Genomic DNA, 49,501 nt, shown 5'->3' with positions numbered 1-49,501 from the left:
TAACGCCTATGGCGTTATCCGCCCTACGGACCGGTGCCCCGCTGGCCCAACAGCGGTGTGCTCAGGCGAACCTGGAGAAATCCGGCTGGCGCCGGTGCATGAAGGCGCTGAGCGCCTCGACCGCCTCGGGCGAGCGCAGTCGGGTACTGAAGATATCGCCTTCCTCGGCGATCACCCGGCGAAGCTCCTCGATAAACGGCGCTTTCATCAGGCGCTTGCTCTCCACTACCGCCGAGGGCGCCAGGTGCAGGAAGCGCCGGGCCGCATCGCGGGCGTGCTCCAGCACCGTGGCGCCATCCTCCAGCGCCGCATTGGCCAGGCCCCAGGCCGCCGCCTGCTCGCCGCTGAAGTCCTGGCCGAGCATCAGCAATTCCGCAGCCCTGGCATGACCGAGCATGCGCGGCAGGATCAGGCTCGAGCCGAACTCCGGTGTCAGGCCGAGGTTGACGAACGGCATCTTCAATCGCGCATTGCGACCGACGAAGACCAGGTCGCAATGCAGCAGCAGGGTGGTGCCGATACCCACCGCCGGTCCGTTCACCGCGGCGATCACCGGCTTGGGGAATTCCAGCAGGGCGCTCATGAAGCGGCCGACCGGGCTGTCGCGCAGGGATGGCGGTTGCTCGAGGAAGTCGAGGATGTCGTTGCCGCTGGTGAAGCAGGCATCGCCGCCAGTGATCAGCACTACCCGCACAGCCGTATCGGCCTGCGCCTCCAGCAGCGCCTCGGCCATCCGACTGTACATCGCGCGGGTCAGCGCGTTCTTCTTGTCCTGGCGGTCCAGGCGCAGGGTCAGCAGCCCCGCTTCGCGTTCGACCCGAATCAGCTCGCTCATCGTCACTCCAGGGATGCGGCGCAGGGCCGCGGCAATGGCTGCAAGGCACCGCCACCGCGCCGCGTCAGGCGTGGGGCAGGAACAGGTCCGCCAGGGTCTGGCTACGCGGTACGCCGGCCAGGTAGAGATGCCGGGCGAAGCGTTCGACGCTGGCGGGTTGGCCGCAGAGTAAGGCCATGCTGCGCCGCGGAACAAGGCGGAGATCGGCCAAGGCAGAGGGCAACTGCGCCGCCGACACCAGGTTGACGCGCACTTGCGGATGACGCCCGGCCAACTCCGCCAACTCGCTCGCCAGGTAGTGGTCGCGCGCCAGGTGCAGCAACTGGATCGGCGCCTGGTGTTCCGCGCGCAAGGCCTCGCGAAGTATCCCCCAGAGCGGCGCCAGCCCGGTGCCGGCGGCCATCAGCAACAGCGGTCGCTCCTGCCAGTCCGGCTCGTAGCGCAACGCCCCGCCGCGCAACTCGCCCAGACGCAGGAGCGCGCCAGGCGCCAGGCGCCGGGCGCGGTCGCAGAACGCGCCGGGAGCGCTACAGTCGATGTGGAACTCCAGCCATGGGTCCTCGTGAGGCAGGCTGGCCAGCGAATAGGGACGCGCCACGCCATCGTCGCTCCACAGCAGCAGGTGCTGCCCGGCGCGATAGCGCAAGGGCCGCTCCGGCTCCAGGCGCAGGCGCAGCACATCGCCCAGCCAGTGGCAGGCGACGACCCTGGCCGGCAGCCCGTCGCGCTCAGGATCGAAAGGCTGCAACACGAGGTCGCCGAGCACCCGGCACTGACAGGCCAGCCGCCAGCCCGCTTCGCGCCGTACCGGATCGAGCGCCTCCGGGAGGGTGTCTTCCACCTCGCCCTGCAGGCAATGCACCAGGCAGGCGTGGCAACTGCCGGCGCGGCAGCTATGGGGCACGGCGATGCCACCGGCGAGCAGCGCATCCAGCAGGTTGCTGCCGGCGGCGACGGCAAGGCGTCGCTCGCCGACCCGTATGTCAGGCACTGGTGACCTCCCAGGTGGCGTCGCAGCGGTTTCGTCCGCCGCGCTTGGCACGGTAGAGCGCCTGGTCGGCCCGCTGCAAGGCCTCGTCGAGATCGTCGTCGGCATACAGCAGGGTCATGCCCACCGAAAGGCTCAGGGTATCCACCGTGACCCCGACCGGTTCCGCCTGTTGGAACGCCAGGCGCAGGCGCTCGCAACAGCTTTCCAGCTGTTCCGCGTCGGCGTGGGGCAGCAGCAGGACGAACTCCTCGCCGCCGTAACGGGCCAGGACGTCGCCATCGCGCAGACAGGAACGCGCCACCGCGGCGAAGGTCTGCAGGACCCGATCACCGGCGGCGTGGCCGTGGCGGTCGTTGATCCGCTTGAAGTGATCGAGGTCGATCAGCGCCAGGCCGTGCTGCCGGTTCGGCAGCAGGTCTTCCAGCGCCCGACTGGCCAGGCGCATGAAATGCCGGCGGTTGAACAGCCCGGTGAGTTCGTCGGTGGCCACTAGGTCTTCCAGTTGGCGCATCATGCCGCGCAGCGTGTCCTGGTGCGCCTGCAAGGCATAGCGGCGCTGGCGCATGCGTTGCCGCATCGCCTGTATGTAGCTGGCGAACAGGCTCAGCCAGACCATTACGATGAACATCACGAGCACCTGCAATGCAGCCCGGCCCGGCAGCTCGAGACGCTGCTGCAAGGCCTCTACCAGGTAGATGCCGGAAAAAGCGATGAACGCCAGCGCCGCACAGCGGGCGAAGACCCGCGGCGGCAGTTGGAACACGCCGAACAGCAGGGCCAGCACGTAGAACACCATGAAGGTGCCGCGCAGGCTGTCGACGTGATAGAGGAAATAGGTCAGCCAGGCGATCGCCACCAGCACCTGCGGCTCGGTCAGGCTGGGATCGGCGTAACGCAGGTTGCGACCGCTGGCGAACAGCCAGAGGAAGGCCAGTTGGCAAGCCACCACCAGGGTGGTGCTGGCTGCCGCGGTGGTCGGCGCTGCGCGGTAGAAGCCGCTGAGTAGCGCCAGCCAGAGCAGGACCAGGCCGAGCAGGTAGGTGCCTGCGGCCATGCCGAACCGGCGGAGCAAGAGCTTTTGCAGCGCACGCTGTTTCAGAGGAGGCTTGTCTGTGCGCATGGGCTCCGTCCCGTAATGGCACCTGGCCGCAATGTACCCTGCCCCCTGCGGGTTGCCTAGTCGAACGAACTGCCAGCTAGCGGACCGCGGATTTATCGGCCGACCAGCCGGCTGGCCGACCAAGGTCTGATCGTCGGCGCGTGCGCCCGTCTCGCCGGAACGGCTATACTGTCGCGCCTTTTTTGCGCCGGTGCCTGACCGGCGCGCTCCTCGGCTGCGGCCGGCTCCGTGACCCTGCCCCGCATCCGAATTACCCGCCTGAAGAGGACCGTGCTCCATGGCCGTGATCAAGCAAGACGACCTGATCCAGAGCGTCGCCGATGCCCTGCAGTTCATCTCCTACTACCACCCGGTCGATTTCATCCAGGCCATGCATGAGGCCTACCTGCGCGAAGAATCGCCGGCTGCCCGCGACTCCATGGCGCAGATCCTGATCAACTCGCGCATGTGCGCCACCGGCCACCGCCCGATCTGCCAGGACACCGGGATCGTCACCGTGTTCGTCCGGGTCGGCATGGACGTGCGCTGGGACGGCGCTACCATGAGCGTCGACGATATGATCAACGAAGGCGTGCGTCGCGCCTACAACCTGCCGGAGAACGTCCTGCGCGCCTCGATCCTGGCCGACCCGGCCGGCGCGCGGAAGAACACCAAGGACAACACGCCGGCGGTGATCCACTACTCCATCGTTCCCGGCGACAAGGTCGAGGTCGATGTCGCGGCCAAGGGCGGCGGCTCGGAGAACAAGTCGAAGATGGCCATGCTCAACCCGTCCGACTCGATCGTCGACTGGGTGCTGAAGACCGTACCGACCATGGGCGCCGGCTGGTGCCCGCCGGGCATGCTCGGCATCGGCATCGGCGGTACCGCGGAGAAAGCAGCGGTGATGGCGAAGGAGGTCCTCATGGACCCGATCGACATCCACGAACTGAAGGCCCGCGGCCCGCAGAACCGCATCGAGGAACTGCGCCTGGAGCTGTTCGAGAAGGTCAACCAGCTGGGCATCGGTGCCCAGGGCCTGGGCGGCCTGACCACCGTGCTCGACGTCAAGATCATGGACTACCCGACCCACGCCGCCTCGCTGCCGGTGTGCATGATCCCCAACTGCGCCGCGACCCGCCACGCCCACTTCGTGCTCGACGGCTCCGGCCCCGCCGAACTGGAAGCGCCGTCGCTCGACGCCTACCCGGAGATCGTCTGGGAAGCCGGCCCGTCCGCGCGCCGCGTCGACCTGGACAAGATCACCCCGGAAGAGGTGCAAAGCTGGAAACCGGGCGAGACCCTGCTGCTCAACGGCAAGATGCTCACCGGCCGCGACGCCGCGCACAAGCGCATGGTCGACATGCTGAACAAGGGCGAAACGCTGCCGGTGGACCTGAAAGGCCGCTTCATCTATTACGTCGGCCCGGTCGATCCGGTCGGCGACGAGGTGGTCGGCCCGGCCGGTCCCACCACCGCCACCCGGATGGACAAGTTCACCCGCCAGATCCTCGAACAGACCGGCCTGCTGGGCATGATCGGCAAGTCCGAGCGCGGTCCCATCGCCATCGAGGCGATCAAGGACAACAAGGCGGTATACCTGATGGCCGTCGGCGGCGCCGCCTACCTGGTCGCCCAGGCGATCAAGAAGTCCAAGGTGCTGGCCTTCGCCGAACTGGGCATGGAAGCGATCTACGAGTTCGAGGTGAAGGACATGCCGGTCACCGTCGCGGTCGACACCAACGGCGAGTCGGTGCACATCACCGGCCCGGCGGTCTGGCAGAAGAAGATCGCCGAAAGCCTGGCGGTCGAGGTCAAGTAAGCCTGCTCCGTCCCTGGAAAAGCCCGGCCCCGCGCCGGGCTTTTTCGTACGGCCACTGGCCGGAGCCTGGGCTGGCAGCGCCGCAGGCGCCTTGGTTCAGCCGAACCAGAAATACAGCAAGGTCAGGTTCGCCGCCGAGATCAGGCCGAACAACGACCAGGCCAGCGCGCTGACCCAGCGCGGGTTGACGAACTCCCCCATCAGTCCCCGGTCGCTGCTGAAGCGAATCAGCGGCCACAGGGCGAACGGCAATTGCAGGCTGAGCACCACCTGGCTGAGCACCAGCAGCTTGCCTACCGCGCCTTCGCCCAGCCAGAGCACGCCGATCAAGGCCGGCACCAGGGCCAGGCCGCGGGTGATCAGGCGCCGCTGCCAGCAGGGAATCTTCGCCCGGAGGAAACCCTCCATCACCACCTGCCCGGCAATGGTGCCGGTGAAGGTCGAGCTTTGCCCCGCCGCCAGCAGGGCGAAGCCGAACAGGAAGCTGGCCAGGGCGCCGCCCACCAACGGGTCGAGCAGGTGGTAGGCGTCCTGGATCTCCACCACCTCGGTATGGCCGCTGCCGTGGAAAGCCGCGGCGGCGAGGATCAGGATCGCCGCATTGACCAGCAGCGCCAGGGACAGCGAGCCGATGGTGTCGAGCCGGGAAAAGCGGATCGCCGAGCGTTTGCTCGCCGCGTCGTCGCCGCTGACCCGGGTCTGCACCACGGACGAATGCAGGTAGAGGTTGTGCGGCATCACCGTCGCGCCGAGGATGCCGATCGCCAGGTACAGCGGCTCCTGGCTGCTCAGGGTGTCCCAGGACGGCCGCAAGCCGGCGGCGACATCCGGCCAGTAGGGGCCGATCAGCACCAGTTCGACGAAGAAACACGCGCCGATGGTCGCGATCAGCCCCAGCACTATGGCCTCCAAGCGGCGGAAGTTGGCGCCCTGCAGGGCCAGCACGATCAGGGTATCGAAGGCGGTGAGGACCACCCCGGTGGTAATCGAGACGCCCAGCAGCAGGTGGAAGGCCAGCGCCGCGCCGAGCACCTCGGCAAGGTCGGTAGCGACGATCGACAGTTCCGCCAGCAGCCATTGGCCACGCGCCACGCCAGGGCGGTAGCGCTCCCGGGAGAGCTGCGCGAGGTCGCGGCCGGTGGCGATGCCCAGGCGCGAACAGAGGCTTTGCAGGAGCATCCCGGAAAAGCTCGCCAGCACCACTACGAACAGCAGCGCGTAGCCGAAGCGCGAGCCCGCCTCGATGGCGGTGGCCCAGTTGCCGGGGTCCATGTAGCCGACCGAGACCAGCAGGCCGGGGCCGATGAACAGCGCCAGCTTGCGCAGCGGCGAGGCGTCGGCCGGCACCGCCACGCTGTGGCTGACCGCCGAGGGACAGAACGGCGCGGTGGCCGTGGTGGGCAGGGAGTATTTCACGAGGCGACGCCGGATCGGGGGAGGAAGTGCGACCAGCCTAAACGTTTCACCCCGGTCGCGTCTTCCCTCGCCTCAGGCCTGGGCGCGCTGGCCGACCAGGCTCAGCTCGGCGACTTTCTCGCGCCGCTGCGCCAGGTAGCGGGTGCAACTGACACGCAGGAAGGAGGCGAAGTTGAGCACCTCGCCGCGATAGTCCATCACTTCCTCGTAGAGATTGGTGATCAACTGGTTGGTGCTCAGGCCCTCGCCTTCGGCGATTTCCCGGAGGATGTCCCAGAACTGGTTCTCCAGGCGCAGGGTGGTCACCACCCCGCGGATGCGCAAGGAACGCGAGCGCGATTCATAGAGGATCGGATCGGCTTTCACATAGAGTTCGCACATGCGCGGGGGTCTCCTGGGTCTCAGTGGCTGATGCGGGTGCCGAGCGCCTCGAGGAAGCGCGCCAGCCACGCCGGATGCGCCGGCCAGGCCGGCGCGGTGACCAGGTGGCCGTCGACGTGGGCCTGGTCCGGCGGAAGGTCGACGTACTCGCCGCCGGCCAGCCGCACCTCCGGGGCGCAGGCCGGATAGGCGCTGCACGCCCGCCCTTGCAGAACGCCGGCGGCGGCCAGCAGCTGGGCGCCATGGCAGACCGCGGCGATCGGCTTGCGCGCGGCATCGAAGTCACGCACCAGAGCCAGCACCTGCTCGTTCAGGCGCAGGTATTCGGGCGCGCGGCCGCCGGGGATCAGCAGGGCATCGTAATCCTCGGCGCGGGCCTGGGCAAAGTCGGCATTGAGGGTGAAGTTGTGGCCCGGCTTCTCGCTGTAGGTCTGGTCGCCTTCGAAATCGTGGATGGCGGTGCGCACGCTTTGCCCGGCCCGCTTGTCCGGACACACCGCATGCACCTGGTGGCCCACCATCTGCAGGGCCTGGAACGGGACCATGGTTTCGTAGTCTTCGGCATAGTCGCCGACCAGCATCAGGATCTTCTTCGCAGCCATCACGCGCACTCCTTCGGGCAGGGCCCGGTCATACCGGGGATGCACCTAAGGTAGCCAATCCGCAGGGGGACGCGGGTAATAGACGGTTACTACACGCGTGCCGGGTTCAGATGCCGATCTTGTCCAGGGCCCGCCCGACGCCTTCCCAGAACGAGCGCTGCACGCGTTTCCGGTAGCCGCTGGCGGCGAACTGCATGGGCTCCTGAACCTGGTGGGTAGCGCCGATTTCCGCAGCGCCGAGATCGGCCGCCACCAATTGCAGCGGGCCATCGCCCTCACCCGCCGGGTGCTCGCTCTTCGGTGGCGGGTTGAGTTCGTCGTAGCGCAGGTAGTAGACCGAGCCGGCCCTGGCCTCGAGCATGAAGCTGGCGATGCGGGTGAAATCCATCGGACCGTCGGCGAACAGGGTCCAGAAGCTGCCCGCCAGCGGCCGGCGCATTTCCAGCTTGTAGCTGCCGGTCTCGAACTCGAACGCCAGGTAGCCGTTGCTCGGTAGGCTGCCGATCAGTTCGTTGTTGAGGAAGATCCCCGGCGCCTCGAGTTCCTCGTCCGCCCACTGGCTCCGCGGACGGTAGAGGTAGACGGTGGCGTGGCTGGCATCGGCGCTCGGATGGGCGACGAAGGCCGGTCCGTCCACCGCACCGAAGAACGCGCCGGGCGTGCTGCAGCCGACCAGGCTCGCGACGATCGACAGGGCCAGCGACAGGCTGCGCAGCATGCTCCATCCCTCTTCTTATGGTTATCCGCGCAGCATAACCAGCCGGGCCGGGCCTGCCACCCGTCGAAAGTCCGGTTCTCCGGGAGAACGGCCTCAGGCCGCGCGCGGCACCTTGGCCAGCGCCGGCGCCGGCATCAGCCGGCGCACCAGCCACTTGCGCACCGGCACCACGCCGCGCTCCTGGAACAGCACGCAGAACGCCACCAGCAGGACCAGGAACAGCGGGTAGTAGAGCAGCGACGATGGCAGCGCGGCCGCCGCCTCGGTGCAGGCGCGCCAGTCGTCGAGACAACGCCCCGGCACGGCGATAAGGCGCTCGCTACGGGAGAACAGGGTGAACATCGGCACATGCAGGGCGAACAGCGACAGCGAGGCGGCCCCCAGGCGCGGCGACCAGTGGCGGACGAAAGCGCTCTTCGAGTCGGCGGGCAGCGCGCAAAGGCACACCAGCAGCAACTGGGCCGGCAGCAGGAGGCCGTTGTGCAGCAGGAAGTACCAATGTTTGGCGCCCTGGGTGAACAGGTAGTCGGCCACCAGGAAGGCCGCCACCACCAGCGCCACCAGCGCGGCCAGCAGGCCGCGTCCCGGCACCATGCCACGGTCGCGGTAGCCGCGGAACAACCCGTAGGCCAGGATGCCGCCAAGGAATTCCGGCAGGCGCAGCAACGGATTGCGGTGCAGCAGGCCGGTCCAGGGAATCCCGTAGCTCTCGCTGGCCACCACCAGCGCCGGCGGGATCAGGTAGACCAGCCAGACCAGCGCCAGCACCTTCCACTTGTGCCGGCTGCGCATCAGCCGCGGGGCGACGAAGGGAAACGCCAGGTAGAAGAACATCAGCGTCGACAGCGACCACAACGGCGCGTTGAAGGTCAGGTAATAGGGATTCCAGGCCTGCAGCAGGAGGATCTGCAGGATGCTGTTGACGAACAGTTCGGTGTTGCTCATCCAGTGCAGGAAGAGTTCCGGGTGGGTGCGGCCGAGCACTTCGTTGGTGTCGTAGATGACGAAGCGCGGGGTGGCCTTGTCCAGCTCGGGACCGATTCCCAGGTGGCTGAGGGCCAGCAACACCAGGATCGACAGCAGCAGGGAGAACAGGTGCAGCGGATAGAGATTGGACAGTCGCTTGGTCCAGAAGCTGCGGGCGCTTTCGCGCAACCGGCCGCTGCGTGCGTAGACATGGGCCAGGAGGAAGCCGGAAAGCACGAAGAAGGTACTGGTGGCGAAGAACCCCAGGCTGGTCAGTTCGTCGAGACCGGGAAACTTCTGCTCTTTCGGATAGGTATGCAGGGTGTGGTACACCACCACGTACAGGCCGAGCAGGAAGCGCAACCATTCCAGTCCGATGAAACGTTCCTTGGAGTCGGGCGTTGCCACGCATCTCTCCTTTGTCATTGTAATGGGCGGTCCGGGGTAGACCCGCAAGCTCCCCGGCAAGTTTCACCGGGCCGGCCAGCGGCTACGAACGGCCGCTCCCTAGCGCCGGCGGTCGAGGAAATTCACCACTACCCGGTCCAGCCAACCCCACAGGCGCTGGTGCAGGCGCATCCACAGGGGTCGCGCGCGCCACATCGCCAGGGTCACCTCGCGGCTGTCGGCGAAGTCCGCCAGCAGGCTCGCCGCCGCCTCATTGGTGAAGTCCGGGTCGAGGGCCTCGAGATTGGCGTCGAGGTTGAAGCGTAGATTCCAATGATCGAAGTTGCAGGAGCCGACGCTCACCCAATCGTCGACCATGACCATCTTCAGGTGCAGGAAGCGCGGCTGGTATTCGTGGATGCGCACGCCGGCGCGCAGCAGGCGCGGGTAGTAGCGCTGCCCGGCATAGCGCACCGGGGCGTGGTCGGTGAGCCGCCCGGCCAGCAGCAGGCGCACCTCCACGCCGCGCTGGGCGGCCTTGCGCAGGGCCCGGCGAACCTTCCAGGTCGGCAGGAAGTACGGCGTCGCCAGCCAGATCCGTCGGCGCGAGCCGTTCAGCGCGCGGACCAGCGATTGCAGGATGTCGCGGTGCTGGCGGGCGTCGGCGTAGGCCACCCGGCCCAACCCACGGGCCGCCCCCGGCTGCGGCGGAAGGCGGGTAAGGGTCATGCCCTCGCGGGGCTTCCAGGCTTTCTCTTCGAGACAGGCCAGCCATTGCCGCTCGAACAGCGCCGCCCAGTCCGCCACCACCGGGCCGTCCATCTCGACCATCACCTCGCGCCAGGCGCTGACGTCGCTGACCGGTTCCCAGAATTCGTCGGTGATCCCGGCGCCGCCGACATAACCGAGGCGCCCGTCCACCAGCAGCAGCTTGCGATGGTCGCGGTAGAGATTGCCGCCAGTCAGCTTCCAGCGCAGCGGGTTGTACAGCCGCAGTTCGCCGCCGGCCTCGCGCAGGCGCTGGATCCAGGCGCTGCCCAGGCCGAGGCAGCCGAAGCCGTCGAACAGGCAGCGCACGGCGACGCCCCGGCGGCGGGCATCCAGCAGGGCGACGAGAAACAGTTCGGCGCAATGCCCGTCTTCCACCAGGTACAGCTCCAGCTCGATGCTCCGCTGCGCCGCCTCGATGGCCAGCAGCATGCGCGGGAAGAACCGCACACCGTCATTGAGCAGGGCGAAGCGGTTGTCGCTGCGCCAGGGAAAGACCGGGCCGCTCACCGCGAAGTGAAGATCAGCACGGCGCCGACCGGCACCGAGAGCCCGATGCTGCCGGCGCCGGCCAGCTTGCGCAGGGTCTCGATGCCGGGGGCGAGGTCGAAGTCGGCGGCGTCCAGCACCAGCGGCGACAGGGTCACCACCTGGAAGCGATGCTCGTCCAGGCGGGTCACCAACAGGTCGCTGGCGTAGCTCTTGCGCTTGCCGTGCAGGCTGACGGTCACCGGCTGGCGCATTTCCAGTTGCACGCCGTCGGCCAGCTCGACGATCGGCACCAGGTCGAGCTGGGCGGTGATCTCCGCCTCGGCGAAGCGCTTGGTCTCGAACAGATGCTCGCGGATGCGTTCGTCGCGCAGCGGGATGTCGGTGCTCACCGAGTCCAGCTCGACGCGCAGGCACGCCTGCCCCTTGTCGTCGACCTTGCCGTGCATGACCAGGAAGCGGCCGACTTCCGAAAGGGTAGCGTTCTTGGTGGAGATGAAACTGAGTCGCGACGACTCGTAGTCCAGGTACCAGGCGGCCTGGACCGGCAAGGCCAGGAGGGCCAGGCCGAGGCAGATCAACTTGTGCATGCGGGCTCCCTTTGCGTCCGGCGCCACCTTAAACCGGCCGCCTGGGAGCAGGCAAACTCCCGCGTCAGTCGAGCGCGTGCTGCAACTGACTGACGGTATCGGCCAGGGTTCCCAGGTGCCGGCGGCGCACCCGTTCGACGCAATCCTGGTCGCGCGGCCAGTGCAGCGCCACGCTGCCGAGCAGGCGACCCTGGGCACGTACCGGCAAGGCCACCGCGCGGATCAGGAACGGCAGGCGCACCGGATACTCCCAGTGTCCCTCGGTACGCTCGCCGTAGCCCTGGCCGTGGGCCTGCTCGCGGGTGCGCAACCAGAGGTCCTCGTCTACCTGGTGCTGGCGCGCCAGGCGGCGCACCTCGCTGTCTGCCAGTTCGCCCAGGCAGGCCTTGCCCATGGCCGAATGGAACAGGCTGGCGTGCTGGCCGACCACCAGCCGGTTGGCCGGGTAGCGCTTGCGCAGGACGCCGGGCACCGAGCTTTCCGCCACCAGCAGGCGGTCGCCGTCGAGAATCGACAAATCGGCGACCAGCCCGGTTCGCTCGCTCAACTCCACCAGCAGCGGCGCGGAACGCTCCACCACCTGGCAACGGAAGCGCTCGGCGGCGTCACCGTAGAGGCGGGTGGAACGCAGCCGGTAGCGCCGGTCGGTCAAGCCGCGGTACAGCCAGCCCTGCTCCAGCAGGGTATGCAGCAGCCGCGACACCGTGGCCTTGGGCAGTTCGGTCAGGTAATGCAGTTCCTCGAGCCCCAGCGCCTGGTGCTGGCCCAGCAGATCGAGGATCGCCAGCGCCCGCTCCACCGAACGCACGGTTCCCGCCTCTTCTCTTTCCGGCATGACGACACCTCCACCGTCGACAGACCGTTATGGCAAAGCAAGATGCAGGCCCAGGTCATGTAGGAAGAATCTGCGAATACGCCAGCATTGCTCCGCGGCCTAGTCGATGCCCCCTGGAGCCTCGAGCATCGCCGGCGGACGGCGGCTGACCCAACGGGTCAGGCCCTCGTGGGCATGGGCCAGTTGCAGCACCGCCAGGTCGGCCTGCGCCGGGCCGATGATCTGCAATCCCATCGGCAGGCCCGCCGCGCCGAAGCCGATCGGTACGCTGATCGCCGGCAAACCGGCCAGGGTCGGGCCGATCACCACCTCCATCCAGCGGTGATAGGTGTCCATCGGCCGCCCGGCGACCTGCCGCGGCCACGCCGTTTCTGCATCGAAAGGAAACACCTGGGCGCTGGGCAGCAAGAGGAAATCGTAACGTTCGAACAGACGCGCCAGCGCCCGATACCAGTCGCTGCGATCCAGCGAGGCGCGATAGACCTCGGTGGCGCCGAGGCCGAGCCCGGACTCCACTTCCCACTGCGCCTCCGGCTTGAGCCGGACGCGCCGTGCGGGATCGGCGTAAAGCTCGCCAAGCGAGCCCTGCACCAGCCACTGGCGATGGACCAGCCAGGTGCGCCACAGGCGCTCCAGGGGATAGTCCGGCAGGCACGCCTCGACGTCGCAGCCCAGCTCGGCGAAATCGCCCAGCGCGGCTTCGCAAAGCTCCAGCACGCCCTCCTCCATCGGCAGGTAGCCGGCGTAGTCGCCGAGCCAGCCGAGCCGGGCTCTGCGGAAATCGCGCCCGAGGTCGTCGGCGAACCTGCGCGGATCGTCGCGCAACGACAGCGGACAGCGCGGATCGTAGCCGGCCTGGGTGGCCAGCAGCCGGGCCAGGTCCGCCACGCTGCGCCCCATCGGGCCTTCGGTGGCCAGTTGCTGGACGAACAGTTCCGCTTGCGGGCCGTGCGGCACCCGTCCCTGGGACGGGCGGAAGTCGTAGACGTTGTTGTAGGCGGCGGGGTTGCGCAGCGAACCCATCATGTCGCTGCCGTCGGCCACCGGCAGCATGCGCAGCGCCAGCGCCACCGCCGCCCCACCGCTGCTGCCGCCGGCGATCCGCGCCGGATCGTAGGCATTGCGGGTGGTGCCGAACAGCGGGTTGTAGGTCTGCGAGCCGAGCCCGAACTCCGGTACGTTGGTCTTGCCGATGACGATCGCACCGCTGCTCTTCACCCGCTCGACGACGATGGCGTCGTGCTCCGGCACCTGCCCGGCGAACAGCGGCGAACCCAGGGTGGTAGGAATGCCGGAGGTGGCGGCGAGGTCCTTGATCGCCTGCGGCATGCCGTGCATCCAGCCCAGCCATTCGCCGCGCGCCAGTTGCCGGTCGCGCTCGTCGGCCTGGGCGAGCAGGCGGCTTTCCGCCTGCAGCGAGACGATGGCGTTGACCCGCGGGTTGAACCGTTCGATCTGCGCCAGGTAGGCCTGCATGACCTCGCGGCAGGACAGTTCGCGTCGGCGGATCGCCGCGGACAGCGGCAGCGCGTCAAGCGCGACGATTTCCTCGTGGCCGTCGCTTCGATGGCGGGTGGCGCTCATTCACAGACTCCTTGCCGGCTTGCCCAGGGCCGGTTCACGGGGGCGCGGGGCGGGCGTCGCGCCCTCCCGCAGATAGAGGGTGGCGAGCAGCCCGAGGAAGGCCGCGCCGAGCACGTAGAACGCCGGCGCCACTGGCGAGCCGCCGACCTCGGTGAGCCAGGTGACGATGAACGGAGCGAAACCGCCGAACAGCATCACCGCCAGGTTATACGCCACCGCCAGGCCGGTGGAACGCACCCGCACCGGAAACTGCTCGGCCACCGCGGTCGGCGCCGGGCCGAAGAAGCCGCCGATCGCCGTGCACAGCAACAGTTGCATCAGCAGCAGGCGCCCCAGGCTCGGCGCCGCGGCGACCCAGGCGAACAGCGGATAGACCATGAGCATGAAGGCCAGGGTCGCGACCAGCAGCACCGGGCGCCGCCCGACCCGGTCGGAGAGTCCCCCAGCCAACGGGATCACCAGGGTCATCAGCGCCACCGCAGCCATCTGCACCATGAACACCTCGTCCAGCGGCAGGCCCAACTGCTTGTGGGCGAAGGTCGGCATATTCACCAGCACCACGTAGAAGGACACCGTGCCGATCACCGTCAGGCCCATGCTCACCAGCACGCTGCGCCGGTATTCGCGCAGCACGCCGAGCAGCCCCTGGCGCTCGCCGGGCTCCCGGATGGCTTCGAGGAAGGCCTCGGTCTCGCCCATGTAGCGGCGGATCCACAATCCCACCGGACCGATCAGCAGACCGAACAGGAACGGCACCCGCCAGCCCCAGCTCTCCAGGGACTCGGCGTCCAGGCAATGGGTGACCAGCGCGCCCATCCCCGCACCGGCGAACACCGCCAGGCACTGGCCGAACAATTGCCAGGAACCGTAGAGACCGCGCCGGTGCGGCGGCGCGCTTTCCACCAGGAAAGCCGTGGCGCTGGCGTACTCGCCGCCGGTGGCGAAACCCTGCAGCATTCGCGCGATCACGATCAGCAACGGTGCGCCGACGCCGATCGCCGCGTAGGTCGGGGCGAAGGCGATCATCGCGATGGACAGCGTCATCAGCAGGATGATCAGTTGCATCGCCGCCTTGCGTCCCCTGCGGTCGGCATACAGGCCGAGCAGGACCCCACCGACCGGACGCATGAAGAAACCGACACCGAAGGTGGCCAGGGCCATCAACAGCGAGGTGTACTCGTCGCCGGAAGGGAAGAACAGCCTGGCGATCAGGCTGGAAAGGAAGCCGTAGACGATGAAGTCGTACCACTCCAGGGCGTTGCCGATCACGGCAGCCGCCACCTGGCGGGTACGCGAGGTACCGCTCGGGCAAGCGTGCATGGGAATCTCCTGGTAACCGGGGGAATGCCGGCGCGGCTCAGGCCGCGCCGTTATTGGCGGCAGTCAGTCGAAGGCCGGACGCCGCGGGGGCGGCCAGCCAGGTCTCGGCGAGCGCGCCCCAATAGGCCGCGCCCCGGACCAGGATGTCGTCGTTGAAGTCATAGGCCGGGTTGTGCACCATCGGCCGTCCTCTGCCGTTGCCGATGAACAGGTAGCTGCCGGGGCAGCGCTGTAGCATCCAGGCGAAGTCCTCGCTGCCCATCAGCTTCGGCGTGTCGCCGTCGACCTGCTCCGCGCCGGCCAGCTCGACCCCGACCTGGCGGGCGAACTCGGTTTCCTCGACGCTGTTGACCAGCACCGGATAGGCCGGGTAGTGCTCGATGCTGGCCTGGCACCCATAGCTGGCGGCCTGCAACTCGATGATCTGGCGAACCCGCTGCAGCACCTGCTCGCGCACCTGGCCGTCGAGCGCCCGCAGGCTCAGGCGCAGCACGGCGCGCTGGGGTATGACGTTGGCCGCCTCGCCGGCCTGCAATGCGCCGACCGTGACCACCGCGGCCTTCTGCGGATCGACGTTGCGCGCCACCACGCTCTGCAGGGCCATCACCGCGCTCGACGCGGCGAGCAACGGATCGACGCTCAGGTGCGGCATCGAACCGTGTCCACCGACGCCCTCCAGGGTGACGCTCAGCAGGTCCTGGGAAGCCATCATCGGTCCCGCGCGGAAGCCCAGGTGCCCGGCCTCCAGTCCCGGCATGTTGTGCATGCCGAACAGCGCATCGCAGGGAAAGCGCTCCAGCAGCCCGTCGGCGAGCATCGCCTCGGCGCCGCCCTGGCCTTCCTCGGCGGGCTGGAAGATCAGTACCAGGGTGCCGTCGAAACGCCGCGTCGCCGCCAGGTAGCGTGCCGCGCCGAGCAGCATCGCGGTGTGTCCGTCGTGGCCGCAGGCGTGCATGCGCCCGCCGTGGCAGCTGCTGTAGCCGAGCCCCGTGGCCTCGACGATCGGCAACGCATCCATGTCCGCCCGCAGGCCGAGCCGCCGCGTGCCGTCGCCCTGGCGGAGGACGCCGACCACGCCGGTGCGGCCGATCCCTTCGTGCACTTCGTAGCCCCAGCCGCGCAGGCATTCGGCGACCAGCGCGGCGGTGCGTCGCTCCTCGAAGCCCAGTTCGGGATGGGCGTGGATGTCCTGGCGCAGGCTACGCAGGTCGTCGGCGACCTCCTCGAGCCAGGCCACGATGTGTCGATGTCGAGCCATGCCGTCTCTCCTCTGGCCGGATTGCGCTCCGGTCTTGTTGGCGGGAGGCCCGGACGCAAGGCCGGCCGGGCGTGGTCACAGCTAAGCGCGGCACGCGGCGAAGGACAACGGAAGGCGGTTCCACTGGGTGGAACCCAAGGCCCGCGCCGCCCTCCGCCGGTACGTCAGAACTGTTCCGGCGGCACTTCGCGGAAGTTCAGCACGGCGAACACCGGTACCTCGGGAGTGATCGAGGGAATATTGGCCATCTCCTTCAAGGGCTTGAGCTTCTCTTCCAGGTCGAAGTCGAGCAGCTTCAGCAGCACCGGCTCCAGGGTCGCCACCTGGACCAGCCCTTCGCCCTGGCGGGTGACCAGCACGTCGGCCTTCAGGCGGCGCTGCTGGCCGTGCAGGTCGAGGGTGAAGTCGAGCTTCTCGACCCGCGACTGGCCGACCCGCAGGTCGTCGAAGCCGGCCATGTCCAGGCGGCTCTCCACGGTGGCCTCGGGGAAGCGCGAGGTTTCGAAGAAGTTGTCCTTCATTCGCTCGTCGCGCAGGGCCAGGCCGCTGTCCAGGGTGCCCAGCGGCACCACGATGCGCGCGACGCCCTGCTTGTCGATCTGGCCGCTGAGACGATCGAAGCGCTGCACCTCGGCCATCTTCGCGCGTTTCACGGAAACGAAGCTGATCCGCGAGTAATCCGGCTCCAGTTGCCATTCCGCCGCCGACAGCAGCGGGCTGAGGAGCAATAACAGGACACACAATACAACAGGCATTCCACCTCCGGCTTCGGGCCGGCGCCGTCCCTCGCCCCGCGCCCCGACATGCGCCGCCGGTCAGTCCGGCAGCCTGTCCGCCTCGGGCATGAGCCGGCATCCCTCGCGCGGGCCCAGCCAGGCGGCCGTCTGCGTACTGCCGAGGCCGCGGGCGGTCACCCGGCGGCGGGCTTCGTCGTCGAAGAAGCCGCTGATCGGCACGTACTGTTGGGTATAGGCCCGGCAATAGTCCGCGGAGTTCCCCATCACGTAGCGGCAGGAGCAGTACTCCTTGGCCGTGTAGGCGCCGATGATGGCGGGAAAGGCCGCCAGGTGGATGCGGTTCTGCCAGGCCCACGCGAGGGCAGCGAGCAGCCCCAGGACGAACAGGAAGAGCAAGGGATGGCGACGGATCATGGCCGCGCCTCCCCGGCGAACGCCGCCTGTGCCAGGCGCAGGAATTCGTTGTGGCGGAAACGCCCGTCGCGGTCGTCGGCGTAGCGCACGATCACCAGCTTCTCCTCGGGCAGCACGTAGAGCGCCTGGCCCCAGTGGCCGAGCGCGGCGAAGGCGGTCTCGGCGACGTCCGGCCAGGGCGCCGGCGCGCCTTTCACCGCACGGTTCAACCACCACTGGCCGCCCGGCACCGCCTCGCCCTCCTCTTCCGCGCTCGGCCGGTAGCGGGCGAAGGGTGTCAGGTTGAACTCGACCCATGCCAGCGGCAGCAGTTGCCGCTCGCGCCAGCGCCCGTGGCGCTGCATCAGCAGGCCGACGCGCGCCAGGTCGCGGGCGCTCATGTAGACGTACGACGAGCCGACGAACGTGCCGGCGGCGTCTCGCTCCCATACCGCCGAACGGATGCCCAGCGGCTCGAACAGCGCGCGCCAGGGGTACTCGGCATAGTCCGCGCCGAGCATGCCGTGGAGGGCCGCCGCCAGCACGTTGCTGTCGCCGCTGGAGTAGCGGAAACGCCGGCCCGGCGGCCGGGCCTGCGGGGTTTCGGCGACGAAGCCGGCCATGTCGTCACGCCCACGGGTGTAGAGCATCGCCACCACGGAGGATTTCAATGGCGCGAACTCGTAGTCCTCCTGCCAGTCCAGCCCGGAAGACCAGTTCAGCAGGTGGCGCAACGTCACCTCGGGATGACGGGCGAACGGCGGGTAGTAGCGCGCCACCGGGTCGTCGAGCTGGAAGCGCCCTTCGCCCTCGGCGACGCCAAGCAGCGTGGCGAGCAGGCTCTTGCTCACCGACCAGGTAAGGTGCGGGGTCTCTGCACGGCTCGGGCCGGCGTAGCGCTCATAGACCAGACGACCGTCGCGGATCACCACTACCGCGTCGGTGCGGATGCCTTTACGACGAACATCGTCGCGACGACCGAAGGCATAGCGCTCGAATGCCTCCAGCGCCGGCCCCGCGGGCTGTTGGGCACGGGGCCAGTCGGTGTCGGGCCAGTCTTCGGCCAGGGCAGGGAGGGCGAATACCAGGGCCAGCGCGGCGAGGGCGCGGCGGGACAACGGCAAAGCGGGCATCGGCGGGCCCTCTCGACGGTCGAGGGGCAACCCTAGCATGGCCTCGATGACGCCAGGAAGCGCGGACTCAGCCTGGCATGCGGTAGTCGTCCGGGCCGAGCAGGTCGATGCCGCACTCGAGGTTCTCGATCCAGTAGAGGAAGGCGCTGATCATTTCCTTGCCGACGAAGGGCCGCCCGTGTTGCGGCACGATCATCTCCACATCCATGTCCCGGACCATCCGCGCCCACAGGCGGCAGATCTTGTTCGCCGCCATGTAGCGGCGATGGAATCCGTCCATGTACTGGATATGCGCGGCGAAATCGCTGACCGGCGCCGCGTCGTCCACCAGCGAGGCGCCCATATCGCCCGAGAAAAGGATCTTGCTCACCGGGTCGTAGAGCTGGAAGTTGCCCACCGAATGCAGGAAATGCGCGGGGATCGCCTTCAACGAGCAGTCGCCGAGAGCGATCGCCTGGCCGCGGTCGGGCAACGGCATGACCCGGTCGTAGGTGTTGATGCCATGGCTGACCGCCAGGTAGTTGGCCGTCAGGTGCGGCAGGAAGCGCGCCCACAGCTTGGAGCAGATCACCCGGGCGCGGGTGTGCAGCAGCCACTTGTCGAGGGCGGCGATGATGTCCGGGTCCTGGTGCGAAGCGAAGATGTAGTCCAGCTCCTGCAGCGGAAAGCGTTTCGACAATTCCAGCGAGAGCGGCGTGTAGGTCAGGTCGCCGCCGGGATCGAGCAGCAGGTACTGGCCGTTGTCGACGATCAGGAACTGGTTGGACTGGACCCCTTCGCCGCTGACGAGGTCATCGAAACACAGGCACTGGTGGCTGCCGTTGTCGAACAGCACGATCGGTTCGCGTCGCATGGTCGGTGAAATCTACTCTGTGCAGGCGCCGAGGAGCATTCCTCGCCGGATGCTGCGCAGGGTAAGCGCCTGCGGCGCGGCGCCTCACTGACCTGGGTCAAGCCCGAGGCGGGTCAAGGCCTTCTCCAGGCGAACTTTGCGGGCCCCGTTGGCAATCGCCAGCAAGCCGCGATCGCGTTGCCACAATGCCTCCCAGGTCGAGGCGTTGGCGGCGAAGGCGGCATCCAGTTGCCCCTCCAGCGCCGAGAACTGTTCGAACAGCCCAGCCAGTACCGCCTGGGTGCCGACGCAGGCGACCGGATGCCGCGCGACCTCGGCGCAGCCGCCGAGGATGCCGGCCAGGCGCAGCAGCAGCGGCGAGGGCCAGCCGCATTCATGGCCGACCCCATAGAGCCAGCCGACCAGCGCCGCCAGCACATGGACATCCTCCAGCAGGCGGAACGGCCTGACGTAGTCGTCCCAACCATCGCCGGGCAGGCGCTCGCAATGGGCACCGTCGAGCAACAGGCGGGAATGCGGCACATCCGGCATCAGCGGCAGCGCCGGCAACGCCTCCAGGCGCGCCCCCGGGGCGCCGGCCAGGACCACCGTCATCGACAGTCGCGGCGGCTGCCCCGGTGCCTCGTCGCGGGCGGCCACCAGCCACCAGGAGGCGCTGTCGCCAGCGGTGACGAAATCCTTTTGTCCATGCAGGACCAGCCCCTCCAGGCGGGTCTGCAGGTCCGCCGGGCGCACGCTGCGCTTCTCGGTCACGCACAGCGCGCCGAGACCTTCCGGCGCCGCCGGCCAGAGCGCGCGCAGGGCCGCCTGGTAGCCGGCGAGGAAGGCCAGGCCCGGACTCGCCGCCAATCGTCCGCCGAGCACCGCCCGCTCCAGGGTGCCAAGACCGTCGGCGCGCGCCAGGGCGGCGGCGTGCCAGTCTTCCAGGGAGCCTTCGGTGGGCAGGCGGTCGAGCGGGCCGAGCAAGCGTTGCCAGGACATGGCGGACTCCAGTGTGGAATGTGTCGGAACCGGCATCCTGCCAAGGGTGCCAGCGTTGAACAACGGCGCGTTACATCCGGCGACAATGTCATACAAGCATCACGCCCCTGTCACAGGGGTGACACCGCGCCTTCCTAGCCTGAGCTTGCACAACAAAGCCGAGCGGCCGCAACCCGCGGCGCCGGCCCAAGGAGGCCCAGGCATGACCCAGACCGCCATTACCCGCGAACCCGTCGCCGGACGCCGCCTGAAGGCCGAGCGCCTGAACGGCGCCCGCGCCCTGCGCGAGGCCCAGGCCCTGCGCTACCGCGTATTCAGCGCCGAGTTCGACGCCAAGCTCGAAGGCGCCGAAGACGGCCTCGACCGCGACGACTACGACCGTCACTGCGCGCACATCGGCGTCCGCGACCTCGACAGCGGCGCCCTGGTGGCCACCACCCGGCTGCTCGACCATCGCGCCGCCGAACGCCTCGGGCGCTTCTACAGCGAAGAGGAGTTCCACCTCTCCGGCCTCGACGCCCTGCACGGCCCGGTCCTGGAGATCGGCCGCACCTGCGTCGCTCCCGAATACCGCAACGGCGCCACCATCGCGGTACTCTGGGGCGAACTCGCCGAGGTCCTCAACGAGGGCGGCTACCGCTACCTGATGGGCTGCGCCAGCATTCCCATGCGCGACGGCGGTATGCAGGCCAAGGCGGTGATGCAGCGGCTGCGCGAACGCTACCTGTGCACCGACTACCTGCAGGCCGAGCCGAAGAACCCGCTGCCGCCGCTGGACGTCCCGGAAAACCTCACCGCCGAGCTGCCGCCGCTGCTCAAGGCCTACATGCGCCTGGGCGCCAAGATCTGCGGCGAGCCCTGCTGGGACCCGGATTTCCAGGTCGCCGACGTGTTCATCCTGCTCAAGCGCGACGAACTCTGCCCGCGCTACGCCCGCCACTTCAAGGCAGCGGTCTGATGGCGTGGCTGCGCCTGCTGCTGCGCAGCGCCCGCCTGCTCGGGCTGGTCGCGCTCGGACTGGGCCTGGCCGCTTGGGTCAGCCTGCGCGAGCGGCTGCCCGGCGCCGACGTCACGCCGCTGCGCCAGCGCCTGACCCGCTGGTGGCTGGCGCGCCTCTGCGCGGCCCTGCCCTTCGAGGTCAGGGTCAGCGGCGAAGCGCCCCGGCAACCCATGCTGTGGGTAGCCAACCATGTGTCCTGGACCGATATCCCGCTGCTCGGCGCCCTGGCGCCGCTGACCTTCCTGTCCAAGGCCGAGGTGCGTGCCTGGCCGCTGGCCGGCTGGCTGGCGGAAAAGGCCGGCACCCTGTTCATCCGCCGCGGCTCGGGCGACAGCCGGCTGATCAACCAGCGCTTGGCCGAACAGCTGCACCGCGGACGCAACCTGCTGATCTTCCCGGAAGGCACCACCACCAACGGCGAAAGCCTGCGCACCTTCCACGGTCGCCTGATGGCCAGCGCCCTGGAAGCCGGCGTGGCGGTGCAGCCAGTGGCGATCAGCTACCGCCGCGACGGCGTGCCCGATGCGCAGGCGCCGTTCATCGGCGACGACGACCTGCTCAGCCACCTCGGCCGCCTGCTGCGCGGCGAGCGCGGCAGCGTGCATATCCAGCTGCTGGAACCGATCCCCAGCCAGGGCCTGGACCGCGCCGAACTGGCCCGCCAGGCCCAGCAGGCGGTGCGCCTGGCGCTGTTCGGCACTGCCGCCCCTACGCAAACCCGGCGCGCCGCCTAGTCGCGCTTGGGCGGCACCGCCAGCACGTCGCACGGCAGGTCGCCGAGGGCCGCCTCGGCCACGCTGCCGATCAGCGCGCGGCGGAAGCCGGTCAGGCCCTGGGTGCCGAGCACCGTCAACTGCGGCGCCTGGCGGCGTACCTCGGTCATGATCACGTTGATCGGCAAGCCTTCGCCGACGCGCAACTGGATGTCCTCGCGGCCCAGCCCCAGGCCGGCGACGTAGTCGCGCAGCTCGACGTTGGCCTTGAGTTCCTCCTGGTCGACGTAATGCTCGACGCGGTCTTCCTTGATCCCCGAATAACGCATCATGCCTTTGGCGAACGGCTCGAAGGCATGCAGCGCGGTGAGGCTGGCGGCGTCGAGGAAGCCGAGCTGGCCGGCCATCTGCACCGCGCGCGTCGAGGTCGGCGAGAAGTCCAGCGCCAGCAGCACCCGGCGGTACTCCTCTTCCGGCGCACCGGCCGCGCGCAGCACCGGGATCTTCGCATTGCGTACCACCCGCTCCAGGGTGGTGCCGATGAACAGATCGCGCAGCGGCGTGTGCCGGTGCGCGCCCATCACCAGCAGGTCGGCGCCGATCTCCTCGGCCACCGCGTTGATCACCACCACCGGATCGCCGACCCGCACGATCGCCTTGGACTCGACGCCGAGGCGCTCCTTCAGGGCCTGTCCGTTCACTTCCAGCAGGTTGGCGATGGCCAGCCGTTGCGGCGCGATCAGCACCGGCGGCTGGTCGTCGTCGAGCACGTTCAGCACGGTCAGTTCGGCATTCCTCGCCTTGGCCAGCGCCGCGGCGCGCATGACCGCCAGCTCGGAACGCGAGGACAGGTCGGTCGCCACCAGGATTCGTTTCATCTTCCACCTCCATTGGCAGAGCGTTGAACGTCGGCCCCATTGAACGATCGACGCGACCGCTGCCGGTTGATGTGCATCAAGCGGATGCTTCGGACTGAAACAATTGATAGGTGATTCCGCCGGCCGGGCCAATGGCCGCTGCGCCAGGCTCAGCGCTGGCTCAGGGCGAAAGCCTGGAGTTGCGGGTAGAAGGCGCGGAAATCCGCGCTCAGGTCATCGTAGCGCTGGGCCAGTTCTTCCCAGGAGCCGTCCAGCAGGTGCGGTCGCGACAGCCTCCGCGACATACCGCCCAGCACTTCGCGCAAGACCGCGAACTCGCGGTAGCTGCCCAACCAGTCCTGGGCCGCCATCCGCGGCGCGATGCGCGCCAGGCGCTCCGGCAGCGGCGAGGCGGTGCGCAGGGTGCCGTAGACCCGCTCGACGAACTGCGGCAGCGGTTCGTCGGCGTAGTCGTTCCAGTCGCGCGCCAGGCAGTGGTCGAAGAACACGTCCAGCAGGACGCCGGCGAAACGCCGGCGCTCCAGCGGGAAGCGCCGCTTGGCCGCATGCACCAGTGGGTGGCTGTCGGTGAAGGCGTCGATGCGCCGGTGCAACTGGATGGCCCGCTCGATCTCGTCCGGCCATTGTCCCTGCAGGCGGCCCTTGACGAAGTCGCCGTACAGGCTGCCGAGCAGTTGGGCCGGTTGCGGGCCGCCGAGGTGGAGATGCGCGAGGTAGTTCATGCGGGCTAGCTTACCCCAGGGACGGAACGGTCGTTTCGATCATCGTCATCAGCCCTGTCGATAGCGACTATCGTCGCAATCGATCCCCATATCGTCCCACACCGATATATAGTTCGTCCCAACCCGATATGGACGGCCAACGGACCACCGCCATGCCACTGGACATCGACGAAATCATCAAGGCTCTCTCCCACCCGGTGCGACGCGACATGCTGCGCTGGCTGAAGGAACCGGAGAAGTACTTCGTCGAGCAGGACCACCCGTTCGAGATCGGCGTCTGCGCCGGCAAGTTCGACCAGCGTACCGGTCTCTCCCAGTCCACCGTATCGGTACACCTCGCCACCCTGCAACGCGCCGGTCTGGTGACCAGCCGCCGGGTCGGCCAGTGGAACTTCTTCAAGCGCAACGAGGAGACCATCCAGGCCTTCCTCGACCAACTCGGCGACGAGCTGTAAGCAGCACTCGCTTCCACCCCACCACCTCGCAGTCCAGGAGCTCGACCGATGCCGGCGTCTCTTCTCGTCCTCGCTTTATCCGCCTTTGCCATCGGTACCACCGAATTCGTCATCATGGGCCTGCTGCCGCAGGTCGCCGGCGACCTGCGGGTATCCATTCCCAGCGCCGGCTGGCTGATCAGCGGCTACGCCTTCGCCGTGGCCTTCGGCGCCCCGTTGATGGCCATGGCCACCGCCCGCCTGGAGCGCAAGAAAGCCCTGCTCGCGCTGATGGGCATCTTCATCGTCGGCAACCTGCTCTGCGCGGTGGCCGCCAACTACGGCCTGCTGATGCTGGCGCGGATCGTCACCGCGCTCTGCCATGGCGCCTTCTTCGGCATCGGCTCGGTGGTCGCCGCCAGCCTGGTAGCGCCGAACCGCCGCGCTTCCGCCGTGGCCCTGATGTTCACCGGCCTGACCCTGGCCAACGTGCTCGGCGTGCCGCTGGGTACCGCGCTCGGCCAGGAAGCCGGCTGGCGCGCGACCTTCTGGGTGGTGACCCTGATCGGCGTGGTCGCCTTCGTCGGCCTGGCCAGGGTGCTGCCAAACGACCGCGAGGAAGAGAAGGTCGACCTGCGCCAGGAAATGTCCGCGCTGAAGAACCCGTCGCTGTGGCTGGCCCTGGGCACCACCGTGCTGTTCGCCGCCTCGATGTTCGCCCTGTTCACCTACGTCGCGCCGCTGCTCGGCGAAGTCACCGGGGTCAGCCCGCGCGGCGTGACCTGGACCCTGCTGCTGATCGGCGTCGGCCTGACCGTCGGCAACGTGATCGGCGGCCGCCTCGCCGACTGGCGCCTGGGCACCACCATGGCCGCGGTGTTCGCCGCCATGGCGCTGGTCTCGGCGCTGTTCAGCTGGACCAGCCAGGCCCTGCTGCCGGCGGAAATCACCCTGTTCTTCTGGGCCGCCGCCGCCTTCGCCGCGGTGCCCGCGCTGCAGGTCAACGTGGTCCGCGTCGGGCATGCCGCGCCGAACCTGGTGGCGACCCTGAACATCGGCGCCTTCAACGTCGGCAACGCGCTCGGCGCCTGGGTCGGCGGCAGCGTCATCGACCACGGCCTGGGCCTGACCCGCGTGCCGCTGGCCGCCGCCGCGCTGGCCGCGCTGGCGCTGCTGGCCACCCTGATCGCCTTTTCCGGAAACGGCCGCGCCCAGGCGCAGCCGGTCCTCGATTGATCCCCTGTCCGTCTATTCCCTAGTGGAGGATGTTCCATGGCTACTCTGTTCGATCCCATCGTGCTCGGCGACCTCGAGCTGCCCAACCGCATCGTCATGGCGCCGCTGACCCGCTGCCGCGCCGATGAAGGCCGCGTGCCCAACGCCCTGATGGCCGAGTACTACGCCCAGCGCGCCGATGCCGGCCTGATCCTCAGCGAGGCCACCGCGGTCACGCCGATGGGCGTGGGCTACCCCGACACCCCCGGCATCTGGTCCGATGACCAGGTCCGTGGCTGGAGCAACGTGACCAAGGCGGTGCACGCCGCCGGCGGGCGCATCTTCCTGCAACTCTGGCACGTCGGGCGGATTTCCGATCCGCTCTACCTGAATGGCGAGCTGCCGGTGGCGCCGAGCGCCATCGCCGCCGAGGGGCACGTCAGCCTGGTGCGCCCGAAGCGTCCCTACGTCACCCCGCGCGCGCTGGACACCGAGGAGATCGCCGACATCGTCGAGGCCTACCGCCAGGGCGCCGAGCGGGCCAAGGCCGCCGGCTTCGACGGCGTGGAGATCCACGGCGCCAACGGCTACCTGCTCGACCAGTTCCTCCAGGACAGCACCAACAAGCGCACCGACCGCTACGGCGGCTCCATCGAGAACCGCGCGCGCCTGCTACTGGAAGTCACCGACGCGGCGATCTCCGTATGGGGCGCCCAGCGCGTCGGCGTACACCTGGCGCCGCGTGCCGACTCCCACGACATGGGCGATTCCAACCGCCTGGAAACCTTCAGCCATGTCGCCCGTGAGCTGGGCAAGCGCGGCATCGCCTTCATCTGCGCCCGCGAAGCGCAGGCCGACGACAGCATCGGCGTAGCCCTGAAGAAAGCCTTCGGCGGACCCTACATCGCCAACGAGCAGTTCACCCTCGACAGCGCCAACGCCATCCTGGCCAAGGGCGACGCCGATGCGGTGGCCTTCGGCGTCCCCTTCATCGCCAACCCGGACCTGGTCGAACGCCTGCGCCAAGGCGCCGAACTGAACCCGCCGCGCCCGGAAACCTTCTATACCGGCGGTCCCGAAGGCTACCTGGACTATCCGACCCTGGCCTGATCGCGCCAGCCAGGAAGAGCCCGCCACGCTTGCCGTGGCGGGCTCTGTGCTTTGCCCGTCTAGCGCAGGCGGAAATACGGCTCCGGCTCCGCGCACGGATCGCGCTGGGCGCAGCCCTTGCAACCGCCGCCGCAACCGCCCGAGCTTTGCGCAGCCACCCGCTCGACCTTGCCGAGCGCGATCAGCCGCTCCAGGATCGCCTCCACCAGCGCCGGCGGCGCGTCCACCTGGCGGCTGAGCTGTTTCAGCCCACGCGCCTGGCCGTCTTCCAGGGCGGCGCGGATCTGCATGAGTGTCGCCATCAGTGACATCCTCCCTGCCCGCTCGGGGCATCGGCCATTCGGCCTGGCAGTTGCAGTACCTGCTCGCGGCCGAACAGACGCAGGCAGGTCATCAGGATCAGGTTGAAGAGCAGCACCACGGCGATGGTCAGGACGCTACGCTCGGGGTGCGCGGCGAAGGTGGCGACCTGGTAGCAGAGGGTCGCCAGCGAGTAGGCGACGTTCAGCCCCCAGAGCACCGAGAAAGCCATCCAGCCCTTGCTGCTTTCCCGGGCGATCGCGCCCATGGCGGTCACGCAGGGCACGTAGAGCAGGACGAAGACCAGATAGCTGTAGGCCGCGATGGGGCTGCCGAACTTGCTCGCCATGGTGCCCATCGAGCCGGTCTCCATGTCGCCGTCGGCCATGCTCGCCTCCACCGGGTTGGCCAGCACGCTGAGGCTGAAGGTATCGACCAGGCCGTCCCAGGTCTCGACCAGGGCGTCGCGCAGTTGCCCGGGCAGGTCGTAGCCTTCGTAGTCGAAGGCCTCGCCCTGGATCTGCTCGGCGGTGTAGAGGGTGTTCAGGGTGCCGACCACCACTTCCTTGGCCATCGCCCCGGTGACCAGGCCGACGGTGGCCTGCCAGTTGTCCGGCTGCACCCCGAGCGGCGCCAGCAGCGGAGTGAGACGCTGGCTGACGCTGGCCAGCGCGGAATGGCCGATGTCGCCTTGCACCGGCTTGCCGTCGAGGGTGATGCTGTTCAGGCCGCCGATCACCAGGCTGACCAGGATGATCACCTTGCCGGCCCGCACCACGAAGCCGCGCAGGCGCGACCAGGTCTGCAGCAGCAGGCTCTTAAGGTGTGGCACATGGTACAGCGGCAGTTCCATGACGAACGGCGAGGCCTCGCCGCGCATCAAGGTGTGCTTGAGCAACAGCCCGGTGAGGATCGCCACGACGATGCCGAGCAGGTACAGGGAGAAGATCACCAGCGCGCCGCCCTGGCCGAAGAAGGCCCCGGCGAATACGGCGAAGATCGCCAGGCGCGCGCCGCAGGACATGAACGGCGCCATCATGATGGTAATCAGCCGCTCGCGCTGCGCGTCCAGGGTCCGCGCGCCCATGATCGACGGTACGTTGCAGCCGAAACCGACGATCAGCGGCACGAACGACTTGCCCGGCAGGCCCAGCGCCTGCATCAGGCGGTCCATGACGAAGGCCGCGCGGGCCATGTAGCCGGAATCCTCGAGCAGCGAGAGGAACAGGTACATCAAGCCGATCTGCGGCACCAGCGGCAACACCGTGTTGACCCCGCCACCGATGCCCTGGGCGAGGAACACCGTGAGCCAATCGGGCAGGCCGAAGCGGATACCCAGCCACTGGATGCCGTCGATGAAGATCGCCGACGAGCCCTTGTCGAAGATCGGCTGTAGCGCCCCGCCGATGTTGATGGCGAAGAAGAACATCAGGTACATCACCAGTAGGAAGATCGGCAGACCCAGCCAGCGATTCAGGACGACCCGGTCGAGCCATTGGGTCAGCCGGTGCGGCTGAGCCTGCTGGTGGTCGCAGACCGCCGCGCAGATCTCGCCGATAAGCCGGTAGCGCGCATCGACGATCGCCAGCTCGGGCTCCTCGCCGCAGCCCCGGCGCGCCTGTTCCAGGGTGGCGGGCGGCAAGCCCAGCGCCGGGCCGTTGAAGATGTCGCCTTCCAGCGCCTGCAACGCCAGCCAGCGCGGCTCGATGGCCGAGGCCGCCGGAGCGCGCGTTTCCAGGAGGTAGCCGACCTGCGCCTGGATGGCCGGTGGGTAATCCACCGCCAGCGCCGCCTGCGGGAGCTGTAGGGAGTCGATGGCCGCCTTCAGTTCGTCGATGCCATCGGCGCGGGTGGATACCAGCGGCACCACCGGGCAGCCGAGACGCCGCGCCAGACCGTCGATATCGATGCGGATGCGCTGGCTACGGGCGATGTCGAGCATGTTCAGCGCGACGATGCAGGGGATGCCCATCTCCCGCAGTTGCACCGTGAGGTACAGGTTGCGCTCCAGGTTCGCCGCATCCACCACGTTGACCAGCACGTCCACTTCGCCGCTGGCGATGTAGCGGCAGGCGATCTGCTCGTCCAGCGAGGCCTGGGCGGAAACGCTGGTCAACGAATAGGTGCCGGGCAGGTCGACCAGGCGTACCGCGTGACGGACGGTATGGAACGCACCCTCCTTGCGCTCCACGGTGACGCCGGCCCAGTTGCCGACCCGCTGGCGCGAGCCGGTGAGCTGGTTGAACAGGGTGGTCTTGCCGGAGTTGGGATTGCCGATCAGGCCGAGGGTCAATGCGGTCATGGGGATTCCGGGCGGGGTCAGTCGAGCGGGACGAGGGTCAGCAGGGCGAGGTCCTTGCGCCGCAGCGCCAGGCTGGTCTGGCGGGTCTCGACCTGGATCGGGTCGCCCAGCGGGGCGATGCGCACCACGCGCAGCGCCGCGCCGGGCAGAAGCCCCATGGAGAACAGGCGTTGGCGATAGCCGTTGCTGATGGCGGGGGAATAACCGGTGATGCGGTAGGAACGGGACGGTTGCAGTGCGCTCATGGCGGATTCCAGGCAGAGGAAGGGACCAATGGCCTCCCTGGCCGGTGACCGAGAATCTAAACGACTCTCACTTAAGGCTCGCTTAAGGACGCAGTATCGGAGTGGAGGAGCAGCGGATTCGCTGATCCAGAGCAATGGAAGCGGGGATTTTCGCCGGGCGCGGCGAACTGTCGCCGCCAGCGCCCGGTGCGACGGGCGGCTGGCGGCGCAAGGGGTCAGCGGGTATTGAGCTGCTGCTGCAGGTTCTGCACCTGGGCCTGGAGGGTGTTGATGTTGCGCATCACCTGGGTGCGGAAGGCGTCGAACTCGGCGGTATTGCCGCCCTGGGCCGGGCGGTTGTCGAGCTGGCTGCGCAATACCAGCAGGTCATCCTGGATACCCTTGATCGTCTGGCTCGGGTTGCCCTGCTTCTTCAGCGCCGCGACATCGCCGCCGAGGGCCTTGAGTTGCTCGTTGGTCTTGCCCAGTTCGACCTGCAGGGCTTTCAGCTTCTCCTGTTCGGCGGCCAGTGTCTGCAGCTTGCCGTCCAGTTGCGCGACCAGTTGCGCCGCGCTTTCCTGCTGGGCCTTGAGATCGCTGGCCAGTTGGTCGAGGCGTTTGCCCTGGCCGCCGAACTGGTTGCTCACATCGGCCTGCTGGCGTTCCTGGCTGCCGAGTTTCTCCTGCAGTTGCTTGACCTGCAGGCGCAGAGCCTCGCGTTCGCTGGTGACGCTGGACTCGCTGGCGACCACCTTGCCGCGAATGTCGTCGAGGCGCCCGGCGGCTTCCTCGCTGATCCTTACGAAGCTTTCCTGGGTCGCCACCAACTGCTGTTCCATCAGGCTGATTTGCTGGTGGCTCCACCAACCCACCCCGGCGAGGGCGATCAGCATCGCCCCGAGCAGGGCCCAGAGCGGGCCGGTAGAGGCCGGACGGCGCTCCTTGGTGTCGACGACCCGGCGCTGCTCCGGTTCGTAGACGTGCCGCGGGTGGTGGCCGAATTCATCACGGTCGGCAGCATCGGTGGTCAGGCTGGGCACATCGTCGAGTTCGTCGAAAGCATCGTTACGCATGGTGAAAACCTGTGAAGGGGAACGGCATCCTGCCGGAGGCCTGGAGAAAGGGCCGAATGGCGCATTATATCGGTTCGGCCCCGCCCCTTCAGCGTCTGCTCGAAGCAAATTGCCGGACCGGGGCGCTCCACCGCGAAGCCGTGCGCCCCAAGACGGAGCGAACGCTGTCCGGCACAGACCGCCGCAGGCCGCCAGCGGTTCCCCGCCCCGTACGCCGGCGCTGGTCCGCGGCCCGCATGGCACGTCGCTTGCCTGGGCATTGCCGGGCAGATTCGAGAGCCGGAGGATGCATGGAGTTGAACAAATCCTTGCTGGATTGCATGCGCGCCGTGCGCCGACGCCTGCGCGAGGAACAGGCGCTGGATATCCACTTCCAGCAACGCGATGCGATCGCCGCGATGCAGGCGGCCTGCGCCCGCTCCGGCGATGCGACGACGCGGGAGCTGGGACAGCGCCTCGGCAGGCTCAGCGGGGTCGCGCTGCCGCCGGCGGAACCTTCCCTGTTGCCCGCGCAGGCGCCGAGCCGACAATACGCCGGCCCGCTGCGCGGCTGATCAGAGTCCCTGGGCGCGCCACCAGGCGCAGAACTCGTCGAGCGCGGTCCACAGGCTGACCCGCGGGTCGTAGTCGAGGTATTCGCGGGCGCGGTTGATGTCCAGGGTGAAGTTCTTCGCCATCACCGCCATGCCCAGGCGGAACAGCACCGGCTCCGGGCGCCCCGGCAGGATCCGGCAGACGCCTTCGTTGAGCGCCGCCAGGCCATAGCCGACGGCATACGGCAGGTGACCGCCGACCGGCGGCAGGTCGAGCTGGCGCATCACGTAGTTGACCGCATCCCAGAACGGTACCGGCTGCCCGTTGCTGATGTTGTAGACCTTGCCCAGCGCCGGCTCGCCGGCCAGCAGGCAACTGAACAGCGCGTCGTTGAGATTGTGCACGCTGGTGAAGTCGACCCGGTTCAGGCCGTTGCCGAGGATCCGCAGGCGTCCCTTGCGGTGGGCCTGGATCATTCGCGGGAAGATGCTGGTGTCGCCGGCGCCGACCACGAAGCGCGGACGCAGCGCCAACACTTCCAGGCCCAGGTCGCGGGCGCTGAGCACCAGTTGCTCGGCCTGGTACTTGGTCGCCCCGTAATGGTCGGAAAAACGCCGGGGTACGTACTCTTCGTTCAGGTCCAGGTGGTCGCGCCCGTCGAAATAGATCGACGGCGACGACAGATGCACCAGGCGCCGCACCTTTTGCCGCATGCAGGCCTCGACGACGCTCTCGGCAAGCCCGACGTTGGCCGCCAGGAAGCGTTCGCGCGGCCCCCAGACTCCGACCGCGCCGGCACAATGCACCACCGCCTCGACATCCTCGCAGAGGCGCAGGACCAGCGCCGGGTCGGCGAGGTCGCCGGGAACGAACTCGGCGCCCCGCGCCACCAGATGTTCCACCGCGTCCGCACGACGACCGCTGACCCGTACCGACAGGCCCTGCTCCAGGGCGAAGCGAGCGAAACGCCCGCCGATGAAGCCCGTCGCCCCCGTTACCAGAATCCGCATTGCGTTTCTCCCGTTGTTCTTCTTGTGCCGCGACTCTAGCAACCCGGAGCCGCGCCACCACTGGCACAGCATGCCAGAACAACGACCTTGCGGGCCGCCGGCACGACTTGCGTTGGGCGACAGAAGCGGCGCTGCGCGCTACAAGGTCTAACCTGAAAGCCACCTGCACGCTGGGAGACGCACCATGGCCAGTCACTGGATGATCTACGGCGCCAACGGCTACACCGGCCGGCTGGTCGCTGAACAGGCGCAGCGCGAGGGCCTGACGCCGCTCCTCGGCGGACGCAACCCGGCCGCCCTGCACGCCCTCGGCAGCCAGCTCGGGCTGGAGTGCCGGGTCTTCGACCTGGGGGATCCGCAGGCCTGCCGCGAAGCCCTGGACCAGATGAAGGTGGTGGCCCATTGCGCCGGTCCGTTCTCCGCCACCAGCACGCCGATGATCGCCGCCTGCCGCGCCGCCGGCACCCACTACGTGGATATAACTGGAGAGATCGCGGTGTTCGAGCAGGCCCACGTCGGCGACGCCGAGGCCCGCGAGGCCGGCATCGTGGTCTGCCCGGGCGTGGGCTTCGATGTGATCCCCACCGATTGCCTGGCCGCCTGCCTGAAGGAGGCGCTGCCGGACGCGCAACGGCTGGCGCTGGGCTTCGACACCGGCAGCGGGCTTTCGACGGGAACCGCGAAGACCAGCGTCGAAGGCCTCAAGTTCGGCGGCAAGATCCGCGAGAATGGCCGCCTGCGCGACGTGCCCCTGGGCTACAAGCGCCGCGACATCGATTTCGGCCGCGGCCTGCGGCACGCCGTGACGATTCCCTGGGGCGACGTGGCCACCGCCTACTACAGCACCGGCATCCCGGACATCGAGGTCTACCTGCCGGCGCCGCCGCTGCTGGCCCTGGGCATGCGCCTGATCGACCCGCTGCGTCCGCTGTTCGGTCGGCAACGGGTCCAGGACTGGCTCAAGGGGCAGGTCGACAAACGCATCGCCGGCCCCGACCAGGCGGCCCGCGAGCGCCTGCGCACCTGGGTCTGGGGCGAGGCGCGCAACGCCCGCGGCGAACGCCGCACGGCGCGCCTGGAGACGGCCAACGTGTACGACCTGACCCTGCACGGCGTGCTCCTGGCAGTGCGCCACCTGCTGGACTACCAGGGTCCCGGCGGCTACTTCACGCCATCGCGGTTGCTCGGCGCGCGCTGCGTCGAATCGTTGCCCGGCTCCGGACGAATCACCGTCATCGGCTGATCAGCCTGACACCCGCACCAAGCCGTCGCCGGCGCGGGCGAGCAGGTGCTCGGTGAGCGACGCGAGCAGTTCGCCGCCGTTGCGCCAGTAGTGCCAGTACAACGGTACGTCGATGACCTGGCCGGGCAGCAGCTCGACCAGTTCGCCGCGCGCCAGCTCGCCTTGCACCTGGCGCTCCGGCACCAGGCCCCAGCCGAGACCGCCGGCGGTGAGGCGGACGAAACCTTCCGAGGACGGGCAGAGGTGGTGGATGAAACCGCCCTCGACGCCGAGGTCCTTGAGAAAGCGGTGTTGCAGCAGGTCGTCCGGGCCGAACACGATCGCCGGCACGCCGGCCAGGGCGGCCGCCTCGACCCCGCGGGGAAAGTGCCGGGCAATGAAATCCGGGCTGGCCAGGCCGCGATAACGCATGGCTCCGAGCAGCAGCGAACGCGCGCCGGCCACCGGCCGCGCGCTACCGCAGACGCAGCCCGCCACTTCGCCCGCGCGCATGCGCTTGAGCCCGACCTCCTGGTCCTCCACCACAAGGTCCAGCAGCACCCGCCGCTCGGCGCAGAAATCGCCCACCGCGGCGGCCCACCAGGTCGCCAGGCTATCGGCGTTGAGAGCGATGCGCAGGCGTTCCGGGGCACCGCCTTCATCCAGGTTCGGCACCCAGCGCTGCAGGTCGCCCTCCAGCAGCCGCACCTGCTGCACATGGTTGAGCAGGCGGCGCCCGAGATCGGTGGGATGCGGCGGCGTCTCGCGCACCAGGACCGGCTGGCCGACCCGCGCCTCGAGCAGCTTGATCCGCTGCGATACCGCCGACTGCGACAGCCCCAGCGCCTGTGCGGCGCGCTCGAAACCGCCCTGCTCCACCACTGCGGCCAGCGCGGCGAGCAACTTGTAGTCGAACAAAATCAGTTTTCCTAATGAGAGATCAGCAGGATTCGTTTTCCTTATAAACCGCCCGCGGCCACACTCGCCAGCACTTTTCCGATCCACCCGACGCGGACCGACCATGGCTGGCGAAACCTCGCTGCGCACCCTGCTGCGCACGCTCACTCCCGAACTCAATCCCGGCGACTATGTGTTCTGTACCTGCGCCGCTGGCGCGCTGCCGAACGGCGCCGAGCCGCTCGCCAGCTTCCGCGAGCGCGAGGGCCTGACCCTGGTGCTCGAACGCCGGCAGGCCGAACGCCCGGGCCTGCCCTACGAATACGTGGCGGCCTGGATCACCCTGACGGTGCACTCCTCGTTGGCGGCGGTGGGCCTGACCGCCGCCTTCGCCACGGCGCTGGCCGAAGCCGGGATCAGTTGCAACGTGATGGCCGGCTATTTCCACGACCACCTGTTCGTCGCCCGCGACGAGGGCCGGCGCGCCCTCGCCGTGCTCCAGCGGCTGGCGGCGGAGGCACACTGACATGTGGCAGAGCTATCTCAACGGCATCCTGGTGGCTGCCGGCCTGATCATCGCCATCGGCGCGCAGAATGCCTTCGTCCTCGCGCAGAGCCTGCGCCGCGAGCATCACCTCTCGGTAGCCGCGCTCTGCGTGTTCTGCGACGCGGTGCTGGTCAGCCTCGGCGTGTTCGGCCTGGCCAAGCTGCTGCTGGAAAACCCGACGCTGCTGGCCATCGCCCGCTGGGGCGGGATCGCCTTCCTGACCTGGTACGGGCTCAAGGCGCTGCTTCGCGCGTTGCGCCCGGACGCCCTCGGCAACGCCGCGGAAACCGGGCCACGCTCGCGCAAGGCGGTGCTTCTGGCGGCACTGGCGGTCACCCTGCTCAACCCCCACGTCTATCTCGATACCGTACTTCTTATCGGTTCGCTCGGCGCCCAGCAGGCCGCGCCGGGCGCCTATGCCCTCGGCGCGGCCAGCGCCTCGCTGATGTGGTTCTTCGCCCTCGCCCTCGGCGCGGCATGGCTGGCCCCCTGGCTGGCGCGCCCGGCCACCTGGCGCCTGCTCGACCTGATGGTGGCGGCCATGATGCTGGGCATGGCCGCGCAACTGCTGTTCCGGGGATAACGCGGTTTCCGTCTTCCCGAGCGAACCCTCGCGCCGCCAGGCAGTCCAGAGAGAATGTGGCGGTGTTCGCCGGCGAGCTTGCAGAAGCCCGTCGCAGCGCGCCGCCGCCGGCCTTTGCCCCTACAGTTGCTGCGTGGATATGCCCCGACACGGGTGCTATGATCCGGAGTTCGCGGCACTGGGAGCCTAGGCTCCGAGTCGCACCCGGCGCCCTTTCCGGAGCGCTCCGCCGAACGTCCCCCCGGGGATCCAGGACGGGCTCCCGGACAGGCATCGGACCGGCCCCGTGAACCGGTCGCGCGCTAGCCGCGCCAGTCCTGACCTGAGGAAGAATAGGAGAGACACCATGGCTTTCGAATTGCCGCCGCTGCCTTACGAAAAGAACGCCCTTGAGCCGCACATTTCCGCAGAAACCCTGGAATACCACCACGACAAGCACCACAACACCTACGTGGTGAACCTGAACAACCTGATCCCGGGTACCGAGTTCGAAGGCAAGAGCCTCGAAGAGATCGTCAAGAGCTCCTCCGGCGGCATCTTCAACAACGCCGCCCAGGTGTGGAACCACACCTTCTACTGGAACTGCCTGAGCCCGAACGGCGGTGGCCAGCCCACCGGCGCCCTGGCCGACGCCATCAACGCCGCCTTCGGCTCCTTCGACAAGTTCAAGGAAGAGTTCACCAAGACTTCCGTCGGCACCTTCGGTTCCGGCTGGGGCTGGCTGGTGAAGAAGGCCGACGGCTCCCTGGCCCTGGCCAGCACCATCGGTGCCGGCAACCCGCTGACCAGCGGCGACACCCCGCTGCTGACCTGCGACGTGTGGGAACACGCCTACTACATCGACTACCGCAACCTGCGTCCGAAGTACGTCGAGGCGTTCTGGAACCTGGTCAACTGGGACTTCGTAGCGAAGAATTTCGCTGCCTGAGTCTGATCAGAACCACGAAAAAGCCCGGCATTCGCCGGGCTTTTTCGTTTTAATCTGCGGTCCAGGAGCCATCGTCTACCCTCAGGAACTGGTAGACCTTCGCTCGTGATAGCCTCTTGAGGTAAACAAGCTCTTCCTACCGGCTTGTCTTTCGCCCTGGCGACGAACAAGGAAGGCCCCTTGAAACTGGACTCCCGACACAGCCTCTCGCTCAAGCTGCTGCGTGTCGTGCTACTGGCGGCGCTGGCCGTTGGCGTAGTGCTCAGTTGCGCGCAGATCGTCTTCGACGCCTACAAGGCCAAGCAGGCGGTGAGCAGCGACGCCCAACGCATCCTCGCGATGGTCCGCGACCCTTCCACCCAGGCGGTCTACAGCCTCGACCGGGAAATGGCGATGCAGGTCCTCGAAGGCCTGTTCCAGCACGAGGCGGTGCGCCAGGCGAGCATCGGCCATCCCGGCGAGCCGATGCTGGCGGAGAAATCCAGGCCGCTGCTGGACCTGCCGACGCGCTGGCTGACCGACCCGATCCTCGGCCAGGAACGCACCTTCAGCATTCGACTGATCGGCCGCCCGCCCTATAGCGAATACTACGGCGACCTGAAGATCACCCTGGACACCGCGCCCTACGGCGAGAACTTCGTCACCACTTCGGAAATCATCTTCATCTCCGGCATTCTCCGCGCCCTGGCCATGGGCCTGGTGCTGTTCCTGGTCTACCACTGGATGCTGACCAAGCCGCTGTCGAAGATCATCGAGCACCTGGTCAGCATCAATCCCGACCGCCCCAGCCAGCACCAGTTGCCGCTGCTCAAGGGGCACGAACGCAACGAGCTGGGGCTCTGGGTGACCACCGCCAACCAGTTGCTCGCCTCGATCGAAAGCAACAGCCACCTGCGCCGCGAGGCCGAAGACAACCTGCTGCGCATTTCCCAGTACGACTTCCTCACCGGCCTGCCGAACCGCCAGTTGCTGCAACAGCAACTCGACCAGATCCTCGACGGCGCCGGCCGCCAGCAGCGCCGGGTGGCAGTGCTGTGCCTGGGCCTCGACGATTTCAAGGGGATCAACGAGCAGTACACCTACCAGCTCGGCGACCAGTTGCTGATCGCCCTCGCCGACCGCCTGCGCGGGCACAGCGCGCGGCTCGGTTCGCTGGCGCGCCTGGGCGGCGACCAGTTCGCCCTGGTCCAGGCCGACATCGAGCAACCCTACGAGGCGGCCGAACTGGCGCAGAGCATCCTCGACGGCCTGGAAGCGCCGTTCGAGATCGACCAGCACGAGGTGCGCCTGCGCGCCACCATCGGTATCACCCTGTTCCCCGAGGACGGCGAGACCACGGAGAAACTGCTGCAGAAGGCCGAGCAGACCATGACCCTGGCCAAGACCCGCTCGCGCAACCGCTACCAGTTCTACATCGCCAGCGTGGACAGCGAGATGCGTCGCCGCCGGGAACTGGAAAAGGACCTGCGCGACGCCCTGCAGCGCCACGAGCTGCACCTCGTCTACCAGCCGCAGGTGGACTACCGCGACCACCGCGTGGTCGGCGTCGAGGCGCTGCTGCGCTGGCAACATCCGTTGCACGGCTTCGTCCCGCCGGACCTGTTCATCCCGCTGGCGGAACAGAACGGCAGCATCTTCAGCATCGGCGAGTGGGTGCTCGACCAGGCCTGCCGGCAGTTGCGCGAATGGCACGACCAGGGCTTCGACGACCTGCGCATGGCGGTCAATCTTTCCACCGTGCAGCTCCACCACAACGCCCTGCCACGGGTGGTCAGCAACCTGCTGCAGGTCTACCGCCTGCCGGCGCGCAGCCTGGAGCTGGAAGTCACCGAGACCGGCCTGATGGAGGACATCTCCACTGCCGCCCAGCACCTCCTCAGCCTGCGCCGCGCCGGCGCGCTGATCGCCATCGACGATTTCGGCACCGGCTATTCCTCGCTGAGCTACCTGAAGAGCCTGCCGCTGGACAAGATCAAGATCGACAAGAGTTTCGTCCAGGACCTGCTGCAGGACGAGGACGACGCGACCATCGTTCGCGCCATCATCCAGCTCGGCAAGAGCCTGGGCATGCAGGTGATCGCCGAGGGCGTGGAAACCGCCGAGCAGGAGGCGTACATCATCGCCGAAGGTTGCAACGAAGGTCAGGGCTACCTGTACAGCAAGCCGCTGCCGGCCAGGGAACTGACCCAGTACCTCAAGCAGGCGCGACGCCTGAGCCAGGCCACCAGCAGCGAACGACCCTGATCAGAACAGGCGGCTGAACAGCCAGCCCGCCAATAGCGCGCTGCCCAGGCAGAGCAACGCGGCCCCCGCCGCCTGGCGGCGCAGTTGCACGGCGAGATCGTCCTCGCCCTGGCTGGAGAGAATGAAGGGATGCGCCTCCCCCGGCTTGCCGAGCCGGTGGCGGGTCGGCGCGGCGCTGCTTGCCCGATGCCGATCCTCGGCCTCCAGCCGTGCCGCCAGGCGCACCCGGTTCCATTCGCGCTCGTCCAGCTCGCCGTTGCCGTCGCTGTCGAAGCGCGCCAGCAGGCCGTGGAAATCGCCCTTCCATTCACGGATCACCGCACCCTGCGCCCGTTCGGCATCGAGTCCCTGGCGACCGCCACCGCTGCTGCGGAATTCGCCCAGCGCATAGAGCGGCTCGCCGGCATGCAGGCGCTCCTCGGTGTAGCGGTAGAGCCGCTCTCCGCCGACCAGGGTGCCGAAGCTCTCCAGCAGTCGCAGGGTATCGATCGGTGCTTCGCGAAAAGCCTCCCAGCGCTGCTGGGTCAAGGGTCGCACCTCGGCGCCGCGTGGGTCGACCAGGCAGGCATCGGTGGCATCGCGCAAGCCGAATGGCGACTCGCTGGCACCTTTGTCGACGGTGCGCCAGGCCTTCTCGCGGCCGCTGCGCTTTTCCTCGACTTCGATGCGGTAGCGCCACCACAGGCACGGCTTGCCGGTCAAGGGAGCCTGCAGCGGGCCTTCCGGGCCCTCCTCGAGCACCCCGTAGAGTTCGACGAAACCCTGCGCCGCCGAACGGATCCGCGAGGTCGGTACGTCGCCGAGCAGACGCGCCCGGGCAAGGCGGTGCACGAACTGCCAGCCGGCCCAGGCGCAGAGCCCCAGGCTGGCGGCGATGAACAGCCAGCGCAGGTCGAAGTCCATCTCAGCCGAACAGGGCCTTGAGATCGACGTCGGCCTTCTCCGCCTCGCTGAACTGCAACAGCTCGGCGGCCTTGAAGCCAGCGACACGGGCGATCAGCAGGTCGGGAAATTGCTCGATGCGCACGTTGTTCAGGTTCACCGCCTCGTTGTACAGCTCGCGGCGATCGGCGATCCCGTTCTCCAGGCCGCTGATGCGCTGGGAAAGGAACTGGAAACTTTCGTTGGCCTTGAGCTGCGGGTAGTTCTCGGCCAGTGCGAAGAGCTGCCCCAGGCCGGCGCGCAGGCCGCTCTCGGCCTTGCCCAGGGCATTCACGTCGGCGCGCTCGCGGGCGCTGGCGACGGCGTTGCGGGCGGCGATGACCCGCTCCAGGGTGGCGCGCTCGTGCTGCATGTATTGCTTGCAGGCCTCGACCAGCTTCGGCAGCTCGTCATGGCGCTGCTTGAGGAGCACGTCGATGTTGGCCCAGGCCTTGCCCACGGCGTGCTTCAGCCGTACCAGGCCGTTGTAGAGCACCACCGCGTAGCCGGCGAGCAGCAGCAGGACAACCCAGAAAGCGATAGCGGTCAGACTCATGGACGGAGCTCCGGACGAAGATACTGGCATTCTAGCTGCGCCCGACATGTCCAGGCACGACGGCGATCACGCTGCGCCCTTTTCAAAAATGCAAATCTTTCGCATTATGTGGCGGTTTTTTAACGCCCTCGCGGGTGTTTCCGACAAGCGCACGCCGCTTCGGCACGCCACCAATAAAGCAAAGGAATCCGCCATGACTCGTATGCCCCTGGCCACCGCCAGTCTGCTGGCCCTCGCCATCTCCCTCGCCGGCTGCGGCGACGACAAGAAAGCCGAAGCGCCCGCAACACCGGCGGCCAGCACGCAGCCCGCCGCGTCCGCCGCCGCCCCGGCCGCCAAGGTCGACGAGGCCGCCGCCAAGGCGGTGATCAAGAACTACGCGGACCTCGCCGAAGCCACCTTCGCCGATGCCCTGAGCACCGCCAAGGACCTGCAGAAAGCCATCGACGCGTTCCTCGCCAAGCCTGACGCGGAGACCCTGAAAGCCGCCAAGGAAGCCTGGTTCGCCGCTCGTACCCCTTACTCCCAGAGCGAAGCCTTCCGCTTCGGCAACGCGATCATCGACGACTGGGAAGGACAGGTTAACGCCTGGCCGCTGGACGAAGGCCTGATCGACTATGTCGCCAAGGACTACCAGCACGCCCTGGGCAACCCCGGCGCCACCGCCAACATCGTCGCCAACACCGAGATCCAGGTCGGCGAAGACAAGATCGACGTCAAGGAAATCACCGGCGAGAAACTGGCCAGCCTGAACGAGCTGGGCGGTTCCGAAGCCAACGTCGCCACCGGCTACCACGCCATCGAGTTCCTCCTCTGGGGCCAGGACCTGAACGGCACCGGTCCGGGCGCCGGCAACCGTCCCGCCACCGACTATGCCCAGGGCAAGGACTGCACCGGCGGCCATTGCGACCGTCGCGCCGCCTACCTGAAGGCCGTCACCGACCTGCTGGTCAGCGACCTCGAATACATGGCCGGACAGTGGAAAGCCGGCGTCGCCGACAACTACCGCGCCAAGCTGGAAGCCGAACCGGTGGATACCGGCCTGCGCAAGATGTTCTTCGGCATGGGCAGCCTGTCCCTCGGCGAACTGGCCGGCGAGCGCATGAAGGTCGCGCTGGAGGCCAACTCCACCGAAGACGAGCACGACTGCTTCAGCGACGACACCCACCACACCCTGTTCTTCAACGGCAAGAGCATCCGCAACATCTACCTCGGCGAGTACAAGCGCATCGACGGCAGCGTGGTCAAGGGCCCGAGCCTGGCCGACCTGGTCGCCAAGGCCGACGCCGCCGCCAACGACACCCTGAAGGCCGACCTGGCCGACACCGAGGCCAAGCTGCAGGCCATCGTCGACAGCGCCGAGAAGGATGGCGTGCACTTCGACCAGATGATCGCTCCGGACAACAAGGACGGCCAGCAGAAGATCCGCGACGCCATCGCCGCCCTGGTCAAGCAGACCGGCGCCATCGAGCAGGCCGCTGGCAAGCTGGGTATCCAGGACCTGAAGCCGGACAACGCCGACCACGAGTTCTGATTCCTTCCTGTGCCAACAGCGTGCGGCCCATGGCCGCACGCTGCGTTTCAGGGCCTCGAAAGCGGTCTTCGCGGGCCTTTACAAACGCAAATCCCTCTTATTTTGATTAGCCCCAACTGGTAAGCTTGCGGGCTGTTTCCACGCAGTCCCGGGATGTTCGCCGATGTCGTTTCCGTCACCTTCCATGCCGCTTGCCTGTCTCCTGACGGCGCTCCTTCTGGGCGGATGCGGCGCCGACGACGAACCGCTGCGCGCCGAGCCCGGCGAACACCTGTCCGGGGGCGCGACCACGGTGCTGCAAAGCGACCGCAACGCCTTCTCCCTGCCCTCCGCCAACCTCGCCCCGAGCCGGCGCCTGGACTTCAGCGTGGGCAACAGTTTCTTCCGCAACCCCTGGGTCATCGCCCCTTCCTCCACCACCGCGCGCGACGGTCTGGGACCGCTGTTCAATACCAACGTCTGCCAGAACTGCCATGTGAAGGACGGCCGCGGCCACCCGCCGGGAGCGGACGCGGTCAGCGCGGTGTCGATGCTGGTACGCCTGTCGATCCCGGCCGGCCCTGCGGACGGCAAGACCCTGTTGCACCAGGGGGTGATTCCCGAGCCGACCTACGGCGGCCAGTTGCAGGACGTCGGCATTCCCGGCGTCGCCCCGGAAGGCAAGGTGCGGGTGGACTACGAGCCGCTGAAGGTGAGGTTCGAGGACGGCACCGAGGTCGAACTGCGCAAGCCGATCCTGCGTATCAGCCAGCTCGGCTATGGGCCGATGCATCCGCAGACGATGTTTTCCGCCCGCGTCGCCCCGCCGATGATCGGGCTCGGCCTGCTCGAGGCGATTCCCGAAGAGGCGATCCTGGCCAATGCCGATCCGGACGACCGAAACGGCGACGGTATCCGCGGGCGCGCCAACCAGGTCTGGGATGCCGCGCGGCAGCGCACCGCGCTCGGCCGCTTCGGCTGGAAGGCCGGCCAGCCGAATATCCCGCAGCAGAACGCGCACGCCTTCGCCAACGACATGGGCCTGACCAGCAGCCTGCTGCCCCACGACGACTGCAGCGCCGCCCAGGTCGAGTGCCGCCGGGCGCCCGACGGCGGCGAGCCGGAAGTCAGCGACAACATCTTCGCCCAGGTGCTGTTCTACAGCCGCAACCTGGCGGTCCCGGCGCGGCGCAAGGTGGACGACCCGCAGGTGCTGGCCGGCAAGCGCCTGTTCGCCCAGGCCAACTGCGTGGCCTGCCACGTTCCCGCCTTCACTACCGGTTCCGACGCCAGCGAGCCGGAGCTGGCCAACCAGCGGATTCGTCCCTATTCCGACCTGTTGCTGCATGACATGGGCGACGGCTTGGCGGACAATCGCCCGGAATTTCTCGCCAGCGGGCGGGACTGGCGAACCCCGCCGCTATGGGGCATCGGCCTGACCGAAACGGTCAACGGCCACACCCAGTTCCTCCACGACGGGCGCGCCCGCAATCTGCTGGAGGCGATCCTCTGGCACGGCGGCGAAGCCGAAGCGGCCAAGCGGCACGTGCTCGGCTTCGACGCCGACCAGCGCAGCGCCCTGCTGGCCTTCCTGAATTCACTCTGAGGAGCCCACATGTTCCGCCCACGACTGCTCTTGACCAGCCTCGCCATCGCCCTCGGCGCCTGCTCGCCGCAAGACCCGCAGGCCGTCACCAGTGCCGCCCTGGCGCAACAGGTGATCCTGCCGACCTACAGCCGCTGGGTGGAGGCCGACCAGGCCTTGGCCAGCAGCGCCCTGGCCTACTGCCAGGGCAAGGAAGACCTGGCCAAGGCCCGCGACGCGTTCCACGCCGCGCAGAAGGCCTGGGCCGAGCTGCAACCGCTGCTGATCGGCCCGCTGGCCGAGGGCAACCGCGCCTGGCAGGTGCAGTTCTGGCCGGACAAGAAGGATCTGGTCGGGCGCCAGGTCGAACAGTTGCTGAAGAACAACCCGCAGGTCGACGCCGCGGCCCTGGCCAAGGCCAGCGTGGTGGTGCAGGGGCTCTCCGCCTACGAATACATCCTCTTCGACAGCAAGATCGACCTCGCCGACGCCGCCACCAAGGCCCGCTATTGCCCGTTGCTGGAAGCCATCGGCACCCACCAGCAGCAACTGGCCCAGGACATCCTGGCGCGCTGGAAGAACGACGGCGGCATGCTCACCCAGATGAGCAAGTTCCCCAACGACCGCTACGCCGACGCCCACGAGGCGATCGCCGAGCTGCTGCGGGTCCAGGTCACCGCCCTGGACATGCTGAAGAAGAAACTCGGTACTCCGCTGGGCCGGCAGAGCAAGGGCATTCCCCAGCCCTACCAGGCCGAGGCCTGGCGCAGCAACGCCTCGCTGGCCAGCCTGGACGCCAGCCTGAGCGGCGCCCAGGCGCTCTGGGAAGGTATCGACGGCAAGGGCCTGAAGACCCTGCTGCCGGCCGAACAGAAGGCCCTGGCCGGCAAGATCGACGCCGCCTACGCCGAAAGCCACGCGAAGCTGGCGGCGCTGGAACAGAAACCGCTCTCCGAACTGCTCGCCAGCGAAGACGGGCGCAACCAGCTCAACGCCCTCTATGACAGCCTGAACGTGGTCCACCGCCTGCACGAAGGCGACCTGGCCCGCGCCCTCGGCGTGCAACTGGGCTTCAACGCCAACGATGGCGACTGAGGTCGGCACCATGCTGCGACGTCATGTGATCGGCCTGGGCAGCCTGCTGCTCGGCGCCTTGTCCTTCGGCGGCTGGAGCTTCAGCCGCCAGGGTAGCCAACCGCTGGTGCTGTCGGCGCGCGACGACGCCGATGGCCAGCATTACGCGGTGGGCTACCGCCTGGACGGCAAGTGCCAGTTCGCCACCCGCGTGGCCCAGCGCTGCCATGACATCGTCCAGCACCCGAGCCTGCCGCTGGCGCTGTTCGTCGCCCGCCGGCCAGGCACCGAAAGCTACCTGATCGACCTGAACGACGGTCGCCTGCTGCAGACCCTGGTCTCGCAGAAAGACCGCCACTTCTACGGCCACGGCGTGTTCCACCAGAGCGGCGAATGGCTCTACGCCACCGAGAACGACACTACCGATCCCGGTCGCGGCGTGCTCGGCGTCTACCGTTTCGACGGCGAGCGACTGCAGCACAGCGGCGAGATCTCCACCCACGGCCTCGGGCCGCACCAGGTTTCCTGGATGCCCGACGGCGAGACCCTGGTAGTGGCCAACGGCGGCATTCGTACCGAGGCGGAAAGCCGGGTCGAGATGAACCTCGACGCCATGGAGCCCAGCCTGGTGCTGATGCGCCGCGACGGCAACCTGCTGTCCAAGGAAACCCTGGCGCAGCAGATGAACAGCGTCCGCCACCTGGCGATCGGTCGCGACGGCACCATCGTCGCCGGCCAGCAGTTCATGGGCGATGCCCACGAACATGCCGACCTGCTGGCGATCAAGCGCCCCGGCCGTCCCTTCGAAGCCTTCCCGGTGGCCGAGGAGCAGCGCCTGGCGATGGCCCAGTACACCGCCAGCGTGGCGATCCACGACGACCTGCGCCTGGTGGCCCTGACCGCCCCGCGCGGCAACCGTTTCTTCATCTGGGACCTGGACAGCGGTGCCGTACGCCTCGACGCGCCGTTGCCGGACTGCGCCGGCGTGGGCGCGGTGAAGAACGGCTTCGTCGTCACGTCCGGACAGGGCCGTTGCCGCTTCTACGACTGCCAGGGCGAGCGCATCGCCGCGCAACCGCTGGAGCTGCCTTCCGGCCTCTGGGACAACCACCTGCACCTGGCCTGAGAGCGCGGCATCAACCTCTCGCCATACCGGTCCGCGAAAGTCGGAAGCGACCTGCAACACGCTTGAAATCTTTCGCCAATCCTGTGCTTTGACAAGCCCTGAAAGCTGCACGTAATGTGTCGGATTCGCCCCGAAACGGGGCGCTCTCGGCATACCAGGGACCAGGATTATGTTGCTCCGCCGCATGTTGATCATGCTCGCCGCGGTGATCGCCGTGGTGGCGATTCTCGCCGGCTACAAGGTCTACTCCATCCGTCAGCAGATCGCCCTTTTCAGCGCACCGAAACCGCCGATCAGCGTGACCGCCAGCCTGGCCGAAAAGCGTCCCTGGCAGAGCCGCCTGCCAGCCATCGGCAGCCTCAAGGCATTCCAGGGCGTGACCCTCACCGCCGAAGTCTCCGGCACGGTACGCAACGTACTGTTCCTTTCCGGCGACCAGGTGAAGCTGGACCAACCGCTGATCCAGTTGGAAAGCGACGTCGAGGAAGCCACCCTGCGCACTGCCGAGGCCGATCTCGGCCTGGCCAGGGCCGAGTACCAGCGCGGCCGCGAACTGATCGGCAGCAAGGCCATCTCGAAAAGCGAATTCGATCGTCTCGCCGCGCAGTGGGCCAAGACCAGCGCCACCGTCGCCGAGCTGAAGGCGGCGCTGGCGAAGAAGCGCGTGCTCGCGCCCTTCGCCGGGACCATCGGCATCCGCCAGGTGGACGTCGGCGACTACGTCTCGCCCGGGACGCCGATCGCCACCTTGCAGGACCTTTCCACCCTGCTCCTGGATTTCCACCTGCCCGAGCAGGACTTCCCCCTGCTCAGCCGCGGCCAACTGGTGAAGGTCCGGGTCGCCGCCTACCCCGGCCAGGTGTTCGACGCAGAGATCGCCGCCATCAACCCCAAGGTCGACAACGAGACCCGCAACCTGCAGGTCCGCGCTGCCCTGGAGAACCCGGACGGCAAGCTGCTGCCGGGCATGTTCGCCAACCTCGAGGTGATGTTGCCTGGCGAGGAACAACGCGTCGTGGTCCCGGAGACGGCGATCACCTTCACCCTCTACGGCGACTCGATCTACGTCGTCGGGCAGAAGAAGGACGAGCAGGGCCAGGTGTCGAAGGATGACAAGGGCCAGCCGCAACGGGTCGTCGAGCGCCGCTTCGTCAGGATCGGCGAACGCCGCGAAGGCCTGGCGGTGGTGCTCGAAGGCCTGGAGGGCGGCGAGCAGGTAGTGACTTCCGGGCAACTGAAGCTCGACAACGGCGCCGCGGTGGCCATCGTCGCCGAGCGGGACCTCCAGCAAGAGCACTGAGTCGCGCGCCTTCCCACTCCGTGGCGGAAGGCTTGCCAAGGGACTGAAACATGGCTTTTACCGATCCGTTCATCCGTCGTCCGGTCCTGGCGAGCGTGGTCAGCCTGCTGATCGTCCTGCTCGGCATGCAGGCCTTCAGCAAGCTGGTGATCCGCGAGTATCCGCAAATGGAGAACGCGCTGATCACGGTGACCACGCTCTACGCCGGAGCCAACGCGGAGACCATCCAGGGCTACATCACCCAGCCGCTGCAGCAGAGCCTGGCCAGCGCCGAAGGCATCGACTACATGACCTCGGTGAGCCGGCAGAACTATTCGACCATCTCCATCTACGCGCGGATCGGCGCCAATACCGATCGCCTGGTCACCGAGCTGCTGGCCAAGTCCAACGAAGTGAAGAGCCAGCTGCCGCCGGACGCCGAGGACCCGGTGCTGCAGAAGGAGGCCGCGGACGCCTCGGCGCTGATGTACATCAGCTTCTACAGCGAGCAGATGAACAACCCGCAGATCACCGACTACCTGTCGCGGGTGATCCAGCCCAAGCTGGCGACCCTGCCCGGTATCGCCGAGGCGGAGATCCTCGGCAACCAGGTGTTCGCCATGCGCCTGTGGCTGGACCCGGTGAAGATGGCCGCGTTCGGCGTCACCGCCGGCGAGATCAACCAGGCGGTGCAGCAGTACAACTTCCTCGCCGCCGCCGGCGAGGTGAAGGGCCAGTTGGTGGTCACCAGCGTCAATGCTTCCACCGACCTCAAGTCGCCCCAGGCCTTCGCCGCCATCCCGGTGAAGACCGACGGCGACCGCCGGGTGCTGATGGGCGACGTCGCGCGGGTCGAACTGGGCGCCGCCAGCTACGACGCGATCAGTTCGTTCAATGGGATTCCCTCGGTCTACATCGGCATCAAGGGCACGCCCAGCGCCAACCCGCTGGACGTGATCAAGGAAGTGCGGGCGAAGATGCCCGAACTGGAAGAGCAATTGCCGCCCAACCTCAAGGTGTCCATCGCCTACGACGCCACGCGCTTCATCCAGGCCTCCATCGACGAAGTGGTGAAGACCCTCGGCGAGGCGGTGCTGATCGTCATCGTGGTGGTGTTCCTGTTCCTCGGCGCGTTCCGTTCGGTACTGATCCCGGTGGTGACCATTCCGCTGTCGATGATCGGCGTATTGTTCTTCATGCAGGCCATGGGCTACTCGATCAACCTGCTGACCCTGCTGGCGATGGTCCTGGCCATCGGCCTGGTGGTGGACGACGCGATCGTGGTGGTGGAAAACATCCACCGCCACATCGAGGAGGGCAAGCCGCCCTTCGAGGCCGCCCTGGTGGGCGCGCGGGAGATCGCCGTGCCGGTGGTCAGCATGACCATCACCCTCGCCGCGGTCTACGCACCGATCGGTTTCCTCACCGGCCTCACCGGCGCCCTGTTCAAGGAGTTCGCCTTCACCCTGGCCGGCGCGGTGATCATTTCCGGGATCGTCGCCCTGACCCTGTCGCCGATGATGTGCTCGCGCCTGTTGCGCCACGAGGAGAATCCCTCGGGCCTGGCGCATCGCCTCGACCTGATCTTCGAGGGCCTGAAGCGACGCTACCAGCGCGCCCTCCACGGCACCCTGGACACCCGTCCGGTGGTCCTGGTGTTCGCCGTGCTGGTACTGGCGCTGATCCCGGTACTGCTGATGTTCACCAAGAAGGAGCTGGCGCCGGAAGAGGACCAGGGCATCGTGTTCCTCATGACCAACTCGCCGCAGACCGCCAACCTCGACTACCTGAATCGCTACACCGCCGAGTTCGAAGGCATCTTCCGCAGCTTCCCGGAGTATTACTCGGCGTTCCAGATCAACGGCTACAACGGCGTCCAGGCCGGCATCGGCGGCATGCTGCTCAAGCCCTGGGACGAACGCGAAAAGAGCCAGATGGAATTGCTCCATGCGGTGCAGGCGAAGCTCAACGAGATTCCCGGCGTGCAGATCTTCGCCTTCAACCTGCCGTCGCTACCGGGCACCGGCGAGGGCCTGCCATTCCAGTTCGTGCTCAACACCGCCAACGACTACGAGTCGCTGCTGCAAGTGGCGCAACGGGTGAAGCAGCGCGCCAGCGAGTCCGGCAAGTTCGCCTTCCTCGATCTCGACCTGGCGTTCGACAAACCCGAGCTGGTGGTCGACATCGACCGCGAGAAGGCCGCGCAGATGGGCGTCTCCATGCAGGACCTGGGGGTGGCGCTGGCCAGCCTGCTCGGCGAGGGCGAGATCAACCGCTTCACCATCGACGGGCGCAGCTACAAGGTCATCGCCCAGGTCGAACGCCCCTATCGCGACAATCCCGGCTGGCTCGGCAGCTACTACGTGAAGAGCCGCAACGGCCAACTGGTCGCCCTCTCGACCCTGATCGAGACCCACGAACGGGCACGGCCACGGCAACTGAACCAGTTCCAGCAGCTCAACTCGGCGATCATCTCCGGCTTCCCCATCGTCAGCATGGGCGAGGCCATCGAGACGGTTCAGCAGATCGCCCGCGAGGAAGCCCCGCGCGGCTTCGCCGTCGACTACGCCGGCGCTTCCCGGCAATACGTGCAGGAAGGCAGCGCATTGCTGGTCACCTTCGGACTGGCCCTGGCGATCATCTTCCTGGTCCTCGCCGCACAGTTCGAAAGCTTCCGCGATCCGCTGGTGATCATGGTCACCGTGCCGCTGTCGATCTGCGGTGCGCTGATACCGCTGTTCCTCGGCGTGTCGAGCCTGAACATCTATACCCAGGTCGGCCTGGTGACACTGATCGGCCTGATCAGCAAACACGGCATCCTGATCGTCGAGTTCGCCAACCAGTTGCGCCACGAACAGGGGCTGGGGCGTCGCGAGGCCATCGAGCAGGCCGCCGCGATCCGCCTGCGGCCGGTTCTGATGACTACCGCGGCGATGGTGCTCGGGGTGATCCCGCTGATCCTCGCCACCGGCGCCGGGGCGGTCAGTCGCTTCGACATCGGCATCGTGATCGCTACCGGCATGTCGGTGGGCACCCTGTTCACCCTGTTCGTCCTGCCGTGCATCTACACCCTGGTGGCCAGGCCGGATGCCCCGCCAGGCGTGACGCAAGCGGCAAACGCACACTGATCGGAAACGGCGGACAGCGACAACAGCGCTGTCCGCCGGCGCTGTCGCCCCATCCCACAGCCCTCCGGGCGCGATCCTATGTCCGCCGGCAGCCGCCTCCAGTAGACTGCCCGCTGAAACGCAGTGGTGAGACGAGCATGGCCGAGAGCGCTTTTTCCGAACGTATCGTGCAGAACCTGCTGGATACCGACTTCTACAAGCTGACCATGATGCAGGCGGTGCTGC

Annotated in this window: 48 protein-coding genes; 19 read left to right on the top strand and 29 right to left on the bottom strand. The window is 67.9% G+C overall.

Annotated features, from left to right (window positions below):
• Window positions 1–61: 61 nt before the first annotated feature.
• From HMPREF2716_RS13465 to HMPREF2716_RS13455, 3 genes are all read right to left on the bottom strand, one after another.
• Complete coding sequence (locus HMPREF2716_RS13465) at window positions 62–835, bottom strand: enoyl-CoA hydratase (RefSeq protein WP_003163010.1); 774 nt, start codon at window positions 833–835, stop codon at window positions 62–64.
• A gap of 64 nt (window positions 836–899) precedes the next feature.
• Window positions 900–1,826, bottom strand: a complete 927-nt coding sequence (locus tag HMPREF2716_RS13460; protein WP_003455448.1) for an iron-sulfur-binding ferredoxin reductase — start codon at window positions 1,824–1,826, stop codon at window positions 900–902.
• Window positions 1,819–2,946: a GGDEF domain-containing protein gene (locus HMPREF2716_RS13455; RefSeq protein ID WP_023113545.1), complete on the bottom strand. Its 1,128-nt coding sequence runs from the start codon at window positions 2,944–2,946 to the stop codon at window positions 1,819–1,821. The genes HMPREF2716_RS13460 and HMPREF2716_RS13455 overlap by 8 nt, the downstream gene beginning before the upstream one ends.
• Window positions 2,947–3,223: 277 nt before the next feature.
• Here HMPREF2716_RS13455 and HMPREF2716_RS13450 point away from each other — a divergent pair, with 277 nt between their 5' ends.
• Window positions 3,224–4,747: a fumarate hydratase gene (locus HMPREF2716_RS13450; RefSeq protein WP_003093938.1), complete on the top strand. Its 1,524-nt coding sequence runs from the start codon at window positions 3,224–3,226 to the stop codon at window positions 4,745–4,747.
• Between the two features lie 96 nt (window positions 4,748–4,843).
• Here the strand turns inward: HMPREF2716_RS13450 and HMPREF2716_RS13445 are convergent, their stop codons facing one another.
• The 16 genes from HMPREF2716_RS13445 to HMPREF2716_RS13370 all read right to left on the bottom strand — a co-directional run bounded on the left by HMPREF2716_RS13445 (window position 4,844) and on the right by HMPREF2716_RS13370 (window position 20,158).
• Window positions 4,844–6,151 carry an Nramp family divalent metal transporter gene (locus tag HMPREF2716_RS13445; protein WP_073637108.1) on the bottom strand — a complete coding sequence of 436 codons (1,308 nt, stop codon included), beginning with the start codon at window positions 6,149–6,151 and terminating at the stop codon, window positions 4,844–4,846.
• Between the two features lie 84 nt (window positions 6,152–6,235).
• Entirely contained in the window at window positions 6,236–6,544 is a 309-nt protein-coding gene (locus HMPREF2716_RS13440) for a ribbon-helix-helix domain-containing protein (RefSeq protein WP_003101146.1), read from the bottom strand.
• 20 nt (window positions 6,545–6,564) lie between these two features.
• Entirely contained in the window at window positions 6,565–7,149 is a 585-nt protein-coding gene (locus HMPREF2716_RS13435) for a DJ-1/PfpI family protein (RefSeq protein ID WP_003120861.1), read from the bottom strand.
• Window positions 7,150–7,252: 103 nt separating this feature from the next.
• Window positions 7,253–7,864: a DUF2846 domain-containing protein gene (locus HMPREF2716_RS13430; RefSeq protein ID WP_003101143.1), complete on the bottom strand. Its 612-nt coding sequence runs from the start codon at window positions 7,862–7,864 to the stop codon at window positions 7,253–7,255.
• 93 nt (window positions 7,865–7,957) lie between these two features.
• Entirely contained in the window at window positions 7,958–9,238 is a 1,281-nt protein-coding gene (locus HMPREF2716_RS13425) for an acyltransferase family protein (RefSeq protein ID WP_023518059.1), read from the bottom strand.
• A 99-nt stretch (window positions 9,239–9,337) separates the two neighbouring features.
• Entirely contained in the window at window positions 9,338–10,417 is a 1,080-nt protein-coding gene (locus HMPREF2716_RS13420) for a phospholipase D-like domain-containing protein (protein WP_003120863.1), read from the bottom strand.
• Between the two features lie 74 nt (window positions 10,418–10,491).
• A complete protein-coding gene (locus HMPREF2716_RS13415) occupies window positions 10,492–11,064 on the bottom strand; it encodes a YceI family protein (protein WP_023518060.1) in 573 nt (190 codons plus the stop codon).
• Window positions 11,065–11,128: 64 nt separating this feature from the next.
• Window positions 11,129–11,899 carry an IclR family transcriptional regulator gene (locus HMPREF2716_RS13410; RefSeq protein WP_003093951.1) on the bottom strand — a complete coding sequence of 257 codons (771 nt, stop codon included), beginning with the start codon at window positions 11,897–11,899 and terminating at the stop codon, window positions 11,129–11,131.
• A gap of 99 nt (window positions 11,900–11,998) precedes the next feature.
• A complete protein-coding gene (locus HMPREF2716_RS13405) occupies window positions 11,999–13,483 on the bottom strand; it encodes an amidase (protein ID WP_070621914.1) in 1,485 nt (494 codons plus the stop codon).
• Window positions 13,484–14,803, bottom strand: a complete 1,320-nt coding sequence (locus HMPREF2716_RS13400) for a citrate-proton symporter (RefSeq protein ID WP_003101135.1) — start codon at window positions 14,801–14,803, stop codon at window positions 13,484–13,486. It lies immediately after the preceding gene.
• A gap of 37 nt (window positions 14,804–14,840) precedes the next feature.
• Entirely contained in the window at window positions 14,841–16,061 is a 1,221-nt protein-coding gene (locus tag HMPREF2716_RS13395) for a M20 aminoacylase family protein (protein ID WP_003101134.1), read from the bottom strand.
• Window positions 16,062–16,225: 164 nt separating this feature from the next.
• The gene (locus tag HMPREF2716_RS13390; protein WP_003120867.1) at window positions 16,226–16,816 is read right to left on the bottom strand and encodes a YceI family protein; all 591 of its coding nucleotides are present in this window, start codon (window positions 16,814–16,816) and stop codon (window positions 16,226–16,228) included.
• Window positions 16,817–16,876: 60 nt separating this feature from the next.
• Window positions 16,877–17,212 (bottom strand): hypothetical protein, encoded by a 336-nt coding sequence (locus HMPREF2716_RS13385; protein ID WP_003093963.1) that lies wholly within the window; start codon window positions 17,210–17,212, stop codon window positions 16,877–16,879.
• Entirely contained in the window at window positions 17,209–18,324 is a 1,116-nt protein-coding gene (locus tag HMPREF2716_RS13380; RefSeq protein WP_003101127.1) for a serine hydrolase domain-containing protein, read from the bottom strand. Before HMPREF2716_RS13380 ends, HMPREF2716_RS13385 begins: the two co-directional genes overlap by 4 nt.
• A 67-nt stretch (window positions 18,325–18,391) precedes the next feature.
• On the bottom strand, window positions 18,392–19,177 hold the full coding sequence (locus HMPREF2716_RS13375; protein WP_003093967.1) for an oxygen-binding di-iron domain-containing protein: 786 nt from the start codon (window positions 19,175–19,177) through the stop codon (window positions 18,392–18,394).
• An 84-nt stretch (window positions 19,178–19,261) separates the two neighbouring features.
• On the bottom strand, window positions 19,262–20,158 hold the full coding sequence (locus HMPREF2716_RS13370) for an acyl-CoA dehydrogenase middle domain-containing protein (protein ID WP_003093969.1): 897 nt from the start codon (window positions 20,156–20,158) through the stop codon (window positions 19,262–19,264).
• Between the two features lie 202 nt (window positions 20,159–20,360).
• Here HMPREF2716_RS13370 and olsB point away from each other — a divergent pair, with 202 nt between their 5' ends.
• Complete coding sequence (gene olsB, locus HMPREF2716_RS13365) at window positions 20,361–21,116, top strand: L-ornithine N(alpha)-acyltransferase (RefSeq protein ID WP_003093970.1); 756 nt, start codon at window positions 20,361–20,363, stop codon at window positions 21,114–21,116.
• Window positions 21,116–21,892 carry a lyso-ornithine lipid O-acyltransferase gene (gene olsA / locus HMPREF2716_RS13360; protein ID WP_023518061.1) on the top strand — a complete coding sequence of 259 codons (777 nt, stop codon included), beginning with the start codon at window positions 21,116–21,118 and terminating at the stop codon, window positions 21,890–21,892. Before olsB ends, olsA begins: the two co-directional genes overlap by 1 nt.
• Here olsA and HMPREF2716_RS13355 read toward each other — a convergent pair.
• Window positions 21,889–22,749: a universal stress protein gene (locus tag HMPREF2716_RS13355; protein ID WP_003093974.1), complete on the bottom strand. Its 861-nt coding sequence runs from the start codon at window positions 22,747–22,749 to the stop codon at window positions 21,889–21,891. The genes olsA and HMPREF2716_RS13355 overlap by 4 nt on opposite strands.
• 149 nt (window positions 22,750–22,898) lie before the next feature.
• Complete coding sequence (locus tag HMPREF2716_RS13350; RefSeq protein ID WP_003093976.1) at window positions 22,899–23,471, bottom strand: acyl carrier protein phosphodiesterase; 573 nt, start codon at window positions 23,469–23,471, stop codon at window positions 22,899–22,901.
• A 152-nt stretch (window positions 23,472–23,623) separates the two neighbouring features.
• Between HMPREF2716_RS13350 and pyeR the strand changes: the two genes are divergently transcribed.
• Genes pyeR through HMPREF2716_RS13335 form a run of 3 tightly spaced genes read left to right on the top strand, consistent with a single transcriptional unit; the run spans window position 23,624 to window position 26,230 of the window.
• The gene (gene pyeR / locus HMPREF2716_RS13345) at window positions 23,624–23,926 is read left to right on the top strand and encodes an ArsR family transcriptional repressor PyeR (RefSeq protein ID WP_003093978.1); all 303 of its coding nucleotides are present in this window, start codon (window positions 23,624–23,626) and stop codon (window positions 23,924–23,926) included.
• Between the two features lie 48 nt (window positions 23,927–23,974).
• Window positions 23,975–25,141 (top strand): MFS transporter, encoded by a 1,167-nt coding sequence (locus tag HMPREF2716_RS13340; protein WP_003103801.1) that lies wholly within the window; start codon window positions 23,975–23,977, stop codon window positions 25,139–25,141.
• Window positions 25,142–25,177: 36 nt separating this feature from the next.
• Window positions 25,178–26,230, top strand: a complete 1,053-nt coding sequence (locus tag HMPREF2716_RS13335) for an alkene reductase (RefSeq protein WP_016253856.1) — start codon at window positions 25,178–25,180, stop codon at window positions 26,228–26,230.
• Window positions 26,231–26,289: 59 nt separating this feature from the next.
• Here HMPREF2716_RS13335 and HMPREF2716_RS13330 read toward each other — a convergent pair whose 3' ends face one another.
• The 4 genes from HMPREF2716_RS13330 to HMPREF2716_RS13315 all read right to left on the bottom strand — a co-directional run bounded on the left by HMPREF2716_RS13330 (window position 26,290) and on the right by HMPREF2716_RS13315 (window position 30,129).
• The gene (locus HMPREF2716_RS13330) at window positions 26,290–26,532 is read right to left on the bottom strand and encodes a FeoC-like transcriptional regulator (protein ID WP_003093982.1); all 243 of its coding nucleotides are present in this window, start codon (window positions 26,530–26,532) and stop codon (window positions 26,290–26,292) included.
• The gene (feoB, locus tag HMPREF2716_RS13325) at window positions 26,532–28,832 is read right to left on the bottom strand and encodes a Fe(2+) transporter permease subunit FeoB (protein WP_023114823.1); all 2,301 of its coding nucleotides are present in this window, start codon (window positions 28,830–28,832) and stop codon (window positions 26,532–26,534) included. The genes HMPREF2716_RS13330 and feoB overlap by 1 nt, the downstream gene beginning before the upstream one ends.
• Window positions 28,833–28,849: 17 nt before the next feature.
• Window positions 28,850–29,077: a ferrous iron transporter A gene (feoA, locus tag HMPREF2716_RS13320; RefSeq protein ID WP_003103819.1), complete on the bottom strand. Its 228-nt coding sequence runs from the start codon at window positions 29,075–29,077 to the stop codon at window positions 28,850–28,852.
• Window positions 29,078–29,292: 215 nt separating this feature from the next.
• Complete coding sequence (locus tag HMPREF2716_RS13315; protein WP_003093989.1) at window positions 29,293–30,129, bottom strand: ATPase; 837 nt, start codon at window positions 30,127–30,129, stop codon at window positions 29,293–29,295.
• Window positions 30,130–30,419: 290 nt separating this feature from the next.
• On the opposite strand from HMPREF2716_RS13315, the gene HMPREF2716_RS13310 reads away from it, so the two are divergent.
• On the top strand, window positions 30,420–30,683 hold the full coding sequence (locus tag HMPREF2716_RS13310) for a hypothetical protein (RefSeq protein ID WP_003103821.1): 264 nt from the start codon (window positions 30,420–30,422) through the stop codon (window positions 30,681–30,683).
• On the opposite strand, the gene HMPREF2716_RS13305 is transcribed toward HMPREF2716_RS13310, so the two are convergent.
• Window positions 30,684–31,673, bottom strand: coding sequence for an NAD-dependent epimerase/dehydratase family protein (locus HMPREF2716_RS13305; protein ID WP_003103823.1), 990 nt, complete (start codon window positions 31,671–31,673; stop codon window positions 30,684–30,686).
• A 184-nt stretch (window positions 31,674–31,857) separates the two neighbouring features.
• Between HMPREF2716_RS13305 and HMPREF2716_RS13300 the strand changes: the two genes are divergently transcribed.
• Entirely contained in the window at window positions 31,858–32,916 is a 1,059-nt protein-coding gene (locus HMPREF2716_RS13300) for a saccharopine dehydrogenase family protein (RefSeq protein ID WP_070621913.1), read from the top strand.
• Here the strand turns inward: HMPREF2716_RS13300 and HMPREF2716_RS13295 are convergent, their stop codons facing one another.
• Window positions 32,917–33,819 (bottom strand): LysR family transcriptional regulator ArgP, encoded by a 903-nt coding sequence (locus HMPREF2716_RS13295; RefSeq protein ID WP_003120877.1) that lies wholly within the window; start codon window positions 33,817–33,819, stop codon window positions 32,917–32,919. It lies immediately after the preceding gene.
• Between the two features lie 97 nt (window positions 33,820–33,916).
• On the opposite strand from HMPREF2716_RS13295, the gene HMPREF2716_RS13290 reads away from it, so the two are divergent.
• From HMPREF2716_RS13290 to bifA, 4 genes are all read left to right on the top strand, one after another.
• Window positions 33,917–34,318: an ACT domain-containing protein gene (locus HMPREF2716_RS13290; protein WP_043493788.1), complete on the top strand. Its 402-nt coding sequence runs from the start codon at window positions 33,917–33,919 to the stop codon at window positions 34,316–34,318.
• Between the two features lies 1 nt (window position 34,319).
• On the top strand, window positions 34,320–34,922 hold the full coding sequence (locus HMPREF2716_RS13285; protein ID WP_003094003.1) for a LysE/ArgO family amino acid transporter: 603 nt from the start codon (window positions 34,320–34,322) through the stop codon (window positions 34,920–34,922).
• A gap of 346 nt (window positions 34,923–35,268) precedes the next feature.
• Window positions 35,269–35,850 carry a superoxide dismutase [Fe] gene (sodB, locus tag HMPREF2716_RS13280; RefSeq protein WP_003094005.1) on the top strand — a complete coding sequence of 194 codons (582 nt, stop codon included), beginning with the start codon at window positions 35,269–35,271 and terminating at the stop codon, window positions 35,848–35,850.
• 180 nt (window positions 35,851–36,030) lie between these two features.
• Entirely contained in the window at window positions 36,031–38,094 is a 2,064-nt protein-coding gene (gene bifA / locus HMPREF2716_RS13275; RefSeq protein ID WP_003094007.1) for a cyclic-di-GMP phosphodiesterase BifA, read from the top strand.
• Here the strand turns inward: bifA and HMPREF2716_RS13270 are convergent, their stop codons facing one another.
• On the bottom strand, window positions 38,095–38,997 hold the full coding sequence (locus HMPREF2716_RS13270) for a GIDE domain-containing protein (RefSeq protein WP_003120884.1): 903 nt from the start codon (window positions 38,995–38,997) through the stop codon (window positions 38,095–38,097).
• Between the two features lies 1 nt (window position 38,998).
• On the bottom strand, window positions 38,999–39,571 hold the full coding sequence (locus HMPREF2716_RS13265) for a LemA family protein (protein ID WP_003094011.1): 573 nt from the start codon (window positions 39,569–39,571) through the stop codon (window positions 38,999–39,001).
• A gap of 193 nt (window positions 39,572–39,764) precedes the next feature.
• Here HMPREF2716_RS13265 and HMPREF2716_RS13260 point away from each other — a divergent pair, with 193 nt between their 5' ends.
• The 7 genes from HMPREF2716_RS13260 to HMPREF2716_RS30025 all read left to right on the top strand — a co-directional run.
• Window positions 39,765–41,105, top strand: coding sequence for an imelysin family protein (locus tag HMPREF2716_RS13260; RefSeq protein ID WP_023122346.1), 1,341 nt, complete (start codon window positions 39,765–39,767; stop codon window positions 41,103–41,105).
• A 163-nt stretch (window positions 41,106–41,268) separates the two neighbouring features.
• The gene (locus HMPREF2716_RS13255) at window positions 41,269–42,690 is read left to right on the top strand and encodes a di-heme oxidoreductase family protein (RefSeq protein WP_070621912.1); all 1,422 of its coding nucleotides are present in this window, start codon (window positions 41,269–41,271) and stop codon (window positions 42,688–42,690) included.
• 9 nt (window positions 42,691–42,699) lie between these two features.
• A complete protein-coding gene (locus HMPREF2716_RS13250) occupies window positions 42,700–43,764 on the top strand; it encodes an imelysin family protein (RefSeq protein WP_003116197.1) in 1,065 nt (354 codons plus the stop codon).
• Window positions 43,765–43,774: 10 nt separating this feature from the next.
• Window positions 43,775–44,869, top strand: coding sequence for a DUF1513 domain-containing protein (locus HMPREF2716_RS13245; RefSeq protein WP_003094019.1), 1,095 nt, complete (start codon window positions 43,775–43,777; stop codon window positions 44,867–44,869).
• Between the two features lie 169 nt (window positions 44,870–45,038).
• A complete protein-coding gene (gene mexV, locus HMPREF2716_RS13240; RefSeq protein ID WP_043494168.1) occupies window positions 45,039–46,169 on the top strand; it encodes a multidrug efflux RND transporter periplasmic adaptor subunit MexV in 1,131 nt (376 codons plus the stop codon).
• 50 nt (window positions 46,170–46,219) lie between these two features.
• Window positions 46,220–49,276: a multidrug efflux RND transporter permease subunit MexW gene (mexW, locus tag HMPREF2716_RS13235; RefSeq protein ID WP_033963357.1), complete on the top strand. Its 3,057-nt coding sequence runs from the start codon at window positions 46,220–46,222 to the stop codon at window positions 49,274–49,276.
• A gap of 137 nt (window positions 49,277–49,413) precedes the next feature.
• A partial coding sequence (locus HMPREF2716_RS30025; RefSeq protein ID WP_239667264.1) for a hypothetical protein occupies window positions 49,414–49,501 on the top strand: 88 nt, incomplete at its 3' end.

This window comes from Pseudomonas sp. HMSC076A11 (assembly GCF_001810205.1).
GTDB classification, from domain to species: domain Bacteria; phylum Pseudomonadota; class Gammaproteobacteria; order Pseudomonadales; family Pseudomonadaceae; genus Pseudomonas; species Pseudomonas aeruginosa.
This window is presented reverse-complemented; position numbering and strand designations above follow the sequence as displayed.

Bases quoted from the DNA above. Each gene is read 5' to 3' on its own strand.
- feoB (WP_023114823.1), bottom strand. From the start codon at position 28,832: ATGACCGCATTGACCCTCGGCCTGATCGGCAATCCCAACTCCGGCAAG.
- HMPREF2716_RS13400 (WP_003101135.1), bottom strand. From the start codon at position 14,803: ATGCACGCTTGCCCGAGCGGTACCTCGCGTACCCGCCAGGTGGCGGCT.
- HMPREF2716_RS13390 (WP_003120867.1), bottom strand. From the start codon at position 16,816: ATGCCTGTTGTATTGTGTGTCCTGTTATTGCTCCTCAGCCCGCTGCTG.
- HMPREF2716_RS13285 (WP_003094003.1), top strand. From the start codon at position 34,320: ATGTGGCAGAGCTATCTCAACGGCATCCTGGTGGCTGCCGGCCTGATC.
- HMPREF2716_RS13375 (WP_003093967.1), bottom strand. From the start codon at position 19,177: ATGCGACGCGAACCGATCGTGCTGTTCGACAACGGCAGCCACCAGTGC.
- pyeR (WP_003093978.1), top strand. From the start codon at position 23,624: ATGCCACTGGACATCGACGAAATCATCAAGGCTCTCTCCCACCCGGTG.
- HMPREF2716_RS13410 (WP_003093951.1), bottom strand. From the start codon at position 11,899: ATGCCGGAAAGAGAAGAGGCGGGAACCGTGCGTTCGGTGGAGCGGGCG.
- HMPREF2716_RS13270 (WP_003120884.1), bottom strand. From the start codon at position 38,997: ATGGACTTCGACCTGCGCTGGCTGTTCATCGCCGCCAGCCTGGGGCTC.
- HMPREF2716_RS13300 (WP_070621913.1), top strand. From the start codon at position 31,858: ATGGCCAGTCACTGGATGATCTACGGCGCCAACGGCTACACCGGCCGG.
- sodB (WP_003094005.1), top strand. From the start codon at position 35,269: ATGGCTTTCGAATTGCCGCCGCTGCCTTACGAAAAGAACGCCCTTGAG.
- mexV (WP_043494168.1), top strand. From the start codon at position 45,039: ATGTTGCTCCGCCGCATGTTGATCATGCTCGCCGCGGTGATCGCCGTG.
- HMPREF2716_RS13255 (WP_070621912.1), top strand. From the start codon at position 41,269: ATGTCGTTTCCGTCACCTTCCATGCCGCTTGCCTGTCTCCTGACGGCG.
- HMPREF2716_RS13290 (WP_043493788.1), top strand. From the start codon at position 33,917: ATGGCTGGCGAAACCTCGCTGCGCACCCTGCTGCGCACGCTCACTCCC.
- HMPREF2716_RS13450 (WP_003093938.1), top strand. From the start codon at position 3,224: ATGGCCGTGATCAAGCAAGACGACCTGATCCAGAGCGTCGCCGATGCC.
- HMPREF2716_RS13260 (WP_023122346.1), top strand. From the start codon at position 39,765: ATGACTCGTATGCCCCTGGCCACCGCCAGTCTGCTGGCCCTCGCCATC.
- HMPREF2716_RS13430 (WP_003101143.1), bottom strand. From the start codon at position 7,864: ATGCTGCGCAGCCTGTCGCTGGCCCTGTCGATCGTCGCGAGCCTGGTC.
- HMPREF2716_RS13370 (WP_003093969.1), bottom strand. From the start codon at position 20,158: ATGTCCTGGCAACGCTTGCTCGGCCCGCTCGACCGCCTGCCCACCGAA.
- olsB (WP_003093970.1), top strand. From the start codon at position 20,361: ATGACCCAGACCGCCATTACCCGCGAACCCGTCGCCGGACGCCGCCTG.
- HMPREF2716_RS13380 (WP_003101127.1), bottom strand. From the start codon at position 18,324: ATGCCCGCTTTGCCGTTGTCCCGCCGCGCCCTCGCCGCGCTGGCCCTG.
- HMPREF2716_RS13265 (WP_003094011.1), bottom strand. From the start codon at position 39,571: ATGAGTCTGACCGCTATCGCTTTCTGGGTTGTCCTGCTGCTGCTCGCC.
- olsA (WP_023518061.1), top strand. From the start codon at position 21,116: ATGGCGTGGCTGCGCCTGCTGCTGCGCAGCGCCCGCCTGCTCGGGCTG.
- HMPREF2716_RS13355 (WP_003093974.1), bottom strand. From the start codon at position 22,749: ATGAAACGAATCCTGGTGGCGACCGACCTGTCCTCGCGTTCCGAGCTG.
- HMPREF2716_RS13330 (WP_003093982.1), bottom strand. From the start codon at position 26,532: ATGGCGACACTCATGCAGATCCGCGCCGCCCTGGAAGACGGCCAGGCG.
- HMPREF2716_RS13245 (WP_003094019.1), top strand. From the start codon at position 43,775: ATGCTGCGACGTCATGTGATCGGCCTGGGCAGCCTGCTGCTCGGCGCC.
- HMPREF2716_RS13350 (WP_003093976.1), bottom strand. From the start codon at position 23,471: ATGAACTACCTCGCGCATCTCCACCTCGGCGGCCCGCAACCGGCCCAA.
- HMPREF2716_RS13415 (WP_023518060.1), bottom strand. From the start codon at position 11,064: ATGCACAAGTTGATCTGCCTCGGCCTGGCCCTCCTGGCCTTGCCGGTC.
- HMPREF2716_RS13335 (WP_016253856.1), top strand. From the start codon at position 25,178: ATGGCTACTCTGTTCGATCCCATCGTGCTCGGCGACCTCGAGCTGCCC.
- HMPREF2716_RS13250 (WP_003116197.1), top strand. From the start codon at position 42,700: ATGTTCCGCCCACGACTGCTCTTGACCAGCCTCGCCATCGCCCTCGGC.
- HMPREF2716_RS13455 (WP_023113545.1), bottom strand. From the start codon at position 2,946: ATGCGCACAGACAAGCCTCCTCTGAAACAGCGTGCGCTGCAAAAGCTC.
- feoA (WP_003103819.1), bottom strand. From the start codon at position 29,077: ATGAGCGCACTGCAACCGTCCCGTTCCTACCGCATCACCGGTTATTCC.
- HMPREF2716_RS13465 (WP_003163010.1), bottom strand. From the start codon at position 835: ATGAGCGAGCTGATTCGGGTCGAACGCGAAGCGGGGCTGCTGACCCTG.
- HMPREF2716_RS13385 (WP_003093963.1), bottom strand. From the start codon at position 17,212: ATGATCCGTCGCCATCCCTTGCTCTTCCTGTTCGTCCTGGGGCTGCTC.
- HMPREF2716_RS13315 (WP_003093989.1), bottom strand. From the start codon at position 30,129: ATGCGTAACGATGCTTTCGACGAACTCGACGATGTGCCCAGCCTGACC.
- HMPREF2716_RS13420 (WP_003120863.1), bottom strand. From the start codon at position 10,417: ATGCTGCTGGCCATCGAGGCGGCGCAGCGGAGCATCGAGCTGGAGCTG.
- HMPREF2716_RS13395 (WP_003101134.1), bottom strand. From the start codon at position 16,061: ATGGCTCGACATCGACACATCGTGGCCTGGCTCGAGGAGGTCGCCGAC.
- HMPREF2716_RS13340 (WP_003103801.1), top strand. From the start codon at position 23,975: ATGCCGGCGTCTCTTCTCGTCCTCGCTTTATCCGCCTTTGCCATCGGT.
- mexW (WP_033963357.1), top strand. From the start codon at position 46,220: ATGGCTTTTACCGATCCGTTCATCCGTCGTCCGGTCCTGGCGAGCGTG.
- HMPREF2716_RS13305 (WP_003103823.1), bottom strand. From the start codon at position 31,673: ATGCGGATTCTGGTAACGGGGGCGACGGGCTTCATCGGCGGGCGTTTC.
- HMPREF2716_RS13310 (WP_003103821.1), top strand. From the start codon at position 30,420: ATGGAGTTGAACAAATCCTTGCTGGATTGCATGCGCGCCGTGCGCCGA.
- HMPREF2716_RS13405 (WP_070621914.1), bottom strand. From the start codon at position 13,483: ATGAGCGCCACCCGCCATCGAAGCGACGGCCACGAGGAAATCGTCGCG.
- HMPREF2716_RS13440 (WP_003101146.1), bottom strand. From the start codon at position 6,544: ATGTGCGAACTCTATGTGAAAGCCGATCCGATCCTCTATGAATCGCGC.